Here is a 52,628-nt window from a genome sequence, read left to right on the forward strand (position 1 = left end):
CGCCGGTCGCTGCGCGCTGTTGCGTTGGTCATCGGCGGCTCCTGGTGGCTGCGGGAGGAACGGGAGCGGGCGGGCGGCGAGCCCCGACCGTACAGGCGACACGGCCAAAACGTCTGGCATCCTGCCGGTGGTTCCGTGGAGGGTGGGGGCATGACGGGCAGTACGGCGGACGGCCCGCGCTCATACGGCCGGGCCGCGGTCCCGCACCCGGCCCCGGTCACGGAGAATAGGCGCGTGCGCTACAGGATCCTCGGTACCACCCAGGCACTCCGCGACGACGGCACGGCCGTCGCCGTCGGCGGGGCGCGGCTGCGCGCCCTGCTCACCGTTCTCGCGCTGCGGGCCGGCCGGCCGGTGTCCGCGGCCGTGCTCGTCGACGAGGTGTGGGACGGGGACCCGCCCGCCGACGCGCCGGGTGCCCTGCAGGCACTCGTGGGACGGCTCCGGCGGGCGCTCGGCCATGCGGCGGTCGCCTCGGCGGAGAACGGCTACCGGCTGGCCGCCGGACCGGACACCGTCGATCTGTACCGCTTCGAGCGCCTCGCGGGGGAGGGGGCACGGGCCCTGGAGGAGGGCGATCCGGCGAAGGCCGTGACGCTCCTCGACGACGCGCTGGACCTGTGGCGCGGACCGGTCCTCGCCGATCTCCCCGACCGGCACGCCGAAGCGGCCCGCTGGACGGCCCGCCGGCTCGACGCCCGCCGCACCCGCCTCACCGCCCTGCTCGCCCTCGGCCGGGCCGAGCAGGTGCTGCCGGAGCTGGCCGCGCTCTGCGGCGAGCACCCCATCGACGAACCGCTCCAGGCGCTGCGGCTGCGAGCCCTGCGCGACGCCGGACGCACCGCCCAGGCGCTGGCCGCGTACGAGGAGGTGCGCACCGTGCTCGCCGACCGGCTCGGCACCGACCCGGGCGCCGAACTCGGTGCGCTGTACGCCGAACTCCTGCGCCAGGAACCGGCCCACCCGGTGATACCCGCACCCCCGAACGGCCGCCCCGCCCGCGCCCGGCCCGGCAATCTCCGGGTCAGGCTCACCAGCTTCGTCGGGCGCGAGAGCGACATCGACACCCTGCGCGGCGACCTCTCCGGCGCCCGTCTCGTCACCCTGCTCGGCCCCGGTGGCGCCGGCAAGACCCGGCTCTCCCAGGAGGCCGCCGAATCCGTCGATCCCGCCACCTGGCCGGACGGGGTCTGGATGGCCGAGCTCGCACCGGTCGACGACCCCGAGTCGGTGCCGGAGGCCGTCCTCACCGCGCTCGGCGGCCGTGAGACCGTGCTGCGCGGTGCGGGCGCCGAGGAGCTCCGGGCCGTCGAACGGGGCGGGGGAGCCGAACCGCTCGCCCGGCTCACCGAACACTGCTCCGGGCGCCGCATGCTGCTGCTCCTGGACAACTGCGAGCACGTCATCGAGGCCGCCGCCGCCCTCACCGACCACCTGCTGGCCCGCTGCCCGGAGCTCACCGTTCTCGCGACCAGCCGTGAACCCCTCGGCGTACCGGGCGAGTTCGTCCGGACCGTCGACCCGCTGCCCGACCCGATGGCGCTGCGCCTGTTCGCGGACCGCGGCGCCGCCGCACTGTCCGGCTTCCGGGTCGACGCGGACGAGCGGACGGCGGCGGCCGCCGCCGAGATCTGCCGCCGCCTGGACGGGCTGCCGCTCGCCATCGAGCTCGCCGCCGCCCGGCTCCGGATGCTCACCCCGCGCCAGATCGCCGACCGGCTCGACGACCGGTTCCGTCTGCTGACCGGCGGCAGCCGGACCGTACTGCCGCGCCAGCAGACCCTGCGGGCCGTCGTCGACTGGTCCTGGGACCTCCTGGACGAGGACGAACGCACCGCCCTGCGGCGGCTGTCGGCGTTCTCCGGCGGCTGGACCCTCGCCGCCGCCGAGGCGGTCTGCGCGGACCGGCCACAGGACGCGCACGACGTCGCCGCGGTGCTCGGCTCGCTCGTCGACAAGTCCCTCGTCGTCGCCGCGCCCGCCGCGGACGGCGGGATGCGCTACCGCCTCCTGGAGACCGTCGGTGAGTACGCCGCCGAACGGCTCGACGAGGCGGGGGAGCGGGAATCCGTCGAACGGCAGCACCTGGTGTTCTTCCGGGAGCTGGCCCGTACCACCGACCCCGAACTCCGGGGCCCCGGACAGCTGGCCGCCATCGAACTGCTCCAGCGCGAGTACGAGAACCTGCGCACCGCCCTGCGCCACGCCGTCGCCGCCCGCGACGAGCAGGAGGCGCTGTGCATGGTGATCTCGCTCTCCTGGTTCTGGCAGATACGCGATCTGCGCGCCGACGGCCTGCAGTGGGCCGAAGCCGCCTCCGCGCTCGGCCCCGATCCGTTCGCCCCGCCGGCCGGCCCCGCGCCGTCCCTCCACGAACGCTGCATCGACGCGCCCCCGCCGATGGGCCCCGAGCTGCTCCAGGAGGCGCGGCGCCAGGTCGCGCTGGTCCAGCTGGTCAGCATGGACCCCGCGATGGACGAGTTGGTGAGCCCCGAGAGCATGGAGCGGCTGCGTGTCATCGCCGCCACCTACCGGGCCGGCCAGCCGCAGACCTGCCGTGCCCCGGCATCGCTGTGGTTCTTCGCGGTCCTGCTCACCGGCGACATCGGCGGCCTGCGCGCGATGCTGGACGAAACGGTTCTGGCCGCACGGGGGTTCGGCTACGAGTGGGAGCTGGCGGCAGCGCTCCAGATGCGCGCCAACGTGCTGGCCAACCGGCCCGACTGGTCGGGCGAGGCACGGGTGGACGCCGACGAGAGCCTGGAGGTGTTCCGCCGCCTCGGGGACGACTGGGGCACGGCCGAGGCGCTCTCCTCGCGCGGCGAGGCCAACGAGAAGACCGGCGACTACACCCGGGCGGCCGATGACTACCTGGCCGCCGTCGGATACGCGGAGAAGCTCGGCGCCCACGCCCAGGTGCTGGTGCTCCGCACCCGGTACGCCTCCGTACTGACCGAGCTCGGCCGCGGCGAGGAGGGCGAGGCGATCCTGCGGGAGGTGCTCGCCGAGGCCCGGTACGCGGTTCATGGCGCGAGGTCGTTCGCCCGGCTCTTCCTGGCCATGTGGCTGGGCCGGTCCGGCCGCACCGCAGAGGCCCGCGAACACTTCGCCGCCCTGCGCGAGGAGTTCCATTCGGAGACCCGGGCGGTCTTCGACGGATTCGTGCTGGGCGGTGTGGCCTGGCTGGACAACCTGGACGGGCGGTACGCGGACGCCCTGACCGGGAGCCTGCGCTCGCTGGCACGCGCCGGCGACCCGCTCGCGCAGATGGTGGCGCCGCAGATGGCCGTGACCCACCTGGTCGGCGCCGCGCGGGCGCTGGGCGGACTCGGCGGGGACCGCCGGGCCGCCGTCGCGGCGCGGCTGCTGGGCGCCTGCCGGGGCCTGCTGCCCGCCGGTCATGTGCCGACGTCGATCGAGCGGGAGAACTGCACGGCGGCCGGGGAACTGGCCCGTGCCGTTCTCGGGGACACCGCCTTCGAGAGGGCGTACGCCGAGGGCGGCAGCCTCTCCCTGAAGGAGGCCACCGCCCTCGTCGAGCCGTACCGGGACTGAGACCGCCCGGCTCCCCGGTCAGGTCCGCTTGCGGAACTTCGAGACCGCCAGCGGGGCCGTGATCGCGGTGATGCCCACGGCCCAGACGAGGGTCATCCACACGGAGTGGCCGAGCGGCCCGCCGGTCATCAGGCCACGCGCCGCGTCGGCCAGGTTGGACAGCGGGTTGTAGTCGGTGAAGGTCTTGAGCCAGCCGGGCATCGTGGTCGGCGGGGCGAAGATCGAGGATCCGAACTGAAGAGGCATCAAGATGAGGAATCCCATCGCCTGAACCGACTGGGGCGTCTTGAGGGACAGCCCGAGCAGGATGAAGATCCACATGATCGCGGCGCCGAACGCCGCCGACAGCACCACCGCGGCCAGCAGGCCGGGCACCGAACTCACCTGGAGCCCGAGCGCGAAGCCCATGCCCAGCAGGATCGCCGTGGCGACCATCATCCGGCCCAGCTCGACCACGATCTTCGCGATGAGCACCGACGAGCGGGCGATCGGCATCGTGCGGAACCGGTCCATGACCCCCTTGTGGAAGTCGTCGTTGACACCGGTGCCGACCGCGGTCGCGATGTTCATGCCCATCATCGCCATCAGACCGGGTATGACGTAGTTGATGTAGGTCTGCCGGTCACCGCCCAGGCTCGCGCCGACGGACCCGCCGAAGACGTACACGAACAGCAGGGTGAAGACGATGGGCATCAGGAGCACATCGAACATCGACTCCGGATCCTTCTTGATCTGGAGCAGGTTGCGCCGCATCAGTGCCCCGATGTGCCGCATGTTGCCACGTAGCCCGATCCGGCCCTCGTCGTGGAGCGGCTTCGCCGGGGCGGTACCGGCCGAACCGGCGGGGGCCGGCTTCAGAGTCGTCGTGCTCATGCCGCGACCTCCTCGTGGATCGTGTCGGTGGGGGCGGAGGTCTTCTCGCCCGTGATGGCGAGGAACACCTCGTCCAGGCTGGGCAGCGCGGTGGCGACGTGCGCCAGCGAGAAGCCCCGGGTGCCGAGCAGGCCGATGACGGCGGTGAGCTGCTCGTCGCTGAGGATCGGTACGTACAGGAGCCCCTCGTCCGGGACAGCCTGCGCGCCCGCGACCCCGTCGAGACCGGCCTCCCGCAGCGCCTGGGCCATCGCGGCCAGTTCGGACGGGTCCGAGGGCCGGATCTGCAGGGTGCGGCCGCCGACCCTGGCCTTCAGCTCGTCGACACCGCCACGCGCGATGATCCTGCCGTGGTCGATGACGGTGAGTTCGCCGGCGAGCTGTTCGGCCTCTTCCATGTACTGGGTGGTGAGCAGCACGGTCGCCCCCTCCGCGACCATCCTCTGCACCTCGTCCCAGACCTCGTTACGGGTACGGGGGTCGAGCCCCGTCGTCGGCTCGTCCAGATAGAGCACGGACGGGCTGCCGATCATGGATGCGGCCAGGTCCAGCCGGCGCCGCATGCCGCCGGAGTAGTCCATGGCGGCCTTCTTCGCCGCGTCGGTGAGCGAGAAGCGCTCCAGCAGCTCGTCGGCGCGGGACCGGGCCTTCTTGCGCGGCAGGTCGAGCAGCCGCCCGATCATGTAGAGGTTCTCCCAGCCGGAGAGCTTCTCGTCGACCGAGGCGTACTGCCCGGTCAGACCGATGGTGCGGCGCAGCTGGCGGGGCTGCTTCACCACGTCGTAGCCCGCCACGACCGCGTGTCCGGCGTCGGGCAGGATCAGGGTGGACAGGCAGCGTACGAGAGTGGTCTTGCCGGCGCCGTTGGGGCCGAGCACTCCAAGGACGGTGCCCTCGCGCACGTCGAGGTCCACGCCGTCCAGAGCCTTGGTCGAGCCGTAGTGCTTGACCAGTCCCCGTACCTCGACGGCGTTCCCGCCGCTCCTGGGGTTCTTGTCGATTCGCGTCATGCCCACTATCAGAACAGCCGCCACCGACAGGCCGCCGACAGCAGGCCGACAGCCCGCCGATGGGGGAAGTCGGCGGGCTGTCGGTGGTGCCGGCAGTGGTCGTCCGGCCGGTGGGGTCCGGTCAGTGGAAGGTGTGCTCCGGCGCGGGGAAGGTGCCGCCGACGACCTCGTCCGCGTACGCCTTCGCGGCGTCGCCGAGGATCTGGCGCAGGTCGGCGTACTGCTTGGTGAAGCGCGGCACCTTGCCGCCGGTCAGCCCGACCATGTCGGTGTAGACCAGCACCTGTGCGTCGGTGTCGGGACCGGCGCCGATGCCGACGGTCGGGATGTGCAGGGTGCGGGTGACCTCGGCGGCCAGCTCGGCCGGTACGAGTTCCAGGACGACGGCGAACGCGCCCGCGTCCTGCACGGCCTTGGCGTCGCGCAGCATCTGCTGGGCGGCCTCCTCGCCGCGGCCCTGCACCCGGTAGCCCATCGCGTTGACGGACTGCGGGGTCAGGCCGATGTGGGCCATGACCGGGATACCGGCGCCGACCAGCAGCTTGATCTGCTCGTGGCTGCGCTCGCCGCCCTCCAGCTTGACCGCGCCGACCCCGGACTCCTTGATCAGCCGGGTGGCGTTGCGCAGGGCCTGGACAGGGCCCTCCTGGTACGCCCCGAAGGGCAGGTCGGCGACGACGAGGGCGCGCTTGGTGCCCCGTACGACGGCGGCGGAGAGGATGGCGATCTCGTCCATCGTGACGGGCACGGTGGTCTCGTAGCCGAGGTGACAGTTGCCCATCGAGTCGCCGACGAGCATGACCGGGATGCCGGCCTCGTCGAAGACGGACGCGGTCATCGCGTCATAGGCGGTGAGCATGGGCCACTTCTCGCCGCGTTCGGTGGCGGCGGCGATGTCGTGGACGGTGACGCGGCGGTTGCTCTTGCCTCCGTACAGCGCCTTGCTGCTGTCGGTGGGGGCTCCCGCGGGGGGTGTGGCGGACTGGTTCTGCGCAGCCTGAAGCGACATTGCCAACGGCTCCTTCGTCATCTCGAGGCACCCTGACGGCGTCCCCGGATCCCTTCCATGGTGGCATCCCGGAGCCGGTCACGGGAAGTGGGCCCGCGCACCTGGGGCCTCTCGTTTGGATCAGGCTGGGCTCGCGGGGGCCGGTGCCGCACCTCGCGGCGTTGTCGTCGGTCGCCATGACTCCGCCCTGACTCCCTCCTCCGCCTTGCGATGCACGGCACCGGCCCCCGCTCCGTGATCCAGCCTGATCCAAACGAAAGACCCCAGCCAGTACGGCGGTACGGCGGTGGCGGGTTCCCGCCCGGTAAAGACTTTCCAATACGAGACGGTCTCGTATCGTAATGAGGTTAGGCTCTGGGCCATGTCCATACCGTCCGGCGCTCCCGCCGTTGTGCCCCAGGTCCCGGAGGCGGTCCACCGCCGCCGCTGGGCGATCCTCGTTGTCCTGATGTTCAGCCTGCTCATCGTGGTGCTGGACAACTCGATCCTGAACGTCGCCGTCAAGACGATCGCTTCCCCCGCACCCACCGGACTGGGGGCCACCCAGAGCGAGCTGGAGTGGGCGATCAACTCCTACACCCTCGTCTTCGCCGGACTGCTCTTCACCGCGGGCCTGCTCGGCGACCGCCTCGGGCGCAAGAAGGTGCTGCTCTTCGGCATCGTGCTCTTCGGCATCGGCTCGGCCTTCGCCGCCATGTCCGGTTCGCCGGGCGAACTCGTCGCCTGGCGTGCCGTGATGGGCTTCGGCGCCGCGTTCGTGATGCCGGCCACCCTCGCCGTCCTGATGAACGTCTTCGAGCGCGACGAGCAGCCCAAGGCCATCGGCATCTGGGCCGGCAGCGTCGGCCTCGGCATCGCGATCGGCCCGATCACCGGCGGGCTGCTCCTCGAACACTTCTGGTGGGGCTCGATCTTCCTGGTCAACGTCCCCGTGGTGGTCATCGCGCTGATCGCGATGGCGGTGCTCGTACCGGACTCAAGGGACCCGAAGCCGGGCCGTCTCGACCCGATCGGTGTGGCGCTTTCCATCATCGGCCTGGTGCTGCTGGTGTACGGCATCATCCGCGGCGGCGAGCTGGCCGACTTCACCGATGTCTCCGTGCTCCTGCCGGTCATCGGCGGATTGGCCGTCCTGGTGGTGTTCGTCCTCCACGAGAAGCGCAGCAGCAGCCCGGCCATCGACATCACGTACTTCAGGAAGCCGGCCTTCTCTGCCGCCGTCGCCGCCATCGCGCTGGTCTTCTTCGCGCTGATGGGCGTGACGTTCTTCTCCGCCTTCTACATGCAGAGCGTGCGGGGCTGGAGCGCCCTGCAGTCCGGGCTGCTGATCCTGCCGCTGGCCATCGCCCAGATGGTCTTCGCGCCCAGGGCCCGGCTGGTCGTCGCGCGGTTCGGCGCCCGTGCGGTGTGCACCGTCGGCATGCTGCTGGTCGCGGCCGGGCTGGCGGCGTTCGCGCTGTTCGACGCCGACACCCCCGTCTGGCTGATGTGCGTGGTCTTCTTCGTGCAGGGCACGGGCATGGCCCACGTGATGCCGCCGGTCACCGTCGCCGTGATGCAGGCCCTGCCGCGCGAGAAGGCCGGCTCCGGCTCGGCCGTCAACAACACGTTCCGGCAGGTCGGCGGCGCGCTCGGGATCGCCGTCCTCGGATCGGTGCTGTCCGCCGTCTACCGCGGTGACATCGAGGGGCACCTCGGTGCGCTCCCGGCCGCGGCCAGGGACACCGCGGCGGAGTCGATCGAGGCGACGCTCGGCATCGCGGAGAAGATGGGACCCGCGGGCGCCCCGCTGGTCGCCGCCGCGCACGACGCCTTCCTGAGCGCCATGCACGTCACGGCCATCAGCTCGGCCTTCGTCGCCCTGGTCGGGGCGATCGTGGTCGCGCTGTTCCTGCCGGGCAGGACGCCCGCCGCGCAGCCGCCCACGCCGGGCGGCACGCACGACGAGCCGACGGTGCCCGCGCCCGCGGCACGGTGACGCGGGCGGCCCCGTACGGCTGACGGCGCCCGGCTGACGGACTCGGCGGGTGCCCGATCCGGCCGGATGCTGCCGGGTGCCGTCCGTTCGGGGAGAATCGGGGGCGGCGAAAGGTGGTTTCACGTGCAGGCTCAGGCATCGGACCGGGACGAGCGGGCTCCGGGCGACCGGGACCGCGGCTCCGGCTCCGGTTCCGGCGACGACCAGGAGCCCCGCCGCGGCCGCCCGCGCAGCGCGGCGGCCGAGCGGGCCATCCTGGACGCCGTCGTCGAACTCCTGGAGGCCGGCGAACCCCTCGCCGGCCTGTCCATCGAGCGGATCGCCCGCACCGCCGGAGTCGGCAAGGCCACCATCTACCGGCGCTGGACCGACAAGGAGGAGCTCTTCGTCGACGTCCTGCGCGACATCGAGCCCCCGGAGCCCGATGTCTCCGGCACCGGCGGGCTCGGTGATCTGCGCGTCCTGCTGGAGTCGATGCGCAGGCGCGGCCTGGCCCAGCGTTCCTCCGTACTGCTGCACAACGTCTTCGCCCAGATGAAGAGCCATCCCCGGCTCTGGGCCGAGTACCAGTGCACCGTGATAGCGCCGCGCCGCGTCGCGATGCTCGCGGCCGTCCGGCGAGCCGTCGAAACCGGCGAACTGCGCGGCGACACGGACGTGGAGCTGATGGACGACCTGTTCGTCGGCCCCATGCTCGTACGCACCATCCACCGGCCGGACGCGCCGTTGCCCGAGGACCTCGCCGACCGCATCATCCAGCTGCTGGTCGAGGGCGTCGGGCCGCGGCCGCCGGCACCGGACCCGGCGAAGCCGCAGGCCACGGCTGACGCGCCCGGACCCCCGCGCGTGTGATCGTTCTGTCACAAGCCCGCACAAGCCCGCACAAGCCCCCACAAGCCGCCCCCGGCCGGAACCCACCGCACCCCCTCGTTCGTCCTGCTGGCAGTACGGCCGTCGTCGACGGCGGGAAACGCATCGTTCATCGCCTAGGGTCGTTGGCGCGGCGATGTGCACGGCAAGGCAGTGAGGACAGCGCGATGGTGCAGGCGTACAGGGCGGACACCGGGAACGGTGGCGGGGGACCGCAGCCCTCCGGATCCGGATCCCGTTTCCGGGACCTGCGCGACAGACTGGTCCGGGACCGGGGCATCTGGCGGCGCGGGATCGTCCTGGCCGGCTGCTCGGCCCTGCTGACCATCGTGATGCTCCTCCACTCCCACATTCCGAACGCCGTCGGCAACCTGGGCAGCCTCACCGAGACGTTCCTGCCGTGGATCGCCGTCTTCGTACCGGTCCTGCTCGTGCTGGGCCTGGTGCGGCGCTCCGCGACGGCCCTGATCGTGCTGCTGCTCCCGATCGTGGTCTGGTTCAACGTGTTCGGCGGTCTGCTCACCGACAAGTCGGGCGGGGGCGGCGATCTCACCGTCGCCACCCACAACGTCAACGCGGACAACGCCGACCCCTCGGGCACCGCCCAGCAGGTCGCCGGCTCCGGCGCCGACGTCATCGCCCTCCAGGAACTGCCCGCCGGTCAGGTGAAAACGTACGAATCGGCGCTCGCCGGCCGCTTCCCGTACCACTCGGTCCAGGGGACCGTCGGCCTGTGGAGCAAGTACCCGATCAGCGACACCCGCCCGGTGGACATCAAGATGGGCTGGGTCCGGGCCATGCGGACCACCGTCGCCACGCCCAAGGGCCAGGTCGGCTTCGTCGTCGCGCACCTGCCCTCGGTACGGGTCAAGCTGCACGCCGGATTCACCGCGAACCAGCGCGACCAGAGCGCGGACGCACTCGGTGAGGCCATCTCGGACGAACGGCTCGACCGGGTCGTCCTGCTCGGCGATCTCAACGGCACCATGAACGACCGCTCGCTCAACGCGGTCACCGCCCAGATGCGCTCCACCCAGGGCGCGGCCGGTGACGGCTTCGGATTCAGCTGGCCCGCCTCGTTCCCGATGGCCCGCATCGACCAGATCATGGTGAAGGGCGTCGACCCGGTGTCGTCCTGGACGCTCCCCGCGACGGACAGCGACCACCTCCCGATCGCGGCCAGCGTCAAGCTCTGACGGCACGCGCCGGCATCAGCTCCGACGTCACGAGCTCTGGCATCGCGAGCTCTGACGTCACGCGCTGTTTACGGGCCTCCCCCGGCCGTTTACCTCGTGGCATAGACCATCTGAGAGTATTTGTTCCGATCAGGGACCGAGGCCGACCGGCGATGGAGCCGGTCCGCCGCTGAGTGCTCCGGCGCCCACGCCCGGCAGCGCCGCCATGCCCCGGCTCCCTCCTGCGCCCCGTGCCGCGACCGGCCCCGCCGTCGCGGCGGACGGGGCTCCCTCCGGAAAGGTCTCTCCTCATGCCTCTGGCTCTGCTCGCTCTCGCGGTGAGCGCCTTCGGCATCGGTACCACGGAGTTCGTGATGATGGGCCTGCTGCCCGATGTCGCGGACGATCTCGGCACCTCCGTCCCCACGGCGGGCTATCTCGTGTCGGCCTACGCGATCGGTGTGGTGCTCGGCGCCCCACTGCTCACCGCCCTCGGCTCCCGCATCCCGCGCAAGCGGATGCTCCTGCTGCTGATGGCGCTCTTCACCGTCGGCAACCTCGCCTCCGCGCTCGCTCCCGGCTTCGGCTGGCTGCTCGCGGGGCGCGTCCTGGCCGGGCTGCCGCACGGCGCGTTCTTCGGCGTCGGCGCGGTCGTCGCCACCCGGCTGGTCGCGGACGGGCGCCAGGCACGGGCCGTGGCGACGATGTTCCTCGGCCTGACCGTCGCCAACATCGTCGGCGTGCCCGCCGCCACCCTGCTCGGCCAGCACCTCGGCTGGCGGGCCACGTTCCTGGTGGTCGCGGTGATCGGGCTGTGCGCGATGGCCGCGCTCGCGCGGCTCGTCCCGCGGATCCCGGTCGAGGCGCACCGCGACGTCCGCCACGAGCTGCGGGCCCTGGGCAACCGGCAGGTGCTGCTCGGACTGCTCACCGCCGTCTTCGGCTTCGCCGGGGTCTTCGCCGTGTACTCCTACCTGTCGGCGATGACGACCGAGGCGATGGGCTTCGGCGAGTCCTCCGTGACGCTGGTGCTGGCGCTCTTCGGCATCGGCATGACCCTGGGCGCGCTCGCCGCCGGCCCGCTCACGGACCGGGCGCTGCGTCCGACCCTGTACGGATCGCTGGGCGCGCTCGCGGTCGTCCTGGTGGTCTTCCCGTTCGCCGCCCATGTGCAGTGGGCCGCGCTGGTGATGGTGGTGCTGCTGGGCGGGGTCGGCTTCATGACGACGACGCCGTTGCAGATGCTCGTCATGAACAAGGCCAAGGACGCCCCGACCCTGGCGTCCGCCTCCAACCACTCCGCGTTCAACCTGGCCAACGCGGGCGGCGCGTGGCTGGGCGGGATGGCGATCGCGGCCGGCTGGGGCTGGACGTCCCCGGCCCTGGTCGGCGCGGTCCTGGCCGTGGCGGGCCTCGCGGTGGCGGTCACGGCGGGCGTACTGGACCGCGACCGCACACCGTCGAGGGTGGTGGCCCGCGCGGAGACGGCTGCCGCGGCCGATGGCGCCGCCGCCCGACTTCATGAGCGCGCTTGAAGGCAGTCCCGTAACCGTCGGTCACGGGACTAGGTGATCTTGGTCCGGCCGGTGTGGTCACGGCGGCGGAGCCGTCCTGGACTCACCCCCCGATTGTTGGCGCTGCCTCCCGCGGAGGTCACCGCAACGCCCGAGCGGAGAGCCAAGGGCGAGTCAGGGCCGGAGGTGCCTCAATGTGAACTCGGGCAGGGCGTACGGGCCGGCCTGCGGGGCTTCGGGATCGGCAGGGACGTCGGCGTCAGCGATGAGCGACGCATAGGTTTCGGCGTCGTCGATGGGCGTGTAGGCCAGTTCGGACTCCGCGGGGAGCTCCCAGAAGCGGCGCGTGTCGGCCGAGGCGGCGTACGCCGTGGCGAAGCGCGTGGAGAGCGGGGCCGTGAGCGCGGCGCGGCAGAAGCCGACGGCGTCACGCGGGCTGAGCCAAGTCGCCAGGTGGCGCGACTCGTCGCCCAGATGGAGCACGGCGTCCGCCCCCGCGAGCGCAGCCTCGACGGCGGACGCGTCCCGGAGATCGACGCCATGGACGACCTCGTCGGCGGCCTCGGCCTGGAGTGGAACCCGGTCGAGCAGGACCAGGCGGCTCACCTCCGCCGTTCGGACTCATCAACGTCCTGATCCGGACAGACAGACAATAGGTTCTCCGCCCTCTGCGTCCGCCGGAGCGGCTCCGGTCGTTCGCTACCTGCTTCTCATCGCTCGCCTTGGCGGTGTTGTCCGCCGTCGTTCGGGCGTGGGCGGGTCCGTGAGCGGAAGGTGCGGCGGTAGGTGTCCGGCGGGACACCCACCGTCCGGCCGAAGTGGCGGCGAAGCGTCGTGGCGGTGCCCATGCCGGCGGCCGTCGCGATGGCGTCGATGGTGTCGTCGGTGTTCTCCAGCAACTCCTGTGCGTGGTGGATCCGTTGGGCGAGCAGCCACTGCAGTGGGGTGGTGCCGGTCACCGCCCGGAAGCGGCGGCCCGGGTTGCGTGAGCTCATCCGTGCCTGGCGGGCCAGGTCCTCCACGGTGAGCGGGTGGTCCAGCCGCTGGATCGCCCAGGGAAGGAGTTCGGCGAGCGGGTGGTTGCCCGGGGCGGGGACGGGGGTGGTGACGAACTGGGCCTGGCCGCCGTCCCGGTGGGGAGGAACGACCAGGCGGCGGGCGAGCGTCTTGGCGATCGACGCGCCGTGGTCGAGCCGGACGAGGTGCAGGCACAGGTCCATGGCGGCGGCCTTGCCGGCGGAGGTGAGCACGCTGCCGTTGTCCACGTAGAGGACGTCCGGGTCGACCGTCACCCGGGGGTGACGCTCCGACAGTTCCCGGGTGTGCGCCCAGTGCGTGGTCGCACGCTTGCCGTCGAGCAGCCCGGCGGCGGCCAGCACGAAAGCACCCGTGCACAGGGAGGCCACGCGTGCGCCTGCCCCGTGGGCCGCGCGCACCGCGTCGATCAGCTCGGCCGGCGGGTCCTGGCCGATGTCGGCCCAGCCGGGGACGATCACGGTGTCGGCGTGCCGGAGGTGATCGAGTCCGTGGTCGGGTTCCAGCCGGAAGCGGCCGACCCGCACGGCGCTCGGTCCGCAGACCGAGAGGCGGTACCAGGCGTCCGCCACCCCGGTCATGTCGGCTCCGAAGACCTCGCACGCCAGGGCCAGCTCGAAATGCAGCATGCCGTCGACGACGGCCACCGCGACAGCAGTCCTGTCCGGAAGTGTATGGGGTATGGCATTCCGGACAGGCGCGGGGCAGCGCCGGCCTTCGGCAGGATGTCCGCGACGGACCACAACGGATCGCAGCGGATCAATCAAGTACGGGGGAGAACTCATGGGATCGGACCAGACCGTGGCGGTGTTCGGCGCATACGGGCACACCGGACGGTTCGTGGTGGCGGAGCTGAGGCAGCGTGGGTTCGTCCCGGTGCTCTCCGGCCGCGACGCCGTCGAGGCGGCCCGCGACATCTCGGCTCCTGAGACGCCCGCACCCGCCGCGGTCGACGAGCGCGGGCGGTCCGCCCAGACCTTCCTCGTCGACGTCGTCGTGCGCTCGGGCGGCGCCGAACGACGCGTCGTGGCCCGAGGCCAGGACATCTACGCCGTCACCGCGCCACTCGTGGTCGAAGCGGTCGACCGCACCCTCGCCGGACGGACCGATGCGGTCGGTGTGGCCTCCGCGGGGGAGGCCTTCGACGCGCCCGACTTCCTCCGCGCGCTGTCCCCGCACATCACCCTGGAACCGCGTCCATAACGCCGGGACGAGGAGAGCCGGCGCGTGCACTCGACCCGGACCCGGACCCGGACCCGGACCCGGACCCGTACGCGCCGCCCCCACCCCCCGGCGTCAGCCGGACTCGCGCCAGCGGTTCGTGATCGGCAGCCGCCGGTCCTTGCCGAAGCCCTTGGGCGAGATCTTCGTGCCCGGCGGATACTGCCGCCGCTTGTACTCCGCCGTGTCCACCATCCGCAGTGTCTTCGCCACCAGTGCCTGGTCGAACCCGGCCGCGACGATCGCGTCGAGCCCCTGGTCCCGGTCGACGTACATCTCCAGGATCCGGTCCAGCACGTCGTAGTCGGGCAGCGAGTCCGTGTCGACCTGGCCGGGGCGCAGCTCCGCGCTGGGCGGCTTGGTGATGGAGGCCTCCGGGATCGGCGGGGTCTGCCCGCGCTCCTCGGCGGCCCGGTTGCGCCACTTCGCCAGCCGGAAGACGGACGTCTTGTAGACGTCCTTGATCGGCCCGTACGCGCCGACCGAGTCGCCGTACAGCGTCGAGTAGCCGACCGCCAGCTCCGACTTGTTGCCCGGCGCCAGGACGATCTGCCCCTCCTGGTTGGAGACGGCCATCAGCGTCGTGCCGCGCAGCCGCGACTGGAGGTTCTCCTCGGCGAGACCGCTGAGCCCCAGCGACCCCATGTACGCGTCGAACATCGGCTCGATCGGTACGGTCCGGAAGTTCAGCCCGGTACGCCGCGCCAGCTCGGCCGCGTCGCCCTTGGAGTGGTCCGAGGAGTACTTCGACGGCATCGAGATGCCGTACACGTTCTGGGCACCCAGCGCATCGCAGGCGATCGCCGCGACCAGCGCCGAGTCGATTCCGCCGGAGAGCCCGACGAGCACGCTGCTGAAGCCGTTCTTCGCGGCGTACGCCCGCAGGCCCACGACGAGCGCGGAGTAGAGCTCCTCGTCGTCGTCGAGCCGGTCCGCGTACCCTCCGGCCAGCTCCGCCTCGTACGGGGGCAGCGGCTTCTCGGAGAGGACCACGTGGTCGATGCGCAGCCCGTCGTTCACCACACCCGACGGCGCGTCGGCCGGGGCGGCCGGCAGATCGAGGTCGATGATCACGCTGCCCTCGGCGAACTGGGGGGCACGGGCGATCACTTCGCCGTGCTTGTCGACGACGATCGAGTCGCCGTCGAAGACCAGCTCGTCCTGGCCGCCGATCATCGCCAGATAGGCCGTGGTGCAGCCGGCCTCCTCGGCCCGCTTGCGGACCAGTTCCAGCCGGGTGTCGTCCTTGTCCCGCTCGTAGGGTGAGGCGTTGATCGAGAGCAGCAGCCCGGCCCCGGCGGCCCGCGCGGCCGGTACCCGGCCGCCGTCCTGCCAGAGGTCCTCGCAGATCGCGAGCGCGACATCGATCCCGTGCACCCGCACCACGGGCATCGAGTCGCCCGGCATGAAGTACCGGAACTCGTCGAAGACGCCGTAGTTGGGCAGGTGGTGCTTGGCGAAGTTCAGCGCGATCCCGCCGCGGTGCAGCACAGCGGCGGCGTTGCGCGGGGACCCGGCGGGCTGGCCGTAGCGCGGCGCCGGGAACTCGGAGCGGTCGAGGTATCCGACGAGGACCGGCAGCTCCCCGAAGCCCTCCTCGTCGAGGCGGACGGCGAGCGCACGCAGCGCGTCGCGCGACGCCTCGACGAAGGACGACCGCAGGGCCAGGTCCTCGACGGGGTAACCGGTCAGCACCATCTCGGGGAACGCCACCAGATGGGCGCCCTGCTCGGCGGAGTGCCGGGTCCAGTGGAGGATCGCCTCGGCGTTGCCGGCGAGGTCACCGACGGTCGAGTCGATCTGATTCAGTGCGAGGCGTAGTTGAGGCACGCCGCCCAGTGTAATCGTCTGACTGACGCGATGTCCTGGCGGGCCGCGCGAAAGTCCGGGCGGCCCGCCAGGGGGCCGGTCAGTCGCGGTAGCCGACGACCGTCATCATGCCCGCCTCCGCGTGGTACAGGTTGTGGCAGTGGAGCATCCACAGCCCCGGGTTGTCGGCGTCGAAGTCCACCGTCAGCGATTGCCGGGGCAGCACGATCGCGGTGTCCTTGCGGGCCCCGGACGCGTTCCCGGCCAGCGCGAATGTGTGCCCGTGCAGATGGACCGGGTGCCACATCGAGGTCGCGTTCCGGAACTCCAGCCGGACCCGCTCCCCGGCCCGCACCGGATGGCGCCGGTCGGCGCTGTACGGCTTCCCGTCGAAGGCCCAGTCGTACGCCGCCATGGAACCGGTCAGCCTGATCCGCACCGTCCGGTCCGGCTCCCGGACGGGCAGCGCCACGGAGGCGTCCGGGGTCAGCCGGCCGGCCGTCACCAGCTGACCGGCCAGCTCCTTCGGCCGCACGGAGGCGGCGGGCGCCGCACCCGTGCCGGTACGGAGCAGCGCCATCGCGGAGGCCTTCTTCCCCTCGGCCAGCGCGGTCAGCGGGAACACCCCGTCCCCGGCGGTCACCAGCACGTCGTACCGCTCGCCCATGCCGATCAGCAGGGCGTCCGTGGTGGTGTGCCGGACCGGGAAGCCGTCGGTGTGCGTGACCGTCATCCGGTGGCCGCCGAGCGCGACGCGGAACGCGGTGTCACCGCCCGCGTTGATGATCCGCAGCCGGATCCGGTCGCCCGGCCGGGCGGTGAAGGCGGACGGGTCCTGTGGAGTGCGGCCGTTGACCAGGTAGTACGGGTAGCCGACATCGCCCGCGTCGCCGCCCAGCAGCTCGCTGGTGGCGCCCATGAGCATGCGCGAGGGCCCGGTTCCGGCACCGGCCGAGGGCATGTCCCCCATGGCGTGCCCGCTGTGGCCGCTGACCTCGGTCAGCTCCTGGAGCACCGCGTCGGGGGTGGAACCGTCCACCCCGTCGAGCCAGTCGTCCAGGACGACGACCCACTCCTTGTCGTACGACAGCGGCTCCTTGGGGTCCTCGACGATCAGCGGCGCGTACAGCCCGCGGTCCAGCTGGACGCCCGAGTGCGGGTGGAACCAGTACGTGCCGGGGTCCGGCACCGCGAACCGGTAGGTGAAGTCCTTGCCCGGTTCGACGGCCCGCTGGGTCAGCCCGGGGACCCCGTCCATGTCGTTGCGCAGGGCGAGCCCGTGCCAGTGCAGCGAGGTCGACTGCGGAAGGTGGTTGGCGAGGGTGAGGGCGAGCGTGTCACCCGCGGTGACCCTCACCTCCTTGCCGGGCAGCCGGTCCCCGTAGGCCCAGGTGCTGACGGTGCGCCCGCCGCCCAGGTCGAGCCGGGACGGGGTGGCGGTGAGGGAGACCTCGCGTACGGGGCCGGAGCCCCGGCGCTTCTCGGCCGCCGCGACCTCGGGGCCGTCGGGGGCCACGTATCCCTCGGGGGCCGTCGTGCCCGACGGCCCCGCGTGGTTCATGCCGGCGTGGTCGGTGGTCGTGCCGCCGTCGGAGCAGGCGGCGAGAACTCCGGTACCGGCAAGGGCGATCGATGCGCCGAGCACGGCGCGTCGGGTGTGCTGAGCGGGCATGGCTGAGTGCACCTCAAAGATGTTGTCGGTGTGCTGAAAGGGCGGACGGGGCGCGGTGCGCCTATATCCGCAGTACCGACAGACCAGTGAGGACGGCCTTGCGCGGCCGTGGCGGGGGAGGGGGCCGCGGCCTCCACGACGAACGGGCCCCGGCGGTTCGCGGCGCGCTGCCCACGGGCCGCCGCGCCACCATGAGCGCGGTGAGCAGGGCGAGGCCCCAGACCGAGAGCACGGCGAGGCAGACGGCCATCGGGTCCATGCCCCGCATCGGCGCCGGACGGTCGTGGCGCCGGTGATCCAGGTGCGTGGTCTGCGTGGCCTCCGAGGGCGAAGCGGTCATCGCGTCCACGCCCGTCGCACCCGCGGCCGTCGCGGCGGCGACCTGCCCGCTGTGCTCCGCCGGATGACCGACGGTGTGCATGGTGAAGATCCCGAAGAGCAGCGCGGCGAACAGCAGCAGCTGCCCGTACCTCGCACTCCTCGTCCCGAACATGCCGGCCACCCTACCCCTACCGGGTATATGAACGGCGGTGGCCCGCCGCCCCGCGCGGCGGGAGGGCGGGCCGCCGGGCCGTCAGGCCGTACGCGGTGCGGGTCAGCTGCGGGAGTAGACCTTCTCGGCCCAGCCGGCGATCTGGTCGTCGGAGAGGTGCTGCGCCAGATCGGCCTCGCTGATCATGCCGACCAGCTTCTTGTTCTCGACCACGGGGAGCCGCCGGATCCGGTGGTCCTGCATCTCCTGGAGCACGTCCTCCACCTCGGCGCTCGCGTCGATCCAGCGCGGTGTGCCCTGCGCGAGGTCGCCCGCGGTCACCTTCGAGGGGTCCCGGCCCATCGCCACGCAGTCGATCACGATGTCGCGGTCCGTGAGGATGCCGATCATCCGGTCCTCCTCGCTGCTGGCCGAGATGGGCAGCGCCCCGACCTTGTGCTCGCGCATCAGCTGGGCGGCGCGGTCGAGGGTCTCGTGCGCCGGGATCCAGGTGGCGCCGGTGTGCATGATGTCCTTGGCGGTGGTCATGGGGTTTCCTCCTGCGTGCCGGTGAGCACTGCCGTACGACCCCGAGCGAACCCATCGTCATGGGTCCGTTCGGGGTACGCGACCGCTATCACCCATTCAGGTGAATTTGCGCGATCGGGAACCTTTTGGGTTCCTCAGGCGCGGGGTGCCGAGCCGCGCTCCGCCAGCATCCCGGCCATCGCGTCCAGCTCGGACTGCTGGGCCTCGACCATGCCCTGGGCCAGCCGCTTCTCCGCCTTCACGGTGCACAGGCCCGCGCAGCCGCGGGCCATGTCGATGCCGCCCTTGTGGTGGTCGGTCATCAGCTGGAGATACAGGATCTCGGCCTGCTTGCCACTGACCTTGCGGAGCCGGCCGAGCTCGGTACGGGTGGCCATGCCGGGCATGAGGGACCCGTCGTGGGCCTGGTAACCGCTCCCGTGCCCCGACATCCCTTCCATCCCCTCCATCCCGTCCATATCGCCCATGCCGTGCCCATCGTGCCCACCGGCACTGGGACCGGCACCGGCACCGGCATCGGGACTGGCCCCGGCCCCACCGGCCATCCAGGCCATCGGCTCCTGCCCGGCGGCCACCTTGGGCAGCTCCCACAGATCCAGCCAGCCGAGCAGCATGCCCCGCTGGTTGGCCTGCGTGTTGGCGATGTCGTACGCCAGCCTGCGCACGTCCTCGTCCCGCGTACGGTCCCGCACGATGAAGGACATCTCCACGGCCTGCTGGTGGTGGACCGCCATGTCCTGGGCGAACCCGGCGTCCGCCGAGTCCGCCGCGGGCGTGCGCGGGGCGGACTCGGACGCGGCCGCGTGGTGGTCCGCCCCGTCGTCCCGCGCGGAGGCCACCGTCGCGGCGCCCGCGAACAGCACCGCGAGCGCGACGGCGGAACCCGCCACCCACCGAGTGCGCCGGGTGCGCTCCGTAACCGTCACTCCGCCCCCCGCCCGCCCGTGCACGCCGCGCCCGGCTCGGGCGTCTGCGGCCCCTGCACGTACTTGGAGAAGAACTGCGCCACCCGGGGGTCGTCGGCGCCGTCCACCGTGACCTGCTTGCCCCAGGCGCTCAGCATGATCGTGCCGGCCTGGTCCTCGTACGGGCTCATCAGCGAGTACGGGGTCTTCTCGACCCGCTCGGCGAGCTTGTCCAGGTCCGCGGCCGGGGCCTTGTCCGTGTACGTCACCCACACCGAACCGTGCTCCAGCGAGTGCACGGCGTTCATGTCGGGGATCGCCTTCTTGTACACCTCGCCGTCGCAGTTCATCCATACGGGGTTGTGGTCACCGCCGACCGGGGGCTTCATCGGGTACGTCACGGTCTTGGTGACGTGGTTGCGGGTCAGCTTCTTCGCGTCCCACGTCTTCTCGCCCTCGATGGCGCCCGCGGCCGTGTCCTTCCCGTCCGCCCCTTGCTGCTCCGACACCTTCGCGTCGGCGGACTTCTGGTCCGCCGAGGCCTCGGACTTGTCGAGCAGTGTGTAGCTGCCGAAGGCGACGAGACCTGCGACGACGACGGCGCTGAGGCTTATGGCCAGCACACGGTTGCGGCGGTCTCGCGCGCGGTCGGCGTTGCGCATCTGCTCTATGCGGGTCTTGCGGTCGTGGCTCTCGTGGCTCATGTCGTGGGTCCTTCTGCGAAGGGGCGATGAGGGTCTGGAACAGGTCGGAAAACCGGTGTGCGCAGGGCGGTTGCGAGGCCGCCGCATCCCTTGCCCACCATGGCCGACGATCGTAGTGGGTGGCTGCGTGCCCCATCTCACGTCGTGTGCGTAATCTGGGTGAAATCCCGGGTCGTGATACTGGAGTTTCCCCCCTACCCCGGGCGGTGGTGCACGGACCGTCTGAACTGCAAGGATGTGGCTATGGACAAGCAGCAGGAATTCGTCCTCAGGACACTTGAGGAGCGGGACATCCGGTTCGTCCGGCTGTGGTTCACCGACGTGCTCGGTTACCTCAAGTCCGTGGCCGTGGCCCCTGCCGAGCTGGAGCAGGCGTTCGACGAGGGGATCGGCTTCGACGGCTCGGCCATCGAGGGCTTCGCCCGGGTCTACGAGTCGGACATGATCGCCAAGCCCGACCCGGCTACGTTCCAGATCCTGCCCTGGCGCGCCGAGGCCCCTGGCACGGCCCGGATGTTCTGCGACATCCTGATGCCGGACGGCTCGCCGTCCTTCGCCGACCCGCGCTACGTGCTCAAGCGCATCCTGGCCAAGACATCCGACCTGGGTTTCACCTTCTACACCCACCCGGAGATCGAGTTCTTCCTGCTGAAGGACAAGCCGGTCGACGGCAGCCGTCCCACCCCCGCCGACAGCTCGGGCTACTTCGACCACACCCCGCAGAACGTCGGGATGGACTTCCGCCGCCAGGCGATCACGATGCTCGAATCGATGGGCATCTCGGTCGAGTTCAGCCACCACGAGGGGGCCCCAGGCCAGCAGGAGATCGACCTGCGGTACGCGGACGCGCTCTCCACCGCCGACAACATCATGACGTTCCGCCTGGTCATGAAGCAGGTCGCGCTGGAGCAGGGCGTGCAGGCGACGTTCATGCCGAAGCCGTTCTCGGAGTACCCCGGCTCGGGCATGCACACCCACCTCTCCCTCTTCGAGGGCGACCGCAACGCGTTCTACGAGTCCGGCGCCGAGTACCAGCTCTCCAAGGTCGGCCGCTCCTTCATCGCGGGCCTCCTCACGCACGCCGCGGAGATCTCCGCCGTGACCAACCAGTGGGTCAACTCCTACAAGCGCATCTGGGGCGGCTCCTCCCGCGCCGCGGGCGCCGGCGGCGAGGCTCCCTCGTACATCTGCTGGGGCCACAACAACCGCTCCGCGCTGATCCGGGTCCCGATGTACAAGCCCGGCAAGACCGGCTCGGCCCGCGTCGAGGTCCGCTCCATCGACTCCGGCGCCAACCCGTACCTGACCTACGCGGTCCTGCTGGCCGCCGGCCTCAAGGGTGTCGAGGAGGGCTACGAACTCCCGGCCGGTGCCGACGACGACGTCTGGGCCCTGTCCGACGCCGAGCGCCGCGCGATGGGCATCGAGCCCCTCCCGCAGAACCTGGGCGAGGCGATCTCGCTGATGGAGAAGAGCGAACTGGTCGCCGAGACGCTGGGCGAGCACGTCTTCGACTTCTTCCTGCGCAACAAGAAGCAGGAGTGGGAGGAGTACCGCAGCGAGGTCACGGCCTTCGAGCTGAAGGCGCTGCTGCCGGTGCTGTAACCACGCGTCAGCGCCGTTGAGGCGCTTGTACGTGGCTTCGGGCCGACGGTGTGACACCTGTCGGCCCGAAAGTATTTGGACGCATCGGGCTGCCCTCGGCCCTGGAGCCGACCGGAGCGGTGGTCACCACCGTCGCCGCACGGTCGCCTTACCGCCGGTCACCAGGCTGGCCGGCGGGACGTCATCGGCCACGACCGAGCCGGCCGCGATGACCGCATCGCGGCCGATGCTGACGCCCGGCAGGATCCTGGCACCGGCGCCGATCCACACGTTCTCCGCCACGTCGATGGGCGCGCCGGTCAGCCATTCCCGACGCTCTCCGGGATCGACCGGGTGGCCGAGGGTGATGAACATGACGTTGGGTCCGACCATCACCCGCTCGCCGAGCCGGATGCCGGCGTAGTCCAGGAACGTGCAGTTCTGGTTGATGAACACGCGCTCCGCGAGGTCCAGATTCAGGCCGTGGTCCGTGTAGAAGGGCGGATAGATCGTGACTTTCGGCGGCAGCGGCTTGGCGAAGATCTGTTCGAACAGTTCCGCCTTGCCCGCCTCGTCCTCGAAGGGCAGGACGTTCAGGCGGGAGGTGAGCTGGGTGGCCCGCAGGACCCGCTCGGACATGGCCTGGAATTCGGGGCTGTGGATGCGCATGAAACGGTCGCTGGGCAAGTCACGGTCCTTTGTCTTTGTCCGGTGTGGTGGTGGGCTGGGCAGGGCTCGTCGGCGCCCGGCCGGTTCACCTCTGTGGCCTCGTTGCCCAGGCCGGGCGCCAGACCGGCCCGGGGAGCCCCGGCAGGCTGTGGAGGTGGGTGATGACTCCGCGAAGTCCTGGATGCGGATTCGTCGCGGGGAGGATGAGCGAGAGCGGGTAGGCGAGCGTCGGATTCACTACGGGGATGCGACGCAGGTCGTGGTCCGCCGGCCAGATGTACCGGTCACGCGCGCCGACGAGGGTGGCCACCTCCGCGGAGTCCGCGAGGGTGTCCAGGAGTACTTCGTCCCCGAAGTGCGGGCCGGCCGCGTCGATGCGCAGGTCGAAGTCGATGGCGAGCTGGTCGTAGAACTCGGACCATTCGCTTCGGGGCGCGATGCCCGGTACCCAGATCCGGTGCTTGCTCAACTGTGGTGGCGTCAGTTCGCGCGCGGAGGCGAGCGGATGCCCCGGGCCGACGAGGAGTTCCAGCGGGGAGTCGAACGCGTGGATCATCCGTACGTCGGGCGGCAGGACGGCCGGGTCGGTGACGGTACGGAACGAGGCGTCGATATCGCCCGACTCGACGGCGGCGACCGCCACGCGTGGGTCGTTGACCCTGAGGGTCACCACGTCCAGCTCGCTTCCGGGATGCGACCGCCAGTAGTCGTGCAGCAAGACGGCCTGCGCGCTCCGCAGGCCGAGAACGTCGATCCGAAGGGCCCGGGAGCCCGGTCTGACGGCGGTGACGGCGCGCTCGACACCCGCCACGACGCTCCGCGCGTGGGGGAGGAACGCCTGACCGTCGAGGGTCAGCTCCACCCCTCGGGGGGTGCGGGTGAACAGGCGGACCTCCAGCTCGCGCTCCAGGGCGGCGATCCGCTTGGAGACCGCCTGCTGTGTCACGCCCAGCTCGTCGGCGGCGTGCCGCAGCCGTCCCAGCTCGGCCGCCCGGACGAACGTGCGCAATGCCTCGGTGTCCACCGGTTCAGTCTAGGTACGTACAACTGATCGTTGTGGCTGCCGAGGGTCGGTTGTGGGGTACCCGCACGGGTCTGCGCGGGCGGTGCCCATATGATCCGGCTCATGGTGACTGCGACGGTTCGGGAGTGGCGCGACGAGGAAGGGTGGGGCGTGCTCGATTCCCCCGAGACGCCTGGCGGCTGCTTCGGCCACTACTCCGACATACAGAAGCGCGGTTTCCGCAATCTGACGCCCGGACAGCGGGTGGACCTCGTCTGGGAAGCGCCCGGTTTCAAACAGGACGGGTACGACTACCGCGCGCTGAGCATCGTGCCTCGATCCGCCTGACGCCCGCAGTCGTCCCGGAGTCGTCGGTGACCACCTGCGGGCACGGACCCGATCCACGACGGCACCACTACTGACTATTCGTCAGTTCTCTGCGATGCTGCGCGCCATGCCTGACGAATCGGGAGCAGCGAAGGACGCGTCGGACGGCGCACCGGATGTGCTGGCACCGGCCCGGCTGGGGCCGCTGAGGCTGCGTAACCGGGTGATCAAGGCCGCGACCTTCGAGGGCGCCACCCCCGAGGCGCTGGTCACCCAGGAGCTCATCGACTACCACCTGCGCCCCGCGGCGGGCGGCGTCGCCATGACCACCGTCGCCTACTGCGCGGTGTCCCCGGAGGGCCGCACCGAGCGCCGCCAGCTGTGGATGCGGCCCGAGGCCCTCCCCGGACTGCGCGGGCTGACGGATGCGGTGCACGGCACCGGGGCCGCGGTCTGTGCCCAGCTGGGCCACGCCGGACCGGTGGCGGACGGCCGTTCCAACGGACTGCCCGCCCTCGCCCCGATGGCCGGCTTCAACCCGCTCAGCATGCGCCGCAACAAGGCGGCCACCGCCGATGACATCGCCCGCGTCGTCGAGGCCCACGCCGAGGCGGCGTTACTGGCGGCCGACGCCGGCTTCGACGCCGTGGAGATCCACCTCGGCCACAACTACCTGGCCAGTGCCTTCCTCAGCCCCCGCCTGAACCGTCGCACCGACGCCTTCGGCGGCTCCCTGCGCGCCCGCGCCGCCGTGGCGCTGGGCATCACCCGGGCGGTACGCGACGCGCTGGGCGACCGCCTCGCCATCACCGCCAAGCTGAACATGAAGGACGGCGCGCCCGGCGGGCTCACCCTGGACGACAGCCTCCAGGTCGCACGATGGCTGGAGGAGGACGGCTCGGTGGACGCCCTCGAACTGACGGCGGGCAGCTCCCTGTTGAACCCGATGTACCTCTTCCGGGGCGACGCCCCCATCACCGAGTTCGCGGCCAACTTCCCGCTCCCGCAGCGCCTGGCGATCCGGGCGCTGGGCCGCGCCTTCTTCCGCACCTACCCGTACCAGCCGCTGTACCTGCTGGACGCCGCCCGGCAGTTCCGCGCCGCGCTGAGGCTGCCGCTGATCCTCCTGGGCGGCATCACCGACCGCCAGGGCATGGACCGCGCCATGGCGGAGGGCTTCGAGTTCGTCGCCATGGCCCGCGCCCTGCTCCGCGAACCGGACCTGCTGCACCGCATCGAGAGCGACACCGCCACCCGCTCGGAGTGCATCCACTGCAACCGCTGCATGCCAACGATCTACACGGGGACCCACTGCCCGCTGATCGATGGACGGTAAGGGCGTTGTACGGGGACTGAATGGCCGCGACCCCTTGAGCCGCGACCACCGTCTGGCGGAGCTGCGGGCGGAGATCGCCACGTTGGGCACGCCGTGACGAGAGGGGTGGGCATGTCGCGGATCGAAGGTGCACGGCTGTTCCGGGAAACCTGGATCGCCGGAGTGCGTCAGCACTTTCCACGACCAGGTGCGGCAGTTCATCGAGCTCACCGGTGGCCACGCTTCGCGGCTGACCCGTGAGCAGAAGGACCGCTCCGTCGCGACCTGCTGGACGGCCCAGATGTTCAAGCACTTCGGGGACCCGAAGCCCGGGTACGTGGCGGACTGGCCCGATCTCCCGTCCTGGCAGCAGGAGACCGGCGCCGACATCTTCGAGGCCATCGAGAAGGCGCTGGGCTGACTTCCCGGGCAGGCTCCCGCGCCGACGCCTACGCGTGAAGGGCCGACGGTCACGCGACCGTCGGCCCTTCTCCGTGTTCCCCCGCGCACGCCCGGCGCCAAGGGCTCAGGTGAAGCTCCGCCCCATCTCGTCGAGGATCTCGTCGATCACCTCGGCCGGCTCGCGGGCCAGGTCCTCCTCGATCCACATCCGCATCGCGATCCGGATCGACGAGAGGAATGCCGCCGCGAGGACCAGGGGGCGGACGGGGCACGTCGAGTGGCCCCGGCGGGCGGCCACCGCTTCGGCCAGGTCGCGTTCCAGGGCCGCGTGGTTGGCGAGCTGGCGGGCGAGCAGGGAGGGGTGGCGCATGGCCAGGCGGGTGCGGACGGCCCATTCGCGTTCCGGGGGTGCCAGCCGTTCGGCGAACTGCGTCGCCGTTGCCCGCAGCGCGGTCCAGGCGCTCTCCTCGGCGGGGCGTTCACGTACCGCGCGGACGAGGTCTCCTATCTGCTGCTCCTCGCCGTACAGGAGGGCGTCCTCCTTGCCGGTGAAGTAGTTGGAGAACGTTCTGCGGGAGATCCCGGCCGCGTCCGCGACGGCCTCCACCGTGACCTGGTCGAAGCCGTGCTCGACGGTCAGCCGCAGCGCCGCTTCGTGCACGGCCTGCCGGGTGGCTTCCTTCTTGCGTTCCCGCAGTCCCACAGAGCGCTCCATGGGGGTCATTATCTACCCGTCGGTTATTGTTGCGCAGTGGGCAAAATTGCCCAACGGGCATGTACGGTGAGCTTCTGTTTTCTCCCCTGCCCTGTTCACATACCTCCTGGAGGCTGAGCGTGAGCGCTCAAACGGCCGCGCCGACCGACGTCGCGCCCATGGACCACCGCCACATCCTGCGCGCGCTGAGCGGTCTGCTCATCGTGCTCTTCGTGGCGATGACCAGCAGCACGGTGGTCTCCGTCGCGCTCCCGCAGATCATCGGCTCCCTCAACGGGACGCAGTCGCAGTACACCTGGGTCGTCACCGCGATGCTGCTGGCCTCCACGGCCTCCACCCCGATCTGGGGCAAGCTCGCCGACCTCTTCAGCAAGAAGCTGCTGCTCCAGATATCCATCGGCATCTTCGTCGTCGCGTCGGTCGGCTGCGGATTCGCCCAGTCCACCGAGCAGTTGATCGCCTTCCGTGCCCTCCAGGGCCTGGGCATGGGCGCGCTCCAGGTGCTCGTGCAGGTCATCATCGCGGCGATGATCAGCCCCAAGGAGCGCGGCCGCTACAACGGTTACCTCGGCGGCGTCATGGCCGTCGCCACGGTCGGCGGCCCGCTGCTGGGCGGTTTCATCACCGACACCTCGTGGCTCGGCTGGCGTTGGTGCTTCTTCGTCGCCGTACCGTTCACGCTGATCGCCTTCGTGATGCTCACCCGCACCCTGCACCTCACCGAGATCCGGCGCCCCGACACCAAGGTCGACTACCTGGGCGCCTCGCTCATCGCCGTCGGCGTCAGCGTGCTGCTCCTCTGGGTCACCTTCGTGGGCAACGACTTCGACTGGCTGTCCTGGCAGACGGCCGCCATGGTCGGTGCGAGCGCGGTGATCCTCGGCGGGGCCGTGGCCGTGGAGGCGCGGGTCAAGGAGCCCGTCGTGCCGCTCCACGTCGTACGCCGCCGGGACCCCGCCCTCGCCATCATCGCGAGCCTCGCGGTCGGTATGGCGATGTTCGGCGGGGCGGTCTTCCTCGGTCAGTACTTCCAGATCGGACGCGGCTACTCGCCGACCGAGGCCGGACTGCTCACCATTCCACTGATGTTCGGCGTGCTGGTCTCCTCGACCGTGGCCGGCCGGATGGTGTCGAGGACGGGCAAGGTGAAGCCGTTCATCATCGCCGGCGTCGTCGTCCTCACCCTCGGCTTCCTGGGGCTGTCCACCATCGACCACGAGACACCGCTCGTCCTCGTCTCGATCGGCATGCTCGCGGTCGGAGTCGGCGTCGGCATGTCGATGCAGAACCTCGTTCTCGTCCTCCAGAACACCGTCCCGCTCAGTGAACTCGGCGCGGCCAGCGGCGCGATCACCTTCTTCCGCTCGCTCGGCGGCACCATCGGCGTCTCGGTCCTCGGCGCCGTCCTCGCCAACCAGGTCGCCACGAAGATCGCAGCCGGCCTGACGAAGATCGGCGTCGATCCGGCGGCCTCGTCCTCCGGCGGCTCCACGCTGAACGTGGCGGCCATGCCGCCGGAGATCCGCGAGGTCGTGCGGGCCGCGTACGGCGACGCGACGGGGCACATCTTCCTGATCTCGGCGGCCATCTCGGTCGTCGGCGTGATCGCCGCCCTGTTCCTCACCCCGACCAAGCTGCGCGACAGCGTGGATCTGTAACCGGCGCAGGCGGGGCGGGCTCCGGGGCGGTGTCCAACCCCCGGAGCCCGTGAGTCCGAGTGGACTGCACCTGTCTGATCACTGACAATGGCACCTGAGGTCATAGTGGACGGGGGAGCCATGGTTGAGATCTTCGTACTGTTCGGCGCCCTGCTGAGTGTGGTCGTCTTCCTGATCGTGAAGCTGATACTGAAGGAACGGCGCCGTCCCACGGACAACTTCGACGGCCAGCAGATCGAGCGGCACCACAGCGCGGAGGCGCGGCACATCCGGGCCGCCAACACATCGGTCGCCGTCCACAACCGCTTCATCGACGGCGGCAACGACTGGCGGCCCAAGAAGCACTGACGCCCGGCGGGCCGGAACGGACCGGGCCCCGCTGGGGTAGGGTGACGCTTCCCCGCAAGGGGACGTGACCTGAGAACGTGTCCCCGCACGGGGACGTACTGAAGGAGGTGGGACCCATTACCGCTGTATCAGGCTGGGTGCTCACCCCTCGTCAACGCGTGGCCGGCCGGACATAACCGACCGCGGAGCACTCATCGGCGTTTTCCCGAAAGGCTCCGCTTCATGCCGGTCCCGCTGTCACCGCTTGCCCTCTCCACCCTCGTCACCACACTCCGCACCGCAGGCTGCGTATTCGCCGAGGACGAGGCGGACCTGATCGCCGCCACCGCCACCGACCCCGCCGCGCTCGCCGCCATGGTGGAACGCCGCGTCGCCGGTCTCCCCCTGGAACACGTCCTGGGCTGGGCCGAGTTCAGCGGGCTGCGGATCGCCGTGGACCCCGGGGTCTTCGTCCCCCGCCGCCGCACCGAGTTCCTGATCCGGCAAGCCGTGGAACTGGCCCCGAGTCCCGCCGTCGTGGTCGACCTCTGCTGCGGGACGGGCGCGCTCGGCGCCGCGCTCGCCGCGGCCCTGGACGGGGTCGAGCTCCACGCCTCCGATGTCGAGGCCGCCGCCGTGCGCTGCGCCCGGCGCAACATCGGCGAGCTGGGCCGGGTCTACGAGGGCGACCTCTTCGCACCGCTGCCCGACTCGCTGCGCGGGCGCGTGGACGTACTGCTCGCCAACGTGCCGTACGTACCGACCGGGGATGTCGCACTGCTCCCCGCGGAGGCGCGCGTGCACGAGCCGCTGGTGGCGCTCGACGGAGGCGGCGACGGTCTCGACGTGATGAGGCGGGTGGCCGCCGAGGCGCCGCAGTGGCTGGCACCGGGCGGCAGCCTGCTGGTCGAGACGAGCGAACGGCAGGCGGCCCGTGCCGAGGACGCCGTGGGCGGCAGCGGGCTGAACCCGCGGGTGGTCTCCTCCGACGAGCTGTACGCCACCGTCGTGATCGGGACCATGCCCGCAGCGCCCTGAGGCGGGAGCGGCGGGCGCGAGCGGGGCCGGCCGGTCCGGCGGCCCCTCAGGCGAAGCGCCAGCGGGTCTGGGTGAACGGGTCGCCCTTGCCGAAGCCGAAAACCGTGCGCGGGGACACGGCGAAGACCTCGGCCCGGTTGCCCTGGGCACCCACGAACACGCCGTCGGCGACATCGAAGTGCCACACCGCTCCGTACTTCGCCTCCCAGGCCCCGGCGAGACCGCTCAGCAGGCCCCCGTCCGTCACCCGGTCCGCCCGGCCCTCCACCACCAGGTCGAAGCCCTCCGCCCAGGTGCTGGTGCCGGTGGTGAGGACCACTTCGGGGTTCGCCGCGAGATTGCGGGCCTTGCGCTCCTCGGCGCCCGTGCAGAAGTGCAGCGCGCCCCGCCACCAGACCCCGATCAGCGGGGTGGCGTGCGGGCGGCCGTCCGGGCGCACGGTGGTCAGCCAGTACAGCTCGGCGCCGGCCAGCAGCCTCTGCGCGTCGGCCCAGCGGGCGGGCTCCGCGCCGGGGCTGCTGAAGCGAGGATCCAGCTCGGTGCGCGGCTCGGTCGGGCCGGTGCTCTGTTCGGTGTGGGGTTCGGCTGCGGACATGGTCGGGCCTCCCGGGCGGGTGCTGCGTCGGGTACTCAAGGGGATGCGTCGGGTACTCAAAGAGATCGTGCCTGTGAAGTGCAGACTGTGCGCCCGCTCCCTATTCATCGGTGCGGGACTACGCTCGTACAGCTGGAACGTGATCGGGCGGCGAGCAGGAGAGCACGGAATGACGACGTTGCCGGGGCGCAGGAGCAGTACGTTCACCCGATTGCTGCGGCACGGATTCACCGACCCGTCCGCCGCCGAGCGGCTGCTCGACCTGCCGGAGCTGTCCTCGGTGCGCTCCGACCCCGTTCTGCTCGAAGCGCTCGGTGCCACCGCCGACCCCGATCTCGCGCTGCGCGGCGTCGTACGGCTCGTGGAGGCCGAGGAGGCGGACGAGCGGCAGATCCTGCTGGACACACTCGTCACCGCCAAGCCACTGCGGGACCGGCTGCTCGGGGTGCTCGGGGCGTCCGAGGCGCTCGGCGACCACCTGGCCCGCCACCCGCGCGACTGGCAGGCCCTCGTCACGTACGAGGCCACCGATCTGCACCCCGGGGTGGCCGAGTTCGAGCACGAGCTGGCCGGGGCCGTCGATCCGGACGCGCTGCGCGTCGCCTACCGCCGGTGCCTGCTGTCGATAGCGGCCCGGGATGTGTGCGGCACGACGGATGTCGCCGAGACCGCCGCCGAACTGGCCGACCTGGCCACCGCGACCCTGCGGGCCGCGCTCGCCATCGCCCGGACGGCCACGCCCGAGGACGCCGCGCAGTGCCGCCTCGCCGTCATCGCCATGGGCAAGTGCGGCGGCCACGAACTGAACTACGTCTCCGACGTCGACGTCATCTTCGTGGCGGAACCCGCCGACGGCGCCGAGGAGAGCGCGGCCGTCCCGGCCGCCACCCGGCTGGCCGCACACCTGATGCGGATCTGCTCCGACACGACCGGCGAGGGCACCATCTGGCCCGTCGACGCCAACCTCCGCCCGGAGGGCCGCAACGGGCCCCTGGTGCGCACCCTGTCCTCGCACCTCGCCTACTACCAGCGCTGGGCCAAGACCTGGGAGTTCCAGGCGCTCCTCAAGGCCCGGCCGGTGGCCGGCGACCCCTCGCTGGGCGCCGAGTACGTGGACGCCGTCGCGCCGCTCGTCTGGCAGGCCGCCGACCGCGAGAACTTCGTCTCCGACGTGCAGAAGATGCGCCGCCGGGTCATCGACACGATCCCCGCCGACCGGGTCGACCGCGAGATCAAGCTCGGCCCCGGCGGACTAAGGGACGTCGAGTTCGCCGTACAGCTGCTCCAGCTGGTGCACGGCCGCAACGACGCCACCCTGCGCAGCGGCTCGACCCTGGACGCGCTGGGCGCCCTCGCCCGCGGCGGCTACGTGGGCCGGGTGGACGCCGCGCAGCTGGACGACGCCTACCGCTTCCTGCGCGCCATGGAGCACCGCATCCAGCTCTACCGGCTGCGCCGCACCCATCTGGTCCCGGAGGACGAGCCGGATCTGCGGCGGCTCGGCCGCTCCCTCGGCATGCGGACCGACCCCGTCGCCGAGCTCAACCAGGCCTGGAAGCGGCACGCCTCCGTGGTGCGCCGGCTGCACGAGAAGCTGTTCTACCGGCCGCTGCTCGACGCGGTCGCCCAGCTGGCCCCCGCCGAGTCCCGGCTCAGCGCGAAGGCCGCCGCGCTCCGGCTCGAAGCCCTCGGCTACGAGGACCCGGCGGCGGCGCTGCGGCATCTGGAGGCCCTGTCGTCCGGCGTCTCGCGCAAGGCCGCCATCCAGCGCACGCTGCTGCCGGTGCTGCTCGGCTGGTTCGCGGACTCCGCCGACCCGGACGCCGGACTGCTCGGATTCCGCAAGGTGTCCGACGCACTCGGCAAGACCCCGTGGTACCTGCGGCTCCTGCGCGACGAGGGCGCGGCGGCGGAGAACCTGGCCCGGGTGCTGTCGGCCGGCCGGCTCGCCCCCGACCTGCTGCTGCGCGCCCCCGAGGCGGTGGCGATCCTCGGCGACCCGCAGGGGCTGAAACCGCGCGGCCGCAACGCCCTGGAGCAGGAGGTGCTGGCCGCGGTGGGGCGGGCCGAGGACGCCGAATCGGCGGTGGCCGTGGTGCGCGGGGTGCGGCGGCGCGAACTGTTCCGGACGACGTCCGCGGACCTCATCGGCTCCTACGGTACGGAGGAGAGCCCCGCCGAACCGGACCCGGGCGCGCTCGTCGACCGGGTCGGCAGCGCGGTCACCGATCTGAACGCCGCCACGATCGCCGGGGCGCTGCGGGCCGCCGTGCGCGCGGAGTGGGGCGACACCCTCCCCACGCGGTTCGCCGTGATCGGCATGGGCCGGTTCGGCGGGCAGGAGCTCGGCTACGGCTCCGACGCGGACGTCCTGTTCGTCCACGCGCCGCGCGAGGGCGTCGACGAGCAGGAGGCGAGCCGGGCCGCGAACCGGGTGGTGGCCGAGATGCGCAGGCTGCTTCAGCTGCCCACCGCGGACCCGCCGCTGCTCATCGACGCCGATCTGCGTCCCGAGGGCAAGAGCGGGCCGCTGGTCCGCACCCTGAAGTCGTACGAGGCGTACTACCGGCGCTGGTCGCTGGCATGGGAGAGCCAGGCACTGCTGCGTGCCCAGCCGATGGCCGGCGACGCGGATCTGGGCCGCGACTTCATCGAGCTGATCGATCCGCTGCGATATCCGGTGGAGGGGCTGGGGGAGGACGCGGTCCGTGAGATCCGGCGGCTGAAGGCCCGGATGGAGTCCGAGCGGCTGCCGCGCGGCGCGGACCCGACGCTCCACACCAAGCTGGGCCGGGGTGGGCTGAGCGACGTGGAGTGGACGGTGCAGCTGATGCAGATGCAGCACGGCTGGGCCGAGCCGGGGCTGCGGACCACCCGGACCCGTGAGGCGCTGGCCGCCGCCTGCGCGGCGGAGCTGATCTCCGGCGAGGACGCGCAGACGCTGGACGAGGCGTGGGTGCTGGCCACCCGGGTCCGCAACGCGGTGATGCTGGTGCGGGGGAGGCCGGGCGACACGTTTCCGTCCGGGCCGCGGGAGCTGACGGCGGTGGGGCGGTACCTGGGGTACGAGCCTGGCCATGTCGGGGACATGCTGGACGACTACCGGCGGATCACGCGCCGCGCGCGGGCGGTGGTGGACGAGCGGTTCTACGGGGCGTGAGGGTGCCACGCCCTCCGGGCGTACGACGGGGGCTTCGCGGACACGACCCGGCCCCGGCGCGTCAGTTCCGGCCCGCCGCTGTTCCCTCCCGGTGGACCGAGAGCGCCGACAGCCGGGGGCGGCGGGTCGTTTTCGGGCGGATCTGTCTGGGCAGGTGGTGCGGCAGCGCTCCGTACCAGGCGTACGACACCGCGTAGCCGAACGCCAGGCAGGCCATGCCGCCCACCGCGTCCAGCCAGAAGTGGTTCGCGGTCGACACGATCACGATCAGGGTGACCGCCGGGTAGAGCAGGGCCAGGATCTTCGCCCAGGGCGCGGAGGCCAGGGCGAAGACGGTCAGTCCGCACCACAGCGACCAGCCGATGTGCATCGACGGCATCGCCGCGTACTGGTTCGACATGTTCTTGAAGTTGCCCGAAGCCATCGAACCCCAGGTCTCGTGGACCATGACCGTGTCGATGAACTTGCTGCCGTTCATCAGCCGGGGCGGTGCCAACGGGAACAGGTAGTAGCCGGCCAGCGCGGCCGCCGTGGTCGCGAACAGGGCCAGCCGGGCTGCCGCGTAGCGGCCGGGATGGCGGCGGAACAGCCACACGAGCACGCTGATGGTGATGATGAAGTGCAGTGTCGCGTAGTAGTAGTTCATCGCCACGATCAGCCATGTCACCGAGTTGACCGCGTGGTTGACCGACTGCTCGACGGCGATGCCCAGGAACCGCTCGACCGACCAGATCCAGTCGGCGTTGGCCAGGGCCGCCGCCTTCTGCTCGGGGACGGCGTTGCGCACCAGTGAGTACAGCCAGTAACTGACCGCGATCAGCAGGATTTCGAACCAGAGGCGTGGCCGTCTGGGGGACCGCGGGGCACGCAGCCCTGCCAGGCTGCGGTCACGCAGTCTGCGCATCCGGTTCACGTCGCCGGGTTGCTTCGCGTTCGCCTCGGGAGCCGCCTCGTTCACGATGGGTGACGGGGTGGCCTCCGTGCGGCCTTCCTGTGGTCTCACGCTCAATTCACCCATAGGCACAGAGTCTGCCAGATTTGCTCCCTTCGCCTGATGATCCTCCGGCCGGGAGCGGGGTGCACGTCCTGCGGACTGGTGCACGTCCTGCGGACTACGGGTGTGCGTGGGATCCTTGGACGGGCGGGGCGGCGGAGGAGGCCGCGCCGGGGCCGGGACCGGCGGCGGTGGAGCCGCGCACGACCAGCTCGGGCATGAAGACGAACTCGCTGTGCGGGGCGGGTGTGCCGCCGATCTCCTCCAGGAGCGTGCGCACCGCGGCCTGGCCCATCGCCGTGACCGGCTGCCGGATCGTGGTCAGCGGCGGATCGGTGAACGCTATGAGCGGGGAGTCGTCGTAACCGACCACCGACAGATCGCGCGGCACGTCCTTGGAGAGCCTGCGAGCGGCCCGGATCGCACCGAGCGCCATCATGTCGCTCGCGCACACCACCGCCGTGCAGCCCCGCTCCATCAGCGCGGAGGCGGCCGCCTGGCCGCCCTCCAGCGTGTACAGGGAGTGCTGGATCAGCCCCTCCACGTCGTCCGGGGCGAGGTTCAACTGCTCCCGCATCGTGGCGTGGAAGCCCTCGATCTTGCGGACCACGGGGACGAACCGCTTGGGGCCGACCGCCAGTCCGATCCGGGTGTGGCCCAGCGACACCAGATGCGTCACCGCCAGCCGCATCGCGGCCCGGTCGTCCGGTGAGATGAACGGTGCCTGCACCTTGGGCGAGAAACCGTTTACCAGTACGAAGGGGACTCCCTTGGCACGCAGTTGCTCGTAGCGCCGCATATCGGCCGAGGTGTCGGCGTGCAGTCCGGAGACGAAGATGATGCCCGAGACGCCGCGGTCGACCAGCATTTCGGTCAGCTCGTCCTCGGTGGAGCCGCCGGGCGTCTGGGTCGCCAGCACCGGGGTGTAGCCCTGCCGGGTCAGCGCCTGCCCGATGACCTGGGCGAGCGCCGGGAAGATGGGGTTCTCCAGCTCGGGCGTGATCAGGCCGACCAGACCCGCGCTGCGCCTGCGCAACCGTACGGGCCGTTCGTAGCCCAGGACGTCGAGCGCGGCGAGGACGGATTCGCGGGTGGCAGCGGCAACACCGGGCTTGCCGTTCAGTACACGGCTGACCGTCGCTTCGCTGACCCCCGCCTGAGTTGCGATATCGGCAAGCCGTGCGGTCATGGGACTGGACTGTACCGGGAGTGGGTCGGATTGCCCACCATGCACAGGATTCGGACGCGGGCGGGCGCGGGGCGGGCCGGTGGTGCCGTCCTGGGACCCACCTGCGGAGTGCCGCAGCAATATCTTGCAAGGTCTTGCGGAGCCGGTCTGCGGGCTGCGGTCAGATCGTCGGACTGCGGAATCGCGGGTGGTGGCCTGCCCCTGCCAGGGTTCAGGGGTCCACGTCAAGAGGCTTGACGGCAACCTTGAGGACACGCGAATGTAACGATCGTCGAAGCTTGCAGAAATCTTCCGCAAACTCTTTCGGCCTTCTTTCATCCTTGTTACGTTCACGTCGACCCGGCGCCGCGACGGAGCGGTACGGCAGTTGAAGGAGTTCAGATGCGACGTGGCATAACGGCCACCGCCCTGGTCGCGGCCCTGGCGCTCGCGGCGACCGCCTGCGGCAGCGATGACGACAGTTCCAACGGCACGTCCAAGAGCTCGGGCGAGCTCTCGGGCACCGTCACGTGGTGGGACACCTCCACCGCGGGCAGCGAGGACAAGGTCTTCAAGAAGATCGCCGAGGGCTTCGAGAAGGAGCACCCGAAGGTCGACGTCAAGTACGTCAACGTCCCCTTCGGTGACGCGCAGAACAAGTTCAAGAACGCCGCGCAGGCCGGCTCCGGCGCTCCCGACGTGATCCGCTCCGAGGTCGCGTGGACGCCCGAGTTCGCCGACCTCGGCTACCTCGCCCCGCTGGACGGCACCCCCGCGCTCCGGAAGGCGGACGACTTCCTGAAGCAGGCCGCCGCGTCCACCGAGTACAAGGGCAAGACGTACGCGGTGCCGCAGGTCATCGACTCCATGGGCATCTTCTACAACAAGAAGATCTTCAAGGAGGCCGGCGTCGAGGTCCCCACGACCGTCGACGAGCTGAAGACCGTCTCCAAGAAGATCAAGACCAAGACCGGCAAGACCGGCTTCTACCTGCGCGGCGACGACGCGTACTGGTTCCTGTCCTTCCTGTACGGCGAGGGCGGCGACATGGTCGACGCCGCCGACAAGTCCGTCACCATCGACAACCCGGCCGGCGTCAAGGCGATGAAGGTCGTCAAGGACCTGGTGGACTCCGGTGCCGCCAAGACCGACGCGACGGACGGCTGGGAGAACATGCAGTCGTCCTTCAAGGACGGCAAGGTCGCGATGATGATCAACGGCCCGTGGGCCGTCGCCGACACCTACACCGGCAAGGAGTTCAAGGACAAGGACAACCTGGGCGTCGCCCCGGTCCCGGCCGGCTCCGCCGGGCAGGGCGCCCCGCAGGGCGGTCACAACCTCGCCGTCTACGCCGGTTCCAAGAACCTCGACGCCTCCTACGCCTTCGTCGACTACATGACCTCCGTCAAGACCCAGGCCCAGGTCACCAAGGAGCTCAACCTCCTGCCGACCCGCACCTCGGCCTACGCGCAGGAGAGCGTCGTCGACAACGAGATCGTCGGCTTCTTCAAGCCGGTCGTCGAGAGCGCCGTCGAGCGCCCCTGGATCCCGGAGACCGGCAGCCTCTTCGCGCCGCTCGTCACCGAGTACACCAAGGTCCTCACCGGACAGACCACGCCGGAGAAGGCGGCCAAGACGACCGGCGACTCCTACCGCAAGCTCCTCAAGGGCTGGAAGTAACCCAGGAAGGCAGGCCGGCTGATGGCTGTCCACACCAGCCAGTCGGTGGCTGAGGCCGCGGGCGACGACGTCGTCGCCCGCGGCCGGAGCCGCGGTACTGGCAACCCCCCACCGCCGAGCAGGCTCCGGCGGGCACTGTCGACCCACTGGTACGCCTGGACCATGGTCGCCCCGGTCATCGTCGTGATCGGCGTGATCATCGGGTATCCACTGGTCCGTGGCATCTACTTGTCACTGACCGACGCCAACGAGCGCAACGTCGAACGGTCCATCGGTGTCAACCACATGCCCGCCACGTACAAGTTCGTGGGCCTGGACAACTACGCCGACGCCCTCACCGGCGACCAGTTCCTCGGCACGCTCGGCTGGACCCTGGTGTGGACGGTCTCCTGTGTGGCCATCACCTTCAGCCTCGGCATGGCGCTCGCCAACATCCTGAACCGCCGGATCGCCGGGCGTTCCGCGTACCGGATGGCGCTCATCCTGCCCTGGGCCATCCCCGGCTTCGTCTCCGTCTTCGCCTGGCGCTTCCTCTACAACGAGGACCGCGGGCTGCTCAACAAGATCCTCTCCGGCGCCGGGATCGACGGCATACCGTGGCTGAACGACCCCACCTGGGCGAAGCTCTCGGTCATCGCCGTCAACGTCTGGCTCGGGGTGCCGTTCATGATGGTCGCCCTCCTCGGCGGCCTCCAGTCCATCCCCAGCGAGCACTACGAGGCCGCCGAGATGGACGGCGCCACCGCCTGGCAGCGCTTCCGCCACATCACGCTGCCCGGACTGCGTCCCGTCTCCACGACGGTAATCCTGCTCTCCACCATCTGGACCTTCAACATGTTCCCGGTGATCTTCCTGCTGACCCGCGGCGGACCCGGCGACGCCACCCAGATCCTGGTCACCCAGGCGTACAAGTTCTCCTTCGAGATCAGCCCGCGCGACTTCGCGCAGTCCTCCACCTGGGGCGTACTGATCCTCGTGCTCCTGCTGATCTTCGCCGCCGTGTACCGGCGAGTCCTGCGCACCCAGGGAGACGACTGGTGACCACCATCCCCACCGCGCGGCACTCCGCGCCCAAGGCCAGGATGCGCGACGAGCGTTCACCGCTGGCCTCCACCGCCCTGCACCTGACGCTCATCGTCGCGTCCGTGATCGCGGTCTTCCCTGTCCTCTGGGTACTGCTCACCTCGCTGAAGCCCGTCGCCTACGCGACCACCACGGACTTCTTCAAGGACACGACGTTCGAGAACTACACGAACCTGCTCCAGAACACGAAGTTCCTGACCTGGTTCGGCAACTCGCTGCTCGTCGCGGGGCTCACCACGCTCCTCGGCGTCATCATCTCCGCCTCCACCGGCTACGCCGTCAGCCGCTTCCGCTTCCCCGGCAAGCGCGGACTGATGTGGACGCTGCTGATCACCCAGATGTTCCCGGTCGCCGTCCTCATCGTGCCGATCTACAACATCATGGCGGGCATGGGGCTGCTCAATAAGCCGGCCGGTCTGGTCATCACCTACCTCACCATCTCGGTGCCGTTCTGCGCCTGGATGATGAAGGGCTTCTTCGACACCATCCCGCGCGAGATCGACGAGTCGGGGCAGGTCGACGGACTCACCCCGTTCGGCACGTTCTGGCGGCTCATCCTGCCGCTGGCCAAGCCCGGACTCGCCGTCACCGCGTTCTACTCCTTCATCACCGCATGGGGTGAAGTGGCGTACGCCTCCGCCTTCATGGTCGGCGAGGACAACCTCACGCTCGCGGGCGGACTCCAGCTGTTCGTCAACCAGTACGGGGCCCAGTGGGGTCCGATGACCGCCGCGTCCGTGCTGATCGCGATACCCGCGGCCCTGGTCTTCCTGTTCGCGCAGAAGCACCTCGTCACCGGCATGTCCGCCGGAGCCGTCAAGGGCTGACGGCCACACGGCACGACCGTACGACCCGCACGCACCAGTCACGGTGGCGCCGGCATCCCGACCCGGTTCCGGCGCCACTCCCCACCCAGACACCCCAGGGACGACATGACCCAGCACCTCGCTGCCCCCTCCACCGGCACGTCCACCGACGCCCCGGGCCACCGCACCGGCTGGTGGCAGGACGCGGTGATCTACCAGGTCTATCCGCGCAGTTTCGCCGACGGCAACGGCGACGGCATGGGCGATCTCGCAGGCGTCACCGCCCGGCTCCCGTACCTCAGGGACCTCGGCGTCGACGCGGTGTGGCTCAGCCCCTTCTACGCGTCCCCGCAGGCCGACGCCGGGTACGACGTCGCCGACTACCGGGCCATCGACCCGATGTTCGGCACGCTGCTGGACGCCGACGCCCTGATCCGGGACGCCCACGACCTGGGCCTGCGGATCATCGTCGACCTGGTGCCCAACCACTCGTCCGACCAGCACGAGTGGTTCAAGCGCGCGCTCGCCGAGGGCCCCGGCTCCGCCCTGCGCGACCGCTACCACTTCCGCCCCGGCAAGGGCACCGACGGCGAACTCCCGCCCAACGACTGGGAGTCCATCTTCGGTGGACCGGCCTGGACCCGGACCACCGACCCGGACGGCACGCCCGGCGACTGGTACCTCCACCTGTTCGCGCCCGAGCAGCCGGACTTCAACTGGGAACACCCGGCCGTCGCCGACGAGTTCCGCTCGATCCTGCGCTTCTGGCTCGACATGGGCGTCGACGGCTTCCGGGTCGACGTCGCCCACGGCCTCGTCAAGGCCGAGGGCCTGCCCGACCTGGGCACGCACGACCAGTTGAAGCTGCTGGGCAGCAGTGACGATGTACTGCCCTTCTTCGACCAGGACGGCGTGCACGCGATCTACCGCAGCTGGCGCACCATCCTCGACGAGTACCCCGGCGATCGCGTCGCGGTGGCCGAGGCCTGGACCCCGACCGTCGAGCGCACCGCCAACTACGTGCGCCCCGACGAGATGCACCAGGCCTTCAACTTCCAGTACCTGGCGACCTCCTGGGACGCTCAGGCGCTGCGTGACGTCATCGACACCTCGCTGAACGCGATGCGCCCGGTCGGCGCCCCCACCACCTGGGTGCTCTCCAACCACGACGTCACCCGGCACGCCACCCGGTTCGCCAACCCGCCCGGCCTCGGCACCCAGATCCGTACCGCGGGCGACCGCGAGCTGGGCCTGCGCCGGGCCCGTGCGGCCACGCTGCTGATGCTGGCGCTGCCCGGCTCCGCCTACGTCTACCAGGGCGAGGAGCTCGGCCTGCCCGACGTCACCGACCTGCCCGACGAGGCCCGCCAGGACCCGTCGTTCTTCCGCGCCGACGGCCAGGACGGCTTCCGTGACGGCTGCCGGGTGCCGATCCCGTGGACCCGCGAGGGCAGCTCGTACGGCTTCGGCGAGGGCGGCAGCTGGCTGCCGCAGCCCGCGGGCTGGGGCGAGCTCAGCATCGAGGCCCAGACCGGCACGGCCGGCTCCACCCTGGAGCTGTACCGGTCCGCGATCGCCGCCCGCCGGGCGCACCCCGGACTCGGCGCGGGCACCGCGGTGGAGTGGCTGGACGCCCCCGATGGTCTGCTGGTCTTCGCCCGCCCCGGCTTCGCCTGCACCGTCAACACGACGGGCGCCGCCGTCCGCATCCCCGTACGCGGCACCGTCCTGCTGTCCAGTGAGCCGGTCACCACCGACGGCGCCGAGATCGAGCTGCCGGCCGACACCACGGTGTGGTGGACGGTTTGACCGTCCCCCCGCCCAGAGTCGGCAGCGCGCTGAGGCTCTCCGACATCGCCGGGCAGGCCTCGGTCAGCGAGGCGACCGTCAGCCGGGTGCTCAACGGCAAGCCGGGCGTCGCGGACACCACGCGTCAGCGGGTGCTCGCGGCGCTCGACATCCTGGGCTACGAGCGCCCGGTACGGCTGCGGCAGCGCAGCGCCGGACTCATAGGACTGGTGACACCCGAACTCACCAACCCGATCTTCCCGGCGTTCGCGCAGTGCGTCGAACAGGTCCTGGCGGGTCACGGCTACACGCCGGTGCTCTGCACCCAGCTGCCCGGCGGCGCCACCGAGGACGAACTCGTCGAGCAGCTCGTCGAACGCGGCGTCGGCGGCATCGTCTTCCTCTCCGGACTGCACGCCGACACCTCGGCCGACCCGGCGCGCTACGCCGCGCTGACCGACCGCGGTGTGCCGTTCGTCCTGATCAACGGCTACAACGAACGGATCAGCGCCCCGTTCGTCTCGCCCGACGACACCGCGGCCGTGCGGATGGCCGTGGGGCACCTCGCCGAACTCGGCCACCGCCGGGTCGGCCTGGCGATCGGGCCGCAGCGCTACGTGCCGTCCCGCCGCAAGCGGGACGGTTTCGTGGACGCCGCGGTCTCCCTGCTCGGCCTGGACCGTGCCGAGGCCGAACTCCTGGTGTGCTCAACGCTGTTCAGCGTCGAGGGCGGCCAGGTGGCGGCCGGCGCGCTGCTCGACCGCGGGTGCACGGGGATCGTCTGCGGCAGCGACCTGATGGCGCTGGGCGCGGTGCGCGCGGCCCGGGACCGCGGCCTCGACGTGCCGCGCGACGTGTCCGTGGTCGGCTTCGACGACTCGCAGCTGATCGCGTTCACCGACCCGCCGCTGACCACGGTCCGCCAGCCCGTACAGGCGATGGCGGCGGCCGCGGTGGGCGCACTGCTGGAGGAGATCGGCGGAAGTCCCGTACAGCGCACGGAGTATGTGTTCCAGCCGGAACTGGTGGTGCGGGGGTCGACGGCGGCGGTGGCGTCGGCGGTGCGCGGAGCCTGACGCCGGCCCCCGGCGGACCCCGTCGGGGGCCGGGAGGCAGGGCTTCGGCGTAGTCGATTCGCCGGCTGTGTGAGGCATCCCTCTCCCGTCCTGGCGCCGGCGACCCGGGAAGGCCGACCATGTGGACATGACCTCCTCGCCCCGCCCGTTGTACGCCGGCGGCCGACCGGATCCGAAAGGCGGGACCACCGCGCTCGGTGGAGAGTCCGCTCCCGGCCGCGGGTACCTGCTGGACAACGCGCGCGCCGAGGCGGGCGAGCGATTCGTCTGGCTGGCCGAGCTGTTCGACGGTGTGACGCGCGGGCACTTCGACCGACTGGGGTCGGGGCCGGCTCGCGCTGCTGGGAAGTGGGGGCCGGTGGCCCCGGTATCCCGGAGGCGCTCGCGGCGGCCGTCGGCCAGGCCGGCTTGGCGGATGTCGCCGCGGCGGGCTCCTTCCCGGTCGGCGGGCCGGCCTGCGACCGGCTGGAGGCGGCGACCATCCGGCACGTGCGCGGCGAGCTGCTCGCGGCCGGCCTGGCCGACGACGCCCAGATCGACGCGCACCTGGCCGCCATCCACGCGGGCGGACTCGACCTGACACTCGCGCCGCTGATCTCGGCCTGGGGACGCCGTCCAGCCGAACACCCTGCGGTACTCGGGTAGGTGCGGATCCAGACGGGAGCTATCCGCGTTTCCCGAGATCGGCATCGATCTCGTACCTGTTGAAGGAGCGAGGCCACCGCGTCCGCAGGTTCACCGCCGTGAGCGCGACTTACCGATCACGCTGCCGAGTCCCGTCCCGACCACCACGGGGACGACGATGTCGAAGGGCCCCGGCAGTGGACTGGACGCGATGAATACGCCGATGACCACGATGCCGCCCAAGAGGATTTTCCAGCGGTAGCGGGGCGGACCATCAGTCCCGGTGTTTCCTTTTCGCATGTCGTTCAGTGTGCGCTGCAGTCCCGGAGTGACACCTGCGTGCGCGAAGCTCGTCAGTCCCACGGACCGCGGCCGTGCACGGGCGCACAGGAGAGGCACCGGGAGTCGGCCCTGAATGGGCCCGCGGGGAGTGGATGACTCCGGGTGCCTCTCTTGTCCGTGACCGGCCCGGCCGGCCGGGCGCGTGGGGCCCGGGGTTACGGGACCCCCGGCCGACCGGACCGGAGTCGGGAGAAACGTAACAGGCTGCAATGTTTTGCGTAAGAGCTTGCAGGAAGAAATCTGCGGTATTTCGGCCGTGTGAGCGGGGTGTGTCCAAAGGGTTGACCGGGGCCTGGTGGGCTCGTACGGTCTCCCCGCGGCAAGGTTTGCATTCTTGCAGCAAGAACATTCAGGAGCCTTGAGGGCAGGGCGCGTTGCCGGACGAGGCTGCACCGTCACCCGCATTTCCCCCACCGCAGGAGGAAAACATGGCCAGCAGACCCTTGTCTGCCGCGCTCGCCCTGATAGCGGGCGCCGCCGCCCTCGTGGTCCCCGCCACGAGTGCCCAGGCCGCCACACCGGGCACCAAGGACGTCACCGCGGTTCTCTTCGAGTGGAAGTTCGACTCCGTCGCCAAGGCGTGCACGGACTCCCTCGGCCCGGCCGGCTACGGCTACGTACAGGTCTCGCCGCCCCAGGAGCACATCCAGGGCGGGCAGTGGTGGACCTCGTACCAGCCGGTCAGCTACAAGATCGCCGGACGGCTCGGCGACCGCGGCTCGTTCGCCAACATGGTCAGCACCTGCCACAGCGCGGGCGTGAAGGTCGTCGCCGACTCCGTCATCAACCACATGTCGGCGGGCTCGGGCACCGGCACCGGCGGCTCCTCGTACTCGAAGTACGACTACCCCGGTCTGTACTCCGCACCGGACATGGACGACTGCACCGCGCAGATCAGCAACTACCAGGACCGCTACAACGTCCAGCACTGCGAACTCGTCGGCCTGGCCGACCTGGACACCGGTGAGGACTACGTACGCGGCAGGATCGCCGGATACCTGAACGACCTGCTCTCGCTCGGAGTCGACGGCTTCCGCATCGACGCGGCCAAGCACATCCCCGAGGACGACCTCGCCAACATCAAGTCCCGGCTGAGCAATTCCGGTGCCTACTGGAAGCAGGAGGCGATCTACGGAGCCGGCGAGGCCGTCTCGCCCGACGAGTACGCCGGCACCGGGGACGTCCAGGAATTCCGCTACGCCCGCAGCCTCAAGCAGGTCTTCAACAACGAGAACCTCGCCAACCTGAAGAACTTCGGTGAGGGCTGGGGCTTCATGTCCTCCTCGAAGGCCGCGGTCTTCGTCGACAACCATGACACCGAGCGCAACGGCGAGACGCTGAACTACAAGGACGGCGCCAACTACACGCTCGCCAGCGTGTTCATGCTGGCCTGGCCCTACGGTTCGCCCGACGTCCACTCCGGCTACGAGTGGTCCGACAAGGACGCCGGTCCGCCCAACGGCGGCACGGTCAACGCCTGCTACAGCGACGGCTGGAAGTGCCAGCACGCCTGGCGCGAGATCTCCTCCATGGTCGGCTTCCGCAACACCGCCCGCGGTGAGTCCGTCACCAACTGGTGGGACAACGGCGGCGACCAGATCGCCTTCGGCCGCGGCTCCAAGGCGTATGTCGCGATCAACCACGAGGGCTCCTCGCTGAGCCGTACCTTCCAGACCTCGCTGCCCGCCGGCGACTACTGCGACATCCAGTCGGGCAACGGCGTCACCGTCAACGGCTCCGGCCAGTTCACCGCCACGCTCGGCGCCAACACGGCCCTCGCCCTCCAGACCGGCGCCCGCACCTGTTCCGGTGGCGGCACCGGTCCGACGGACCCGACCGATCCCGGTACGGGCACCTCCGGCGCCTCCTTCGGCGTCAACGCCACCACCCAGCTCGGCCAGAACATCTACGTCACCGGCAACCAGTCCGCCCTCGGCAACTGGAACCCCGACGCCGCGCTGAAGCTGGACCCGGCCACGTACCCGGTCTGGAAGCTCGACGTGAGCCTGCCCGCCGGTACGTCGTTCGAGTACAAGTACGTCCGCAAGGACGCGAGCGGCAACGTCACCTGGGAGAGCGGTGCCAACCGCACGGCCACCGTGCCCTCGTCCGGCAAGGCCGCGCTGACCGGTGACGTCTGGCGCGGCTGACGTCCCGCCCGTGGGCCGCGCGGTCCCCGGCCGCGCCGTGTCCTCAACCGCCGGACGGGCCGAATGGGCCCGTCCGGCCCCGCACCCGTACCCCTTCTAGGAGAACCCGAGTGATACGTCCGTCCCCGCGCGTGCCCGCGCGAAGAGCGGCGCCCGCCGTCGTCGTCGCGGCCGCCCTGTGCGCGGCCCTCGTGCCCGCGCTGCCCGCCGCCGCGGCCAGGCCGCCCGCCGCGCCGTCGGACGCCAAGCTGGCCGCACAGCCCGCCCGCCACGATCTGACCCGTGAGCAGTTCTACTTCGTGATGCCCGACCGGTTCGCCAACGGCGACACCGGCAACGACCGGGGCGGGCTGACCGGCTCCCGGCTGGAGACCGGGTACGACCCCACCGACAAGGGGTTCTACCAGGGCGGCGACCTCAAGGGGCTGACCGGCAGGCTCGACTACATCAAGGGGCTCGGCACCACCGCGATCTGGCTCGCCCCGATCTTCAGGAACCGGCCCGTCCAGGGCACCGGCAAGGACGCCTCGGCCGGTTACCACGGCTACTGGATCACCGACTTCACCCAGGTCGACCCGCACTTCGGCACCAACGCCGACCTGACGAAGCTGATCGACAAGGCCCACGGCAAGGGCATGAAGGTCTTCTTCGACGTCATCACCAACCACACCGCCGACACCGTCGACTACGCCGAGAAGACGTACGGCTACAAGCCCAAGGGCGCCTACCCGTACCTCGACCGGAACGGCCGCCCCTTCGACGACGCCGCGGGCATGGCGAAGGTGGACGCCGACTCCTTCCCGTACAAACCGGTCACCACCGGCGGCAAGACGCCGTCCTGGCTCAACGACCCGACGATGTACCACAACCGCGGTGACTCGACCTATGCCGGCGAGTCCACCACGTACGGCGACTTCTCCGGGCTCGACGACCTGTGGACCGAGCGGCCCGAGGTCGTCTCCGGCATGGAGAAGATCTACGAGAAGTGGGTCCGCGACTTCGACATCGACGGCTTCCGCGTCGACACCGTCAAACACGTCGACCTGGACTTCTGGACCCAGTGGGCGACCGCGCTCGACACGTATGCCGCCAAGCACGGGCGCAAGGACTTCTTCATGTTCGGCGAGGTCTACTCCGCCGACACCGCGATCACCTCGCCCTACGTCACCCAGGGCCGGCTCGACGCGACACTCGACTTCCCCTTCCAGGAGGCGGCCCGCCAGTACGCCTCACAGGGCGCCCCGGCCTCGAAGCTCGCCGCCGTCTTCGCGGACGACTACCGGTACACCACCGACAAGGCCAACGCCTACGAGCAGGTGACCTTCCTCGGCAACCACGACATGGGCCGCATCGGCACCTTCCTCAAGCAGGACAACCCCGAGGCCGGTGACGCGGAGCTGGTGAAGCGGGCCCGGCTGGCCAACGAGGTGATGTTCCTCAGCCGCGGCAACCCGGTCGTCTACTACGGCGACGAGCAGGGCTTCACGGGCGCCGGCGGCGACAAGGACGCCCGCCAGACCATGTTCGCCTCGAAGACCGCCGACTACCTCGACGACGACGAGCTGGGCACCGACCGCACCCACGCCTCCGACGCCTACGACACCGGGCACCCCATCTACCGCTCCATCGCCGCGCTCTCCGAGCTGACCAGGAAGCACCCGGCGCTGCGGGACGGCGTCCAGACCGAGCGGTACGCCGAGGGCTCCGTCTACGCCTTCTCCCGCACGGACCCGGCGCACAGCAACGAGTACGTCGTCGCCACCAACAACGGCACGGCCGCGAAGACCGTCGAGCTGCCCACCGAGTCCGCCCGGACGGACTTCCGCACCCTGTACGGCGGTTCCGGTACGGTCCGCAGCGGCGCCGACCAGAAGATCAAGGTCACGGTCCCGGCCCTGTCCAGCATCGTGCTCCGCGCCGGGAAGCCGCTCGGCGCCCCCGCCGCCAGGCCCGCGATCTCCCTGAAGGCACCGGCCGCCGGAGCCACCCGCACCGTCGAGCTGACCGCCGACGTGCACGGCGGCTCCCTCGACCGGGTCGTCTTCGCCGCCCAGCAGGGCAACGGGAAGTGGACCACGCTCGGTTCCGCCGACCACGCCCCGTACAAGGTCACCCAGACCATCAGCGACGCGACCGCCGCCGGAACGCCCCTGCGCTACAAGGCCGTTGTGGTCGACCGTGCCGGGCGCACCGCAAGCGCCCTCGCCTCCTCGACCGCCGGACAGGCACCCGCCCCGGCGAAGCCCGTGGCCGTCGAACGCGACTACGCGGTCATCCACTACAAGCGCGCCGACGGCGACTACGACGGCTGGCAGGCCAGGTCCGGCGACACCACCGCGGACTTCACCGGGCGGGACGCCTACGGCGCCTTCGCCTGGATCAAGGTGCCCGAGGGCGCCGACTCGGTCCCGTACACCGTTGGCAAGAGCGGCACCGCAGACGGGCCGGAGCGCTCCGTCGACCTGGCCACGACCGGACAGGTCTGGATCGCGCAGGGTGAGGACGGCCAGTCGGCCACCGCCCCCGACGGCGCCTACCCGCCGCAGGACACCGGCAAGGCCGTCCTGCACTACTACCGGGCCGACGGCGACTACGACGGCTGGGGGCTGCACACCTGGACCGGCGCCAAGGAGCCCACCGACTGGGCCAAGCCGCTCCAGCCGGTGAAGAAGGACGCCTCCGGTCTCACCTTCGAGGTCCCGCTCACCGACGGGGCCACCTCGCTCAGCTACATCCTGCACCGGGGCGACGAGAAGGACCTGCCCAGCGACCAGTCCCTCGACATCGCGAGCAACGGCCACGAGGTGTGGATGCTCGGCGGCACGGCCGGCTATCTGCTGCCCCAGACCGGCGGCGCGCCCACCCTCGACCTCGCCAAGGCCGAGGCGCAGTGGATCGACTCCGACACCGTCGTCTGGAAGGTGAAGACCACCGGCGCGACCAGCCAGCAGCTCGTCCACGCGAAGAACGGCGGCATCTCCGTCGTCGACGGCGCACTCTCCGACGAGGGCCAGTGGCTGCGGCTCAGCCCGTCCGCGCTGACCGACGCGCAGAAGGCGAAGTACCCGCACCTCAAGGACTACCCGGCGTTCACCGTGGACGCCCGTGACCGGGACAGGGTCCGTGACGCCCTGCGCGGCCAGCTGATCGCCACCCAGCGCGCGGCCAACGGCGCCCTGCTCGCCGCCACCGGCGTACAGAGCGCGGGGGTGCTCGACGACCTCTACGGGAAGCGGGCGAGCAGCGCCTCGCTCGGACCGGTCTTCCGGCACGGCACCCCGACGCTGTCCGTCTGGGCGCCCACCGCCCGCACCGTCTCGCTCGAACTCGGCGGCCGTACCGTCCCGATGCGGCGCGACGACCGCACCGGCGTCTGGTCGGTCACCGGGAAGCGGGACTGGAACGGCAAGCCCTACCGGTACGTGGTGAAGGTCTGGGCGCCCACCGTCCACAAGCTCGTCACCAACAAGGTCACCGACCCCTACTCCACCGCGCTGACCACCGACTCCGCCCGGAGCCTCGTGGTCGACCTCGATGACGGCAAGCTCGCGCCGAAGGGCTGGAGCGGGCTGCGCAAGCCCGCCGCGGTGCCGCTGCGGAACGCCCGGATCCAGGAGCTCCAGATCCGCGACTTCTCGATCGCGGACCCCACGTCCAAGCACCCCGGCGAGTACCTCGCCTTCACCGACACCCGCTCCGACGGGATGAAGCACCTCAAGCAGCTCGCCGACTCCGGCACCGGCTACGTCCACCTGCTGCCCGCCTTCGACATCGGCACCATCCCCGAGAGGAAGAAGGACCAGCAGAGGCCGGCCTGCGACCTGTCCGTCTACGCCCCCGACTCCGCGGAGCAGCAGGCCTGCGTGGCGAAGACCGCCGCGAAGGACGCGTTCAACTGGGGCTACGACCCGCTGCACTACACCGTCCCGGAGGGCAGTTACGCCTCCGACCCGGACGGCACCCGGCGCACGGTCGAGTTCCGGCAGATGGTGCAGGGGCTGAACGGCGCCGGTCTGCGGACCGTCATGGACGTCGTCTACAACCACACCGTCGCCTCCGGCCAGGACGACAAGTCCGTCCTCGACCGGATCGTGCCCGGCTACTACCAGCGGCTGCTGGAGGACGGCACCGTCGCCACCTCCACCTGCTGCGCCAACACCGCGCCCGAGAACACCATGATGGGCAAGCTCGTCGTCGACTCGGTCGTCACCTGGGCCAGGCAGTACAAGGTCGACGGCTTCCGCTTCGACCTGATGGGACACCACCCCAAGGCCAACATCCTGGCCGTCCGCAAGGCCCTCGACGCCCTGACGGTCGCCAAGGACGGCGTCGACGGGAAGAAGATCATCCTGTACGGGGAGGGCTGGAACTTCGGTGAGATCGCCGACGACGCCCGCTTCGTCCAGGCCACCCAGAAGAACATGGCCGGCACCGGCATCGCCACCTTCTCCGACCGGGCCCGCGACGCGGTGCGCGGCGGCAGCCCGTTCGACGAGGACCCCGGTGTTCAGGGATTCGCCACCGGCCTCTACACCGACCCCAACACCTCCACCGGAAACGGTACGAAGGCCGAGCAGAAGGCCCGGCTGCTCCACTACCAGGACCTGATCAAGGTCGGGCTCACCGGCAGCCTCGCCGGCTACACCTTCACTGACAGCTCCGGCAGCACGGTCAAGGGCTCGGACGTCGACTACAACGGAGCCCCGGCCGGGTACGCCGCGGTCCCCGGTGACGCCCTCGCCTACGCCGACGCCCACGACAACGAGACGCTGTACGACACCCTCGCCTTCAAACTCCCGGCGGGCACCTCGGCAGCCGACCGGGCCAGATCGCAGGTCCTGGCCATGGCGACGGCCACCCTCTCGCAGGGCCCCTCGCTCTCCCAGGCGGGCACCGACCTGCTGCGCTCCAAGTCCCTGGACCGCAACTCCTTCGACAGCGGCGACTGGTTCAACGCCCTGCACTGGGACTGCCGCGCGGGCAACGGCTTCGGCCGCGGGCTGCCGCCCGCCGCTGACAACGAGGACAAGTGGCCCTATGCCAAGCCGCTGTTGACCAACGCCGCGATCAGTCCGGGGTGCGCACAGATCAACGGCGCCTCGGCCGCGTACCGGGACCTGCTCACCATCCGCGCCACCGAGAAGGACTTCGGCCTCTCCACCGCGGGGCAGGTGCAGTCCACCCTCTCCTTCCCGCTCTCCGGCAAGAACGAGACCCCCGGGGTGATCACCATGCGGCTGGGGAAGCTGGTGGTCGTCCTCAACGCCGCCCCCGGCGCCACCACTCAGAAGGTCGCCGCCCTGGCTGGAAAGAGCTACTCCCTGCACCCCGTCCAGGCTCGGGGCGCGGATCCTACCGTCAAGAAGTCGACGTACGAGCGGAGTTCGGGAAGTTTCACCGTCCCGGGGCGCACAGTGGCGGTGTACTCGTTGCGCTGACCACAACAGGTCTACCGTGAGGCCAGCCGCCGGGGAGAGCCGCACCACCGCACTCCCGGGCGCGCCCTCCACTCCACCCGGCCGGGTCCCGGCCCCCGCCCCGTACGCACCGGCAGCCGCACCGTCGGCCCCGCCGGTGCCGTACCGGGCGCGGGGACCGGGACCCGGCCTCTCCACCTGTTCAGCGACGGTGACGATGGTGAGCTACATCCCCGAGGAGACCACGAGCTTCGTCGGACGGAAGACGGAGCTGGGCCGGATCGAACGCGCCCTCGCCACCCGCCGGCTGACCACGCTCACCGGAGCCGGCGGGGTCGGCAAGACCCGGCTGGCAGTCCGCGCGGCCGGCCGCGCGGAACCCGGGTACCGCGACGGCGTCTGGTGGGCCGACCTCGCCCCGCTCCACGACGACGGACTGCTCCTCGCCACCGTCTCCGACGCGGTCGGGCTCAGCGACCACACCCTGCGGATGCCCATGGACGTGCTGTGCGAGTGGCTCGCCGACAAACAGCTGCTGCTCGTCCTGGACTCCTGCGAACACCTGCGCCCCGCCTGCGCCCATCTCCTCGGCGAGATCCTCACCACCTCACCCGGACTCACGGTGCTCGCCACCAGCAGACAGCCGCTCGGTATCAAGGCCGAGCAACTGGTCGAGGTGGAGCCACTGCCCGTCGACGGCGCCGCCGACGCCCTCACTCTGTTCCGGGACCGGGCCATCGCGGCCGCCCCGGGCACCGTGTTCCACGAGTCGGGCACCGCCGCGGCGGCCGCCGAGATCTGCCGCCGGCTGGAAGGCATCCCGCTCGCCATCGAACTCGCGGCGGCGGGTACCGGGCGGCACACCGTCGAACAGATCGCGCTGCGGATCGGCTCCCGCCTCGATCTGCTCTCCGACGCGTCGATCCGGCCGCAGCGCCACCGCACCCTGCGCACCGCCATCGGCTGGAGCCACGAACTGTGCACCCCGCTGGAACGGCTGCTCTGGGCCCGGCTGGCCGTGCTGCGCGGCGACTTCGACGAGGCCACGGCCCGCGAGGTCTGCACCGGGGGACCGCTCACCGGGGACGGGGACGGGGTCGGCACGGCACTGCGCGGGCTGGTGGCCAAATCGGTCGTCGTGCGCGACGGCCCGCGCCACCGGATGCTGGACACCATCCGTGAGTACGGCCGGATGTGGCTGGCCGAACTCGGCGAGGAACGCGCCGCGGCCGACCGGCACGCCGCCTGCTTCCTGCAACTGGCCCGCAACGCCCACGCGGGCTGGACCGGCGACGACCAGATCAGCTGGTACCACCGCATCGCCGACACGCACGCCGACCTGTGCGCGGCCCTTGACCACCTGCTCGCCCACGACACCACCGCCGCCCAGGAGATGGCCGGCCGGATCGGGTTCTTCTGGTGCTGCTGCGGCCACCTGCCGCAGACCCGCGGCTACGCGCAGCGCGCCCTGGACCTCGGCCCGGCACAGGGCCCGCACCGCACCCGGGCCCTGTGGGTGCTCGGGATGTGCGTGTTGCTCCAGGGCGACTACCCGGCCGCCGAGCGGATCGGTGCGGAATGCGTACGGGCGGCGGCTGCCGACGGGCCCGACGAAGGCATCCTCGCCGCCGCGTACCTGCGCGGCCTCACCCATCTCATGGTCGGCCGGCCCGATCTGAGCCTGCGCGAGGCGGACCGGGTGCTGCGCAGCACCGAGGCGCGCACCCCGCTCGAATCGGCCTACCGGCTGCGCTGCCACCTGATCATCGTCTTCGCCCTCACCAGCCTCGGCCGGCTGGACGAGGCCGCCGAGGCAGCGGTCGTCCTGCGCGCGGCCTGCGAGGCCATGGACGAATGCTGGACCCGCAGCTACGTCGACTACCAACTCGCGCTGATCGCCCTGCTCCAGGGCCGCGCCGACGCGGCCGCCGCGCACGCCAGGTCCATGCTCGCCGGCAAGCACCGGCTCCGCGACAGCTTCGGCATCGCGCTCGGCCTCGACATCCTGGCCGCCGCGGTCGCCGCCCAGGGGGAGGGTGCCCACGCCGCCCGGGTGTACGGCACCGGACAGCTCTACTGGCGGATGGTCGGCCACCCGCAGCGCGGCACCCCGGAGCTGGGCCCGCTGCGCGAGGCCTGCGAACGCCGGGCCCGCGAGGCCGTCGGCGACGCCGCCTACCAGCGGGCCTTCGAGCGGGGCCGGGCGGACAGCGCGGAAGCGGGCCTGGCGCTCGCACTCCACGGCGAACTGCTCACCTAGGTGTTCTGTCCATGGAGGTTGGTGACGGATCCCACGGCTTGGGGATCTTGAACGAGTGAGGGCCTTCCGGGTTCGGTGTGGATTGCGACATCTGCA

General features: G+C 71.0%; 39 protein-coding genes and 3 pseudogenes (1 of these 42 running past the window's edge). 23 read left to right on the forward strand and 19 right to left on the reverse strand.

The window, feature by feature from the left end; translation table 11 throughout:
• Positions 1-32 carry the start of a site-2 protease family protein gene (locus AB0I52_RS06265; protein WP_363069433.1) on the reverse strand. Its footprint begins 754 nt before the window's first position, so the window shows 32 of its 786 coding nt (coding positions 1-32); its start codon is at positions 30-32; its stop codon lies beyond the left edge, outside the window.
• Between the two features lie 202 nt (positions 33-234).
• Here AB0I52_RS06265 and AB0I52_RS06270 point away from each other — a divergent pair, with 202 nt between their 5' ends.
• The gene (locus tag AB0I52_RS06270; RefSeq protein ID WP_363069434.1) at positions 235-3,555 is read left to right on the forward strand and encodes a BTAD domain-containing putative transcriptional regulator; all 3,321 of its coding nucleotides are present in this window, start codon (positions 235-237) and stop codon (positions 3,553-3,555) included.
• A gap of 18 nt (positions 3,556-3,573) precedes the next feature.
• On the opposite strand, the gene AB0I52_RS06275 is transcribed toward AB0I52_RS06270, so the two are convergent.
• The 3 genes from AB0I52_RS06275 to panB all read right to left on the reverse strand — a co-directional run bounded on the left by AB0I52_RS06275 (position 3,574) and on the right by panB (position 6,447).
• The gene (locus AB0I52_RS06275) at positions 3,574-4,428 is read right to left on the reverse strand and encodes an ABC transporter permease (protein WP_363069436.1); all 855 of its coding nucleotides are present in this window, start codon (positions 4,426-4,428) and stop codon (positions 3,574-3,576) included.
• Positions 4,425-5,438: an ATP-binding cassette domain-containing protein gene (locus tag AB0I52_RS06280; RefSeq protein ID WP_363069438.1), complete on the reverse strand. Its 1,014-nt coding sequence runs from the start codon at positions 5,436-5,438 to the stop codon at positions 4,425-4,427. The genes AB0I52_RS06275 and AB0I52_RS06280 overlap by 4 nt, the downstream gene beginning before the upstream one ends.
• Before the next feature lie 121 nt (positions 5,439-5,559).
• Positions 5,560-6,447, reverse strand: a complete 888-nt coding sequence (panB, locus tag AB0I52_RS06285; protein WP_363069440.1) for a 3-methyl-2-oxobutanoate hydroxymethyltransferase — start codon at positions 6,445-6,447, stop codon at positions 5,560-5,562.
• Between the two features lie 361 nt (positions 6,448-6,808).
• Between panB and AB0I52_RS06290 the strand changes: the two genes are divergently transcribed.
• The 4 genes from AB0I52_RS06290 to AB0I52_RS06305 all read left to right on the forward strand — a co-directional run bounded on the left by AB0I52_RS06290 (position 6,809) and on the right by AB0I52_RS06305 (position 12,005).
• Positions 6,809-8,425 (forward strand): DHA2 family efflux MFS transporter permease subunit, encoded by a 1,617-nt coding sequence (locus AB0I52_RS06290; protein ID WP_363069442.1) that lies wholly within the window; start codon positions 6,809-6,811, stop codon positions 8,423-8,425.
• A 123-nt stretch (positions 8,426-8,548) separates the two neighbouring features.
• Positions 8,549-9,277, forward strand: coding sequence for a TetR/AcrR family transcriptional regulator (locus AB0I52_RS06295; RefSeq protein ID WP_363069444.1), 729 nt, complete (start codon positions 8,549-8,551; stop codon positions 9,275-9,277).
• 185 nt (positions 9,278-9,462) lie between these two features.
• On the forward strand, positions 9,463-10,491 hold the full coding sequence (locus tag AB0I52_RS06300) for an endonuclease/exonuclease/phosphatase family protein (protein ID WP_363069446.1): 1,029 nt from the start codon (positions 9,463-9,465) through the stop codon (positions 10,489-10,491).
• Between the two features lie 290 nt (positions 10,492-10,781).
• Positions 10,782-12,005 (forward strand): MFS transporter, encoded by a 1,224-nt coding sequence (locus tag AB0I52_RS06305; protein WP_363069448.1) that lies wholly within the window; start codon positions 10,782-10,784, stop codon positions 12,003-12,005.
• A 153-nt stretch (positions 12,006-12,158) separates the two neighbouring features.
• On the opposite strand, the gene AB0I52_RS06310 is transcribed toward AB0I52_RS06305, so the two are convergent.
• Both AB0I52_RS06310 and AB0I52_RS06315 read right to left on the reverse strand, forming a co-directional pair.
• Positions 12,159-12,590, reverse strand: coding sequence for a hypothetical protein (locus AB0I52_RS06310; RefSeq protein ID WP_363069450.1), 432 nt, complete (start codon positions 12,588-12,590; stop codon positions 12,159-12,161).
• Between the two features lie 104 nt (positions 12,591-12,694).
• On the reverse strand, positions 12,695-13,666 hold the full coding sequence (locus tag AB0I52_RS06315) for a helix-turn-helix domain-containing protein (RefSeq protein ID WP_363069452.1): 972 nt from the start codon (positions 13,664-13,666) through the stop codon (positions 12,695-12,697).
• Between the two features lie 253 nt (positions 13,667-13,919).
• Between AB0I52_RS06315 and AB0I52_RS06320 the strand changes: the two are divergent.
• Positions 13,920-14,222: pseudogene (locus AB0I52_RS06320) on the forward strand (saccharopine dehydrogenase); the annotation flags it as partial.
• A gap of 93 nt (positions 14,223-14,315) precedes the next feature.
• On the opposite strand, the gene AB0I52_RS06325 reads toward AB0I52_RS06320, so the two are convergent.
• The 6 genes from AB0I52_RS06325 to AB0I52_RS06350 form a co-directional block, all read right to left on the reverse strand.
• A complete protein-coding gene (locus AB0I52_RS06325) occupies positions 14,316-16,070 on the reverse strand; it encodes an NAD+ synthase (protein WP_363069454.1) in 1,755 nt (584 codons plus the stop codon).
• 79 nt (positions 16,071-16,149) lie between these two features.
• Positions 16,150-17,721: a multicopper oxidase family protein gene (locus tag AB0I52_RS06330; protein ID WP_363069456.1), complete on the reverse strand. Its 1,572-nt coding sequence runs from the start codon at positions 17,719-17,721 to the stop codon at positions 16,150-16,152.
• A 61-nt stretch (positions 17,722-17,782) separates the two neighbouring features.
• Complete coding sequence (locus tag AB0I52_RS06335; protein WP_363069458.1) at positions 17,783-18,214, reverse strand: DUF6153 family protein; 432 nt, start codon at positions 18,212-18,214, stop codon at positions 17,783-17,785.
• A 102-nt stretch (positions 18,215-18,316) separates the two neighbouring features.
• Positions 18,317-18,742: a CBS domain-containing protein gene (locus tag AB0I52_RS06340; RefSeq protein ID WP_363069460.1), complete on the reverse strand. Its 426-nt coding sequence runs from the start codon at positions 18,740-18,742 to the stop codon at positions 18,317-18,319.
• 134 nt (positions 18,743-18,876) lie between these two features.
• Positions 18,877-19,668: a DUF305 domain-containing protein gene (locus AB0I52_RS06345; RefSeq protein WP_363069462.1), complete on the reverse strand. Its 792-nt coding sequence runs from the start codon at positions 19,666-19,668 to the stop codon at positions 18,877-18,879.
• Positions 19,665-20,351 carry a DUF3105 domain-containing protein gene (locus AB0I52_RS06350; protein WP_363069464.1) on the reverse strand — a complete coding sequence of 229 codons (687 nt, stop codon included), beginning with the start codon at positions 20,349-20,351 and terminating at the stop codon, positions 19,665-19,667. Before AB0I52_RS06350 ends, AB0I52_RS06345 begins: the two co-directional genes overlap by 4 nt.
• 243 nt (positions 20,352-20,594) lie before the next feature.
• Between AB0I52_RS06350 and glnA the strand changes: the two genes are divergently transcribed.
• Positions 20,595-21,956, forward strand: a complete 1,362-nt coding sequence (gene glnA / locus AB0I52_RS06355; protein WP_362957188.1) for a type I glutamate--ammonia ligase — start codon at positions 20,595-20,597, stop codon at positions 21,954-21,956.
• A 123-nt stretch (positions 21,957-22,079) separates the two neighbouring features.
• On the opposite strand, the gene AB0I52_RS06360 is transcribed toward glnA, so the two are convergent.
• Both AB0I52_RS06360 and AB0I52_RS06365 read right to left on the reverse strand, forming a co-directional pair.
• Positions 22,080-22,622 carry a sugar O-acetyltransferase gene (locus AB0I52_RS06360; RefSeq protein ID WP_363069466.1) on the reverse strand — a complete coding sequence of 181 codons (543 nt, stop codon included), beginning with the start codon at positions 22,620-22,622 and terminating at the stop codon, positions 22,080-22,082.
• 67 nt (positions 22,623-22,689) lie between these two features.
• Positions 22,690-23,628 (reverse strand): LysR family transcriptional regulator, encoded by a 939-nt coding sequence (locus AB0I52_RS06365; RefSeq protein ID WP_363069468.1) that lies wholly within the window; start codon positions 23,626-23,628, stop codon positions 22,690-22,692.
• Between the two features lie 102 nt (positions 23,629-23,730).
• On the opposite strand from AB0I52_RS06365, the gene AB0I52_RS06370 reads away from it, so the two are divergent.
• The 3 genes and pseudogenes from AB0I52_RS06370 (at position 23,731) to AB0I52_RS06380 (ending at position 25,670) form a co-directional block, all read left to right on the forward strand.
• Complete coding sequence (locus AB0I52_RS06370) at positions 23,731-23,955, forward strand: cold shock domain-containing protein (protein ID WP_363069470.1); 225 nt, start codon at positions 23,731-23,733, stop codon at positions 23,953-23,955.
• A 106-nt stretch (positions 23,956-24,061) separates the two neighbouring features.
• Positions 24,062-25,270, forward strand: coding sequence for an NADH:flavin oxidoreductase (locus tag AB0I52_RS06375; protein WP_363069472.1), 1,209 nt, complete (start codon positions 24,062-24,064; stop codon positions 25,268-25,270).
• A 111-nt stretch (positions 25,271-25,381) separates the two neighbouring features.
• A pseudogene (locus AB0I52_RS06380) lies at positions 25,382-25,670 on the forward strand (hypothetical protein).
• A gap of 105 nt (positions 25,671-25,775) precedes the next feature.
• Here AB0I52_RS06380 and AB0I52_RS06385 read toward each other — a convergent pair.
• Positions 25,776-26,366 (reverse strand): TetR family transcriptional regulator, encoded by a 591-nt coding sequence (locus tag AB0I52_RS06385; RefSeq protein WP_363069474.1) that lies wholly within the window; start codon positions 26,364-26,366, stop codon positions 25,776-25,778.
• 158 nt (positions 26,367-26,524) lie between these two features.
• Between AB0I52_RS06385 and AB0I52_RS06390 the strand changes: the two genes are divergently transcribed.
• From AB0I52_RS06390 to AB0I52_RS06400, 3 genes are all read left to right on the forward strand, one after another.
• A complete protein-coding gene (locus tag AB0I52_RS06390) occupies positions 26,525-28,024 on the forward strand; it encodes an MDR family MFS transporter (RefSeq protein ID WP_363069520.1) in 1,500 nt (499 codons plus the stop codon).
• A 120-nt stretch (positions 28,025-28,144) separates the two neighbouring features.
• Positions 28,145-28,372, forward strand: coding sequence for a hypothetical protein (locus AB0I52_RS06395; protein WP_363069476.1), 228 nt, complete (start codon positions 28,145-28,147; stop codon positions 28,370-28,372).
• A gap of 222 nt (positions 28,373-28,594) precedes the next feature.
• Positions 28,595-29,389: a putative protein N(5)-glutamine methyltransferase gene (locus tag AB0I52_RS06400; RefSeq protein ID WP_363069478.1), complete on the forward strand. Its 795-nt coding sequence runs from the start codon at positions 28,595-28,597 to the stop codon at positions 29,387-29,389.
• A 46-nt stretch (positions 29,390-29,435) separates the two neighbouring features.
• Here AB0I52_RS06400 and AB0I52_RS06405 read toward each other — a convergent pair whose 3' ends face one another.
• The gene (locus tag AB0I52_RS06405) at positions 29,436-29,984 is read right to left on the reverse strand and encodes a pyridoxamine 5'-phosphate oxidase family protein (RefSeq protein WP_363069480.1); all 549 of its coding nucleotides are present in this window, start codon (positions 29,982-29,984) and stop codon (positions 29,436-29,438) included.
• A gap of 169 nt (positions 29,985-30,153) precedes the next feature.
• Here AB0I52_RS06405 and AB0I52_RS06410 point away from each other — a divergent pair, with 169 nt between their 5' ends.
• A complete protein-coding gene (locus AB0I52_RS06410; RefSeq protein ID WP_363069482.1) occupies positions 30,154-33,144 on the forward strand; it encodes a bifunctional [glutamine synthetase] adenylyltransferase/[glutamine synthetase]-adenylyl-L-tyrosine phosphorylase in 2,991 nt (996 codons plus the stop codon).
• 61 nt (positions 33,145-33,205) lie between these two features.
• On the opposite strand, the gene AB0I52_RS06415 is transcribed toward AB0I52_RS06410, so the two are convergent.
• Both AB0I52_RS06415 and AB0I52_RS06420 read right to left on the reverse strand, forming a co-directional pair.
• The gene (locus tag AB0I52_RS06415; RefSeq protein ID WP_363069522.1) at positions 33,206-34,102 is read right to left on the reverse strand and encodes a phosphatase PAP2 family protein; all 897 of its coding nucleotides are present in this window, start codon (positions 34,100-34,102) and stop codon (positions 33,206-33,208) included.
• Between the two features lie 154 nt (positions 34,103-34,256).
• Positions 34,257-35,327 (reverse strand): LacI family DNA-binding transcriptional regulator, encoded by a 1,071-nt coding sequence (locus AB0I52_RS06420; protein ID WP_363069484.1) that lies wholly within the window; start codon positions 35,325-35,327, stop codon positions 34,257-34,259.
• 381 nt (positions 35,328-35,708) lie between these two features.
• On the opposite strand from AB0I52_RS06420, the gene AB0I52_RS06425 reads away from it, so the two are divergent.
• The 6 genes and pseudogenes from AB0I52_RS06425 (at position 35,709) to AB0I52_RS06450 (ending at position 42,384) form a co-directional block, all read left to right on the forward strand.
• Positions 35,709-36,986, forward strand: a complete 1,278-nt coding sequence (locus AB0I52_RS06425) for an extracellular solute-binding protein (protein ID WP_363069486.1) — start codon at positions 35,709-35,711, stop codon at positions 36,984-36,986.
• A gap of 21 nt (positions 36,987-37,007) precedes the next feature.
• Positions 37,008-38,027, forward strand: coding sequence for a sugar ABC transporter permease (locus tag AB0I52_RS06430; protein ID WP_363069488.1), 1,020 nt, complete (start codon positions 37,008-37,010; stop codon positions 38,025-38,027).
• A 41-nt stretch (positions 38,028-38,068) separates the two neighbouring features.
• Positions 38,069-38,896 carry a carbohydrate ABC transporter permease gene (locus tag AB0I52_RS06435; RefSeq protein WP_363069524.1) on the forward strand — a complete coding sequence of 276 codons (828 nt, stop codon included), beginning with the start codon at positions 38,069-38,071 and terminating at the stop codon, positions 38,894-38,896.
• Between the two features lie 105 nt (positions 38,897-39,001).
• A complete protein-coding gene (locus AB0I52_RS06440; protein ID WP_363069490.1) occupies positions 39,002-40,684 on the forward strand; it encodes a glycoside hydrolase family 13 protein in 1,683 nt (560 codons plus the stop codon).
• Positions 40,669-41,739, forward strand: a complete 1,071-nt coding sequence (locus AB0I52_RS06445; RefSeq protein ID WP_363069492.1) for a LacI family DNA-binding transcriptional regulator — start codon at positions 40,669-40,671, stop codon at positions 41,737-41,739. The genes AB0I52_RS06440 and AB0I52_RS06445 overlap by 16 nt, the downstream gene beginning before the upstream one ends.
• Positions 41,740-41,965: 226 nt before the next feature.
• Positions 41,966-42,384: pseudogene (locus AB0I52_RS06450) on the forward strand (hypothetical protein).
• Between the two features lie 90 nt (positions 42,385-42,474).
• On the opposite strand, the gene AB0I52_RS06455 reads toward AB0I52_RS06450, so the two are convergent.
• Complete coding sequence (locus AB0I52_RS06455; RefSeq protein WP_363069494.1) at positions 42,475-42,663, reverse strand: hypothetical protein; 189 nt, start codon at positions 42,661-42,663, stop codon at positions 42,475-42,477.
• A gap of 470 nt (positions 42,664-43,133) precedes the next feature.
• Between AB0I52_RS06455 and AB0I52_RS06460 the strand changes: the two genes are divergently transcribed.
• The 3 genes from AB0I52_RS06460 to AB0I52_RS06470 all read left to right on the forward strand — a co-directional run bounded on the left by AB0I52_RS06460 (position 43,134) and on the right by AB0I52_RS06470 (position 52,532).
• Positions 43,134-44,855 (forward strand): carbohydrate-binding module family 20 domain-containing protein, encoded by a 1,722-nt coding sequence (locus AB0I52_RS06460; RefSeq protein WP_363069496.1) that lies wholly within the window; start codon positions 43,134-43,136, stop codon positions 44,853-44,855.
• Positions 44,856-44,965: 110 nt separating this feature from the next.
• A complete protein-coding gene (gene pulA / locus AB0I52_RS06465) occupies positions 44,966-50,293 on the forward strand; it encodes a pullulanase-type alpha-1,6-glucosidase (protein WP_363069498.1) in 5,328 nt (1,775 codons plus the stop codon).
• A 196-nt stretch (positions 50,294-50,489) separates the two neighbouring features.
• Positions 50,490-52,532, forward strand: coding sequence for a regulator (locus tag AB0I52_RS06470; protein ID WP_363069500.1), 2,043 nt, complete (start codon positions 50,490-50,492; stop codon positions 52,530-52,532).
• The last annotated feature ends 96 nt before the right edge of the window (positions 52,533-52,628 follow it).

Origin of the sequence: Streptomyces sp. NPDC050423 (assembly GCF_040655445.1) — a bacterium.
GTDB lineage: Bacteria > Actinomycetota > Actinomycetes > Streptomycetales > Streptomycetaceae > Streptomyces.

Bases quoted from the DNA above. Each gene is read 5' to 3' on its own strand.
- AB0I52_RS06275 (WP_363069436.1), bottom strand. From the start codon at position 4,428: ATGAGCACGACGACTCTGAAGCCGGCCCCCGCCGGTTCGGCCGGTACC.
- AB0I52_RS06280 (WP_363069438.1), bottom strand. From the start codon at position 5,438: ATGACGCGAATCGACAAGAACCCCAGGAGCGGCGGGAACGCCGTCGAG.
- panB (WP_363069440.1), bottom strand. From the start codon at position 6,447: ATGTCGCTTCAGGCTGCGCAGAACCAGTCCGCCACACCCCCCGCGGGA.
- AB0I52_RS06290 (WP_363069442.1), top strand. From the start codon at position 6,809: ATGTCCATACCGTCCGGCGCTCCCGCCGTTGTGCCCCAGGTCCCGGAG.
- AB0I52_RS06300 (WP_363069446.1), top strand. From the start codon at position 9,463: ATGGTGCAGGCGTACAGGGCGGACACCGGGAACGGTGGCGGGGGACCG.
- AB0I52_RS06305 (WP_363069448.1), top strand. From the start codon at position 10,782: ATGCCTCTGGCTCTGCTCGCTCTCGCGGTGAGCGCCTTCGGCATCGGT.
- AB0I52_RS06330 (WP_363069456.1), bottom strand. From the start codon at position 17,721: ATGCCCGCTCAGCACACCCGACGCGCCGTGCTCGGCGCATCGATCGCC.
- AB0I52_RS06335 (WP_363069458.1), bottom strand. From the start codon at position 18,214: ATGTTCGGGACGAGGAGTGCGAGGTACGGGCAGCTGCTGCTGTTCGCC.
- AB0I52_RS06340 (WP_363069460.1), bottom strand. From the start codon at position 18,742: ATGACCACCGCCAAGGACATCATGCACACCGGCGCCACCTGGATCCCG.
- AB0I52_RS06350 (WP_363069464.1), bottom strand. From the start codon at position 20,351: ATGAGCCACGAGAGCCACGACCGCAAGACCCGCATAGAGCAGATGCGC.
- glnA (WP_362957188.1), top strand. From the start codon at position 20,595: ATGGACAAGCAGCAGGAATTCGTCCTCAGGACACTTGAGGAGCGGGAC.
- AB0I52_RS06370 (WP_363069470.1), top strand. From the start codon at position 23,731: ATGGTGACTGCGACGGTTCGGGAGTGGCGCGACGAGGAAGGGTGGGGC.
- AB0I52_RS06375 (WP_363069472.1), top strand. From the start codon at position 24,062: ATGCCTGACGAATCGGGAGCAGCGAAGGACGCGTCGGACGGCGCACCG.
- AB0I52_RS06385 (WP_363069474.1), bottom strand. From the start codon at position 26,366: ATGGAGCGCTCTGTGGGACTGCGGGAACGCAAGAAGGAAGCCACCCGG.
- AB0I52_RS06390 (WP_363069520.1), top strand. From the start codon at position 26,525: ATGGACCACCGCCACATCCTGCGCGCGCTGAGCGGTCTGCTCATCGTG.
- AB0I52_RS06395 (WP_363069476.1), top strand. From the start codon at position 28,145: ATGGTTGAGATCTTCGTACTGTTCGGCGCCCTGCTGAGTGTGGTCGTC.
- AB0I52_RS06400 (WP_363069478.1), top strand. From the start codon at position 28,595: ATGCCGGTCCCGCTGTCACCGCTTGCCCTCTCCACCCTCGTCACCACA.
- AB0I52_RS06405 (WP_363069480.1), bottom strand. From the start codon at position 29,984: ATGTCCGCAGCCGAACCCCACACCGAACAGAGCACCGGCCCGACCGAG.
- AB0I52_RS06410 (WP_363069482.1), top strand. From the start codon at position 30,154: ATGACGACGTTGCCGGGGCGCAGGAGCAGTACGTTCACCCGATTGCTG.
- AB0I52_RS06420 (WP_363069484.1), bottom strand. From the start codon at position 35,327: ATGACCGCACGGCTTGCCGATATCGCAACTCAGGCGGGGGTCAGCGAA.
- AB0I52_RS06425 (WP_363069486.1), top strand. From the start codon at position 35,709: ATGCGACGTGGCATAACGGCCACCGCCCTGGTCGCGGCCCTGGCGCTC.
- AB0I52_RS06430 (WP_363069488.1), top strand. From the start codon at position 37,008: ATGGCTGTCCACACCAGCCAGTCGGTGGCTGAGGCCGCGGGCGACGAC.
- AB0I52_RS06435 (WP_363069524.1), top strand. From the start codon at position 38,069: ATGCGCGACGAGCGTTCACCGCTGGCCTCCACCGCCCTGCACCTGACG.
- AB0I52_RS06440 (WP_363069490.1), top strand. From the start codon at position 39,002: ATGACCCAGCACCTCGCTGCCCCCTCCACCGGCACGTCCACCGACGCC.
- AB0I52_RS06455 (WP_363069494.1), bottom strand. From the start codon at position 42,663: ATGCGAAAAGGAAACACCGGGACTGATGGTCCGCCCCGCTACCGCTGG.
- AB0I52_RS06460 (WP_363069496.1), top strand. From the start codon at position 43,134: ATGGCCAGCAGACCCTTGTCTGCCGCGCTCGCCCTGATAGCGGGCGCC.
- AB0I52_RS06470 (WP_363069500.1), top strand. From the start codon at position 50,490: ATGGTGAGCTACATCCCCGAGGAGACCACGAGCTTCGTCGGACGGAAG.